The organism is Wolbachia endosymbiont of Anurida maritima (assembly GCF_042182995.1).
GTDB lineage: Bacteria > Pseudomonadota > Alphaproteobacteria > Rickettsiales > Anaplasmataceae > Wolbachia.
In genome coordinates this window covers 288,358-346,028 of record NZ_CP102058.1, presented here as the reverse complement: position 1 = coordinate 346,028, position 57,671 = coordinate 288,358, and the positions used below count along the sequence as shown (strand labels likewise).

Below are 57,671 nucleotides of genomic sequence, written 5' to 3'. Positions count from 1 at the left end.
TGAATGGATCAGGATTTTGGTCTTCTCTGCCGCTGTAAAAAGTATAATCTATTTCATCAAAGCTAAGTGATGTTGTATCTGCCCAGATTCTGTTTAATTTTTCTACTTTCCCCTTGCAGATCGCAATTGCAAGCGTTGCATAGTAATTATACTCAACATTCATACCTCTTCCAATTTTGCTTTTGGTGGTTATCGCCTCTTCTTTTATTGGCTGTGACCAAATAATGTTCCCTGCAACACGAGCAGTACCATAGATAATCGGAATTGTCCTGCCGTAGGTTGAGGTTTGAACTTGCAGATTTTTTAGCCTTGCTCCATGCGTTACTTTTTGCTCAGCATCAAGACCAAACATTGCGCTATCTAGCTGTGCACCAAGAAGAGCACCGAGTTCTGAGCCGATAATCCGGCCAATTGGCCCAAAAATGCTGCCTGCTTGACCAAAAATTGATGATAAAATTATTGTGGACATGATAATCCTCCTTTTTGATAGATTTTTTTGAAATTGTTGAGAAAAGATCCAAGTGTCACGCTACTTGGATGACACCTATAATCTTGTCATCCCAGTGCTTCCTCCTTTGTCATCCCAGTGCNNCTTGACTNNACTTGGATCCAGGAATTTTAATTGTAAGCAAGCACACTGAGTTGATAAGTATAAAAATGGCTGAAAAATAAACATTTTTGATGAGGTCACATAGAAAGCTGGATCCAAGTAGTCAAGGCACTGAGATGACAAGAAAGTGGTACTGGGATGACAGATATTATGATAAGAAATTCAATAACTTACAATTAATAATTGAAGTTTTTAATTAAGAAAAGCACATGGTGTAGCTATAGTCATTGTAAGCAACAATGAAAAAGTGCGGAAGTAAAAAATTTATGTTGACTTTACAATATCAATTCTTAGTATAATTTAGCATTATAAAAATGGTAATGAAAATGAAATTTGAAATGTCGGAAGAAAATAGTAAAAGAGTTTTGTCTGGTACAAAATGGATTACTAATGTTGGTCAAAACTATCTTGCATCAATGAATAATAGCACTAAACCAACTAGTTCTGGGAAAAAATTAATCAACGCTTTTTTACTTGTTCCAATCATCGTGCCTACTGCTATAACAGCATTATCTCTTAGCTTAACTATGCTTTTTTTGAATGCTGTTAGTGCTCAAAAAGATGATTCTAAATTATCTAAAGTAATAAAGTTTATAGTTAAAGCTCTAATCTGTATAGCTGCTGCTGTGATTTTAATTCCGTGCATTGTATTAAATCTAATAATTTCACTGATACCATTTCTTATTTTTCGAGCTATCAATAAAGATATGTTTAGTCAAAAAAACATAGAAAACGATGAAGGTCAAACAGTAAATAAAGTTGAGGTGGAAGAATATAATAAGCGTGTTGAAGAAGAAGCTAATAAGTTAGGGCAACAGAATGATGTAGAGCAGGATCAATTAAATACTGATTTACGTCAATCATTAACAAGAAGTGGTCTGTTGCATAACCAACCGACTATAGAAGTAACATCTCGAGTAGGAGTAGGAGAAGGTGTAGATGAGACTGTTATAGCAAAGGGTATAAATAATGATGGTATACGAGATGGTGAAATGTTGATGCGAACAGTTGGAAATGATCGTAACTTCACTGTTCGTGTTGTTGTTACCGGAAATGCTACTAATAAACAAGAAGGTTTCGCTACTGCTATGGGGTTTTTATGTAACATTGTTGAGAATGGAATAGATTTCCAACTTGGCTGCAGTATGCGCACTGGAACTGACAAAAACCAGGCAATTGAACATCTTAAGCAAAGTGAATCAGCGCGAACTTTGCTATCTGGTAATGATGGAATATTGTCTATAGAGCAACCTGGTGGCTCACAACAAAAGTAGTAATTATTTCACCAGCGGCAAAGTGATACCATGCTGATTCATATATTTTCCTTTCATATCATCATATGATTTCTCACACTCACTTTCGCCGCTTAAAAATACGAATTGGCATGCGCCTTCATTAGCGTAAATTTTCGCAGGAAGCGGAGTGGTGTTTGAGAATTCGAGTGTGACATGACCTTCCCATCCAGGTTCTAAGGGAGTAACGTTTACTATAATTCCACACCTTGCGTAAGTTGATTTACCAACACAAATGACCAGTACATTCCTTGGTATACGAAAATATTCCACTGTACTTGCAAGCACAAAGCTGTTTGGTGGAATTATACATACATCTGTTTCTTTATCTATAAAACTATTCTCAGAGAAATTTTTAGGGTCCACGATGGCTGAATTAACGTTAGTAAAAATCTTAAATTTATTATCCACTCTTGCGTCGTAACCATAAGATGATAGTCCGAAAGATATGACACCTTTGCTACTTTTGTGATTCACAAAAGGCTTTATCATTCCAAAGTTTTCAGCTTTTTCTCTTATCCATTTATCTGGCATAACTGCCATAATTGCCCCTTAAAGTTGTGTAATACTTACAATAATATAAAATAAAATTTAAATGTAAACTGTAGCTTTTGTAATGCAATTAAAGCTTTTCAGTTTGATTTTTTATTACAATAATTAGATTTATGTTCTTAACTAAAAATAATGCTTAAAAACCTTCTCCTGATTTTTGTATTCGTATTATTCACGCCGCTGTCAAATGCTGATGCCAGGAAATACATCAGAATTGTTGGATCTTCAACTGTTTTTCCTTTTATCTCGTTTATAGCTGAGGAGTTCAATCGTGTATTCCCTTTTAAGACTCCAGTTGTGGAATCAATAGGAAGTGGATCAGGGTTCAAAATGTTTTGCTCAGGAATAGGGGAAGACACGCCAGACATCACCACTTCATCTCGCCCTATGAAGGAAGTAGAAAGAGAACTATGTAAAAGAAATAAAATTAATGAAGTGATAGAGATCATCATTGGCTATGATGGGATTGTCATTGCAAATTCAAATCAAAGCCATAGATTTGATTTCACAAAGAAGGACTTATTTGAAACTTTATCTGCATATTCTCAAGAAAATGATAAATTAGTAAAAAATAATAAGAAGTTTTGGTCTGATGTAAATCAAGCCTTACCAAAAACAGAAATTGAAATTTATGGTCCACATCAAAATACAGGCACATACGAAACTTTGGTTAATTCTATTATGCTTGATCAATATTCATGCATGAACTCAAGAATTTTCAAAGAGAATTACAAAGATCAGGAAGAAAGAAAGAAAGCATGTGGTAATATAAGGGATGACGGAAGGTATATAGAAGTTGGAATTAATGAAAACATAATAATACAAAAATTGAAAAGTAACAAGAATGCCTTAGGGATATTTAGTTTTAGCTTTTTAATGAGGAATCAAGATAAAATACAAGGGAGCACAATTGCAGGAATTGAGCCAACTTACGAAAATATATCATCGGGAAAATATATATTAGCAAGACCTCTATACCTTTACATAAAGAGGGAACACTTGGATACTGTTGATGGATTCAGAGAATTCATTAAAGAAATTATAGATTCGATCGGCATTGAAGATGGGTACCTATCTAGGCTTGGTCTGATCCCACTTTCAAGTGAAGACATGAAAAAAGCTTCAGCAAAAGTTTATGATATAACGTGACGGCAACACTTTTTTTATATTCTTTGTTCTAGAGGTGCGCACAACTGTACGAACGTTATGATATAAAAGTAATTTTTACTAAGAGAGGTGTCATTCCAGTCTGGAATCCAGCCTTTTCATAATCATCAAAACGTTGTATTTTAACATAAAACGGCTACTTTTATGCTTACCAACTTAATAAAATTCCTGGATCCCAGACTGGGATGACACCCTCCTGTTAGCACAACGTTCGTACAGTTGTGTGTCAGCTACTCGGATGACAGGAGATAATGCAAAAAGTCTATTGATTAACACAATATGACTTGTTTTTGTCTGTAAATACCTTGTCTGCATTTGGATTTTCCAGTTTCTCACAAACCTTAGCAATACCAGCACCCATTAATATAACTGCTGCCAAAACTGTTAAAGCCAGTGCAACTGCAGGATACGCTAGCACATAGGCTGCAATAGCACCAGCTGCGCACAGTCCAACAACGCCTAGAGCAATCTTCCCTTTGTGTTCACTCCAGAAGGTTGTATCGTTCTTTGCTGGGGTTGTGTTGTCAGTAGTAGATTGAGTATTTGCGTTGCCACCATTTACTGGGGTTTGTCCGCCAGTAGACTTAGCACCTTTTTGTCCCTTTTCTTTTGAAGGAGCCTTTAGAGCATGTCTTCAAACTCAAGAATGAGCTAATTTGTGAAGCATAATAGTGATCATATTAAAAAAGATGTTATTTTTTGAAGTGAGAGGAGAATGCTCATAATCCTTACTCATACGTCTAAAATTGGAGAGCCAAGCAAAGGTTCTCTCAACAATCCAACGTTTAGGAATAACCTGAAATCCTGTATCAACTACTTTCTTGGTAATCGTCAACAAACATCCAGTTTCCAATAAACAGCGGTTTTGCAATTTACCTGTATATCCTTGATCAGCAAAAAACTTACGTAATGTTGGAGCTTTGCATTTGGCTTGAACAAAAAGATTTAGTGCACCATCACGATCTTGAATGCTTGCACTGTGTACTTCAGCAGCAATTACAAGACCTAGAGTATCTACAACGATGTGGCGTTTTCTACCCTTTACTTTCTTGCCAGCATCATATCCTCTNGGATCCCCTTTTTGAGTGGTTTTTACTGATTGACTGTCAATTATTCCTACTGATGGAGTTTCATTCTTACCAATTATCTTTCTTAGTTTTTTAACTAGAAAATCATGAATTTCTTGCCATATTCCACTTTTTTTTAAACGCGAATTACAACTATACACGGTTTTCCATGGTGGAAAATTCTTAGGTAGTTGTCTCCATTGACAGCCTGTTCTCATCACATACCTTATTGCATCGATAATCGTTCTGATACTGTGTTTTCTTGGTCTGCCGGTCTTTTTAGGTTCAAAATATTGCTCTATCATCTTCCATTCTTTGTCACTTATATCGCTTGGGTACATTTAAAATATATCTTATAACACACTTCTTAACTCCTTTCTACTTAGTTTGAAGACATGCTCTTAGAGTATTGATTATCTCTTCCATGTCTTCTTTCTTTATCCTTGGATCGGGTTGATGGAACTCAGCCCACTTTAATATAGGCATTTCATGTACCTGTATGTTAACATTAGCCCCTGCTTTTATTAGAGCATTGAATACCCTTAAATTGCCACGCTCAACAGCCTTAGCTATTGTATTATTTACATTTTCATCCGCTGCGCTAACATGAGCGTCTACTTTTTCTATTAGAAGATCTACTATAGCTTTTGCATCTTTCTTACTATCTACATATTCATTTTCAATAGCAGCAGTGAAAGGATTTTCATCTCCAGCCGCCACGTTAACATTAACCCCTGCTCTTAATAGAAAATCTACCACCTTTAAATCTGCCGATTTACAAGCACACGTTAATAATGTGTGTTTAGATTCTACTTTGTAATCATTAACAGTAGTAAACACATGATCTAAACTAAAATTCCCTTCTTCCCACTCTTTATATCCATCTGAATCTGGTGATAATTGACTTTTTATTGCTTCAATTACGTTATCTTGACTCAGACTGCTGTTAGCACTTGCGGAATGTAATGCTTTGTATATTGTTGAAAACTGTTCATACTCCATATTTTACCTCTATTTTTCATAACAAGTTTAATTATCACACATATTTACAAGTAAGTCAAATATATTGTTAATAAAGGCCAACAAAGTGCTTGACGTTAGAATAGCTTTTATGGTTTTGTATAGCTAGAAAGTAACTCTATGGAACGCTTACGCTCAATTGTATTTATTGTGGGAATATTCCTATTGCTGTTTAGCTTAGCAATGCTTATTCCTGCTGTTACCAATAAGTATCTCAGCTACGAATGGAAAAATTTTCTCGCTGGATTCATAATTACCTGCACATCTGGCGTAACTTTTATTTTACTCGGTAAATTGAGTAGATTGCATGGCATGCCAGCAATTTTTGCGATTACTAGTTGCACCTGGATTGCCTTGTCTCTGTTTGCAGCTATTCCTTTCTATTTTGATAATCTGAGCTATGTTGATGCATTATTCGAAACGATATCTGGCATCACAACCACAGGGGCAACTATATTTAATGATATTGAAAAGCAATCTCCGGGAATATTGCTGTGGAGAGCAATGCTACATGGCATAGGTGGTTTTGGTGTAATCACTTTAGGAATTGCAGTTTTTCCTATACTCAAGATTCTCAGCCTAAATAATTTACTTTATTCTGAATATTCAGATGCTACCAAAAGGAAGTTGCCGAACACACGAAGCGTAGTGATTCATGTTACGGCAATATATTATGGCTTAATTTTGTTATGCATATTTTCCTATTATCTAGCTGGTATGCCACTGTTTGATGCAATATGTCACGGAATGTCTGCTGTATCAACTGGTGGATTTGCTAACTATAATGATTCTATAGGGCACTATAATAACCCTATGTTAGAAGTCATAACGATCATTTTTATGATTTTGGGTTCTCTGCCTTTTCTTAGCTATTTAAAAATTATAAGACGATTAGACATTTGCTATGATGAGCAGGTCTCTTACTTTTTTAAGATAGCTATTGTTTCATCTTTATTTGCTTGTTTTTGGTTGTATAAAAATGTTGATTTAGGAGTGTCATTATCATTTAGATGCAGCACATTTACCATCGCTTCCTTGATTACGTCAACTGGTTATGCAATCTGTGATCATATAGATTGGAGCTTCATTTCAGTCTTAGCTTTTTTTCTAACCTTTGTTGGTGGATGTAGTGGTTCTTCAAGTGGTGGCATTAAAATCTTTCGTTTGATCATTTTTCTAAGGTCTATAGAAAATCACTTTCGCCTTTTATTAAACCCTAATGCAGACAATAGAGTAAAATTCAATGGAAAAACCCTGGAGAATGATGAAGTTCATTCTGTCTTTATATTTTTTGCAATTTTCATGTTAACGTTTACCATTTCATCAGTAGTGATGTCTTACTTAAGCAATGAGGACTTTATAACTAGCATCAGCTCAGTCTCTGCAACGCTTACAAACTCTGGTCCAGGGTTCAGCAACTTAATAGGTCCTTCGGGTAATTATTCCTCTTTCAGTAATGAAGTAAAATTATTTCTATCGTTTTTAATGCTGCTTGGCAGACTTGAAATATTGCCAATCTATTTTTGTATAGGCAATTTATTCTTATTTAATAGAAAGAAATAGTTGGTGAAATTTGATATTGTCAGCTGTTTAATAAAAAGATCGTAGCTAAACCAAGAAATATAAGAGCTGAGAGAATATCAGTTGTTGCCGATGTTAGGATTGAAGAAGAAACGGCAGGATCGGACTTTAAGCGATGAAGCATTATAGGAATGAAAGTTCCGATAAACGTTGCAATAATTGACATCATAATCATGGAGACTACAAAAATCATCTCCACTTTGAAACTGTGAAATCTAATTACTAATACTACGAGTGAAATGGTAGATAAAATTATCCCGTTTATAAGACCTATTAAAAATTCTTTCATCAGTACTCTTTTTGCATTTTGCTCAGTTAGATATTTTGTTGCGATTGCCCGGATGGTTAGCGTTACTGTTTGGGATCCTGCATTTCCACTCATTGATGCAATTATCGGCATGATTATTGGCAGTACTATAAAACTTTGTATTACGTTATCGAAAAAGCCAACTACTATAGAACACATTGTTGCAGCTAAGAGGTTAAACAATAACCAAGGTAGCCTTTTAATTATAGTTTTGTGTATAGGGGCATTTATATCGGCTTTAGAAGATACACCGCTTATTTTAAGTACATCCTCTTCTGTTTCTTGTTGAACAATTTTGATTACATCTTCAATTAAGATCACACCAATAATTTTACCATTCTTATTTACTACCGGAGCTGATAATAGAGAGTAATCTTTAAATATTCTTGCTACTTCCTCTTGGTCTACTCCAGTTTTAATGATTTTTATATCATGATCCATTATCTCTTTTATTATTGTGTCCCCTGAGTGAGATATTATCTTATTTAAATTAACACTGCCTATAGGCTCTAATTTTGAGTTGATAATGAATATCTGGTAAAATTTTTCTGGTATTTTTTTATAGTTGCACAAAAATTCTGTCAGTTGATTTATTGTCCAATAATATGGAGCTATAACCATATCTTTATGTATTAACCTTCCTGCACTTTCTTCTGGGTATGATAGCAACTCCTCTACCGATTTCTGAGTCTTGCTGGGCAGGTAGTAAAGTATGTTCTCTACAGACTTTCTATCTAAATCTTTCACTATGGTTACTATATCTTCTACATCAAGAAGCATTAGTAACTTTGCTGTATTTTCTATTCCCAATGTTTCTATGATCTCTATTTGTAAATCTGGCACTACATGCACTAGGGCATCACTTAACAAATGTTGATCGAGGATATTAACTAGTTTCTCCCTGTGATCACTGATTGAAGTAGATAAAAAATAAGCTAACTGAACGCTATCTATCGTTTTTACAATATTACGAACATTTTCTAATTCTTGATTATCGAGTGACTCTATTAAGTCATCAATAGCCTTTTTGTCTAAACCATAATGAGAACTTGTTTTAATATTCATTATTTTACCTTTAAATATACGTGCTTGATTCCGTTGAGCATTAAAGTATAATAAGATTATTTCAAATTAACTACTATATGGTTAAATTTCTATTTTGTTTGCTGTTATTGTTAGTAATAGTAAATATATTAAAATCTAAAGTATAATGAAAACTTATTCAGAAATTCTCGAACACTTTCAAGGCTTAAATAAAAGTATTTCTCTTATCAGGGGGTGTCTTTGACATAGAAAAATTAAAGTTGCGTCTTGAAGAGCTGGACTCCCAAGCGTCGAATGATGATCTGTGGCAAGATAACCAAAAAGCACAAGAAATTTTAAAAGAACGTTCTAAAATTAAGCATGATATAGAGTTATTTTCAAAGCTAGAAAGCGATTACAACGATGCCATTAGCTTAATGAAGTCTGCTATTGATGAGAATGATGAAGAATTTTTCTCTGAAGTTGAAAATGAACTGGTAAAGTTAGAAAAATTAATCAAGTGTAAAGAAACAGAATCCTTATTTACTGGCGAAGCAGATAATAATGACTGCTTTTTAGAAATCCACTCAGGAGCTGGTGGAACAGAGAGCAATGATTGGGCTGAAATGCTCATGCGCATGTATATAAGGTGGGCAGAAATTTATCACAACTTTAAAGTTGAAGTTGTAGAAAAACTAGATGGTGATGCGGTTGGTATAAAGTCTGCAATGATAAAAATCGTTGGAGAAAAAGCTTATGGGTGGGCAAAAAGTGAAAGTGGAATTCACAGGCTGGTTAGAATATCGCCGTTTGATGCAAATGGTAAACGTCATACCAGTTTTGCAAGTGTAGGAGTAACTCCAGTGATAGAGGATTCAATTGATATTGCTGTGGATGAAAAGGATCTAAAAATCGACACCTACCGTGCTTCCGGAGCTGGCGGTCAGCATGTGAACAAGACTGAAAGTGCAGTACGCATTACGCATATTCCAACTGGTGTTGTAGTTCAATGCCAAAATGGTCGTTCTCAACACAGAAATAAAGATGAGGCATTAAAATTACTTAAAGGACGTTTATACCAAATTGAACTGGAANAAAAAGAACAGAAAATGGCTGAAGAGTATGGTAAAAAATGTGATATAGGTTGGGGTAATCAGATCAGATCGTACGTTATGCATCCATATCAAATGGTGAAGGATCTAAGAACAGGACATGAAATGGGTAATATAAATTCTGTTTTTGATGGTAATATAGACTGTTTCATAGTTAGCGTACTTACTAAGCAAAATTAGACTTTTATAGCTAAAGTAATTTAGGTTTACTTATAATTTGATAAGCCGTCATTCCGCTACTAGTTAGCGCCGCGGCGGTATGACGTAGGGAAACCTTGCTTGGTCAGCTATAGTTCCTTTTTTAAGAAAGTTTTAAATTTCATACTTAGCAATAAGCAACTTTAGGTTTAAATTTATGAAATCAGTTGTTATATACATCAGCAAATACGAATTTAACTGGTGTTATGGACTTAAATAAATTTACCGAAAAAGCAAAAAGTCTAATTCAAAGTGCTCAGATGAAAGCGTTGGGAGCTGGGCATCAGATTTTTATGCCTGAGCATTTACTCAAAGTGATGCTTGAAGATGAATCAGGTTTCGTTCAGGATTTGATAAACGCTTGTGGTGGAAATATGCAAAGTATTTCTGATACTGTGGATAGCGCAATAAAAAAGTTGCCAGTAATTGAAGGTCCAGGAAGTGGTGGCCTTCAACTTTCAAGAGAAATAGCAAAAGTTTTTGAAGATTCAATTGGTATTGCTCGGAGGAATAAAGATTCGTTTGTTGCCGTTGAGCGTTTACTGCAGGGCCTCACTGCACAAAAAGATGATACTGTAGGCAAAATTCTGGCAGAAAGTGGTGTTACACCGCAAAAATTAAATTCAGTTATCGCAGAAATGAGGCAAGGTAGCAGTGCAGACTCGCCAAATAGTGAGGAAAAATTGAACGCTGCTAAGAGATATACAAAGGATATTACAGAGCTTGCTATGCGAGGAAAGCTTGATCCTGTAATTGGTCGTGATGAAGAGATCAGAAGAACTATGCAGGTATCACTGAGGCGGACAAAAAATAATCCAGTGCTGATCGGTGAACCTGGTGTTGGAAAAACTGCAATAGTTGAGGGGCTTGCAAATAGAATCGTTGCAAATGACGTGCCGCTTGGTTTGCGTGATGCAAAGGTTTTAGCTTTGGATCTTGGTGCATTAATTGCTGGAACGAAGTTTAGAGGAGAATTTGAAGAAAGGTTAAAAGCAGTTATTAATGAGCTTTCGAAAGCGGAGGGAAAAGTTATCTTGTTTATAGATGAGCTTCATACTTTAGTTGGAGCAGGAGCAACAAGTGGTGCAATGGATGCTTCAAATTTGCTAAAGCCTGCTCTTGCGCGTGGAGAAATTCGCTGTATAGGGGCCACAACTTTAGATGAATATCGTCAGCATATAGAAAAAGATCCTGCGCTTGCAAGGCGTTTCCAGCCCGTGTTTATTTCTCAACCAACTGAAACTGATACCATTTCAATACTGAGGGGTTTGAAGGAAAGATATGAGGTGCATCATGGTATAAGAATTACAGACGGTGCAATAATTGCTGCTGCAACGTTATCCAATAGATATATAACAGATAGGTTTTTACCTGATAAAGCAATTGATTTGATTGATGAAGCAGCAAGCAGGGTGAGAATTGAAATGGATAGCAAGCCTGAAGTTATTGATGAACTTGAGAGAAAGGTTATACAGCTAAAGATTGAAGCAGAAGCTCTAAAAAAAGAAAGTGATGAAAATTCTAAACAGCGTTTAAAAAAGATAAATGAAGAGATCGAAAATCTAAACAGTAAATTTGCTGACTTGAACAGCAAATGGCAGATGGAAAAGAATAAAATAGCTAGAATACAAGAAACAGTTGAAAAATTAGATAACGCTAGAAAAGAGTTGGAATTAGTTCAGCGTAGTGGGAATTTGGGAAGGGCAGGAGAGCTGATGTATGGTGTGATTCCTCAGCTTGAGAATGAATTAAAAAATCAGGAAAAGGTTACTGATAGTTTCTTAAAGAAAGAAGTGACTGGAGATGACATTGCAAACATTGTTTCAAAGTGGACGGGAATTCCAGTTGATAACATGATGCACAGCGAAAAGGAAAAACTTCTTAACATGGAGAATGAAATAGAAAGAAGAGTAATAGGGCAGAAAGATGCAATAGAAGCGATAAGTAATGCAGTTAGGCGCTCTCGCTCTGGGGTGCAAGATACTAATCGACCTTTCGGTTCATTTTTATTCTTAGGCCCAACTGGGGTTGGTAAAACCGAACTTGCGAAAGCCCTTGCTGAATTTTTGTTTGACGATCAATCAGCGCTTTTGCGTTTTGATATGTCAGAATATATGGAAAAACATTCTGTTTCAAAGCTAATTGGCGCGCCTCCAGGGTATGTTGGCTATGAGCAAGGTGGCAGATTAACCGAAGCAGTAAGAAGAAGGCCGTATCAGGTTATTCTGTTTGATGAAATAGAGAAAGCAAATCCAGATATATTTAATATATTGCTGCAAATCTTGGATGAGGGTAGACTCACTGATAGTCATGGCAAATTAATTGATTTTCGCAACACCATACTGATTTTAACTTCTAACCTTGGCGCTGAGATAATGCTTAAAGGAGCAAAAGAAAATAGCTCTCTTGAAAAGCCCTCTGTCATGCAAGTAGCTGACACTGGGATCCAGGAAAAAAAGTGGATTTCAGCGTCACGCACTGGAATGACACCAAAGAGATTAAATGAGGTGATGCAAATAGTTAAATCAGCATTTCGTCCAGAATTCTTAAACAGGCTGGATGAAATTATTATATTCCACAGTTTAACCAGAGGTGACATCTATAAAATTATAGATGTTCAATTTTCTTATTTACAAAAAACACTTGCTAAGCGTAAACTGAGTATAAGTTTGTCGCAGGAAGCTAAAGAACTAATAGCACAAACTGGCTATGACCCTGAATATGGAGCAAGGCCCCTAAAAAGGGTTATACAAGAGTGTATTCAAAATAATTTAGCTAAATTAGTTTTATCAGGGGAAGTAGTAGAAAATGATGAACTAATAGTGTACGCTCTTGATAATGAAATCTTAGTTAAAAAGGTTTAAGTTCACTGTGTATTTTTGTTAAAAAGAATGTGTATAGATCATAATGTTGACACTGAGTCTTTATTTAAGTTAGCTGATCAAGAAAATCAGCAAGATAAAGAAAAAATTAAAAAATTTATTAAGTATTTTTATAATTTTGTTTATAAAAGTGACCTAAAAGCCAATGATAAGTTTTTGCTGTATATTGTAACCGATGCTTACAATTTCGTTTCTCAAAAAGAGAAAGATGAAAGTAAGTTAGTAGCAAGCAATATGGATGATATACCAGGAATAGAAGGCGATTTTACCACGATTAAGATAACAAACGATGACATGCCATTTTTAGTTGACTCCGTTATTGCAACTATTAAGTCGCACAATTTAACCATATGCTATTACAGTAATAGCATAATTAATATCCAAAGAAAAGAGGGCCTAATAAACGAGATTTACCCTTTGGAAGAAAGCAATGGAATCAAAGAGTCAGTTATATATGTAATTATCAAAGGTATAAGTGACAGTTTTGTTGATACATTAAAAGAATCTCTACAAAAAACGCTGAAAGCAGTTAATTGCGTTGTGAAAGATTGGCACTTAATGCTCAAGAAACTTGATGAAGCAAAAAGTCTTCTTTCTGTCATCAAGCAGCCAGCGCCTGATGCTGGAGTGACACCAGGAAAGGATTTCTTAGATTGGCTAAAAAACAATAATTTTGTATTTCTAGGTTATCAAGAATATATTGCTGGTAAAAATGAAAAACTCGTCTGTGATGGCAAAAAGGACCTTGGCCTGATGAGAGTAGGTCAAAGTACGTTGATTCCTTCTGCAAACCTTGATTATCTATACATATTGAGATCAGATCTAATCTCAATAGTTCATCGGCGTACATACATGAATTGTATAGGAGTAAAAGAATTTGATGGCCAGGGTAATGTGATAAAGGAACGGCGTTTTTTCGGGCTATTTACTTCTGTAGCGGAGGTCCAAGATATTAGAACTATTCCAATAATAAGAGAGAAAGTTAGAATTATAGAANAAAATGCAGGGTTTGTAACCGGGGGCCACAATAACAAGGCTTTAATTTCTATTTTACAAACATTCTCTTGTGATGAATTATTCCAATCAAATGAAGACGAATTATTTAAAATTTGCATTTCGATCATGTCTCTTGCGATTAGGCCAAGGGTCAGATTATTTTTAAGAAGAGTAGGGGATTTCATTAGTTGCATAGTGCTGATACCAATGCGTTATGCTAGCGCTAGGCTAATGTTCAAGATACGTGACATATTGAAGGATGAGACAAGTGCAGGAAGTTCAGATATTTATAACAATCACATTATCAATGAATATGATTTGATGAAATTGCATGTAGTGCTAAAGACCAAAAATGCTAGCGTTCTTGATGATGAAGTTTTGCGTATCGAAAACAAATTAAGAAACATTACGGAAAAGTGGGAAGATCGTTTTATAGACAATTTATATAATACTTTTAGCACTGTTGAGGATATATTCACCCGTTATTGCAAGGCATTTCCAATAAGCTATCAAGAGAGTTTCGAACCTCATGATGCATATTACGATATGAAAAAATTGGAGATAGTGAGGAAGAAAGGAGTTAGCGAGGTCGATTTAAGACTTACTCGTGATAATCTTAATTATCAATTAAAGGTTTATACTCCAAGCAATGGAGGCCTTGAATTATCGAAGATATTAAGGATCACTAAGAATTTGGGAGCTAAGATTCTATCTCATAATGGCTATTATATAGAAATTAACGGTGGAATATGGATACATCATTTTGTGTTGTCAAGAGTTGATGAATTAATAGACAACATTACTCTAAAAGAGCAATTTGAAATAACACTTGCGAAAGTGTTTAGAAAGGAAATTAAAAATGATTATTTCAATAGCTTGATTATTATTGCTGGGCTGAAGTGGAAAGAAATGCTTCTGATTAGAGCGCTCAGTGCTTACCTAAAGCAGACGTCATTTAATTATAACCCAGAATATATCCAAAAAGTAGTCTCAGAGCATCCAAAAGTAGTAAAGTATTTGATACAACTATTTCATGCAAGATTTGATCCTAACATAGACATTGATAGAGCAGAAACCACGGACATTTTCAGAGAAAAAATTGAGGAACTTCTAAAAGAGATCAGCAATGTTTCACATGATTACGTTTTACGCTCGATATTTAACTTGATAATGGCTATTTTAAGGACCAGTTATTATCAAGATAATAAACCCTACTTATCTATAAAATTTGACTCAAGTAAAGTGAATGATTTGCCTGATCCTCGCCCATATTGTGAATTGTATGTTTATTCAAACCTTTTTGAAGGAATACATCTAAGAGGAGGGAAATTAGCCCGTGGTGGCTTAAGATGGTCGGATAGGACGGAAGATTTTCGCACTGAAGTTTTGGGGCTCATGAAAGCTCAGATGACAAAAAATGCGGTTATTGTACCTGTTGGCGCAAAGGGTGGGTTTGTAATAAAGCAAGCTTATAAAGATAAGAATATTTTAAGAGAGAAAAGTGTTGAGTACTATAAGGGTTTTATCAGAGGAATGCTTGATATTACTGATAATGTAGTTGATGGTAAAATAATTCCACCAAAGGATGTGATTAGGTATGATGAAGACGATCCATACTTGGTGGTTGCGGCAGATAAAGGCACTGCTTCATTTTCTGATTATGCCAACCAAATAGCCTCTGAGTATAATTTTTGGCTTGATGATGCATTTGCATCTGGTGGATCAGCAGGTTATGACCACAAAAAGATGGGTATCACAGCAAGAGGTGCATGGATTGCAGCACAGAGGCATTTTTGGAAAATGAATAAGGATATTTACCAAGATGTAACTGTAATTGGGATTGGAGATATGGCTGGCGATCTATTTGGAAACGGTATGCTGCTTTCAAAAAATATACATTTAATCGGCGCATTTAACCATATGCATATTTTTATTGATCCAAATCCTGATGCAGGAAAGAGTTTCACAGAGCGTAAGCGTCTTTTTGAATTACCATTTTCAACTTGGATGGATTATAACAAAGATTTGATTTCTCAGGGTGGCGGGGTATTTGAGCGTAGCAGCAAGCAAGTAAACATTTCTCAAGAAATGAAAAAATGCTTTGGTATAACAGAAGATACGTTATCTCCAAGCAACTTAATTAGATATCTGTTGAAAGCAAAAGTGGATTTTATATGGAACGGAGGAATTGGCACGTTTGTTAAGGCAAAGAGTGAAAATCATAGCATGGTCGGTGACAAAGCAAACGATGAGCTGAGAGTAAATGGTAAGGATATTAGAGCTTCCATGTTTATAGAGGGTGGGAACCTTGGTTGTACACAGCTTGGGAGAATAGAATATGCTGAAAGAGGTGGACATATCAATGCAGATTTTGTTGATAATTCAGCCGGAGTGATATGTTCGGACCTTGAGGTTAACATCAAAATTGCATTTGTTTCGGCTATGAAAGCAGGAGGTGTTTCTTTAGAAAAAAGGAATGAAATACTAGCCAGCATGGTGGATGAAGTTGCATCTAAGGTGCTTGAGGACCACAACAGAATTGAAACAAAAGCATTACTCCTTGAATGTTTGCAAGCTAAAGAGAGATTGGAGCAGGATCATAGGTTAATGCTCAGTTTAGAAAAATCTGGGCTGTTAAACCGAAGCGTAGAATTTCTTCCAGCTGACGAAGAGGTAGCAAGGATGTTAACTGGTGCAGAAGGTTTCAGTTCTCCTCAGCTCTCTGTTCTAATGTCTTATGCTAGAACGGCGATAAAAAATGAAATTATACATTCTGATCTGCCTGAAAAAGATCTTATATCTAATGACTATTTGCTGGGTTATTTTCCTAAAAAGATGGTAATAGAGTTTAAGGATTTCATATTAAAACACCAACTTCGTAGAGAAATTATCTCCACTTGTATTACAAATGATGTAGTAAATAGGATGGGCTGTATATTTATTAATAATTTAGTTGAGAATACTGGAATTAAGGTACACGAAGCAGTTAACATATATATCGTTGTTAACCACCTATATGATTTAAATAACCTGTGGCAGAAAATTGATGAATTGGATGGAAAAATTGATATTAACTCATACTTGCAAATAGTGAGAAATGTGCAGAAATTTATTGGCAGAGTATCGTTTTGGTTAGTAAAAAATCTTAGCTTTGTAGAATTGGATGATGTTACAAAATTTAAAGATGCAATTAAAACTTTAGGCCATGATGTTTTAGATGAACACCTGTTAAAGGTCTATAATCATGGATACACTTCTTTAGTGGAACTTGATATAGATAAAGATCTAGCAAAAAAAATTGCTGACCTGTGCGTTCTTACTTATGCACTGGATATTATATCTGTTGCTGAACAGACGTCTTTGCCCATTCTTGATGCTGGTAAAATATACTTTGAGTTAAAGTCGCTGTTAAGATTCGATCTTATTAGAACAATTGCCATCAAGATGAAAAGCCGCTCTTCTTATTGGGATCGCAGCTTAGTTAATGATTTATTGGACGATTTAAGCAATTACCATCACAAGCTAGCTGTTAAAGTCATAAAAGCTACTGATAACCCCGAAGATAAGGTTCAAACCTGGGTTTGTAATGATAAAGACTACATAGAACGTTATAATAGTTTTTTAGATGAGATGGTTGCTTCTAAACTTGATTTAAGCAAATTAATATTTATAATCAGAAGAATTAAAGTACTTGCTTCATAGGAAAATGTTCAATATAGGTCTTTCAGAAATTTTGGTCGTTGCTTTAGTGAGCATAATTGTTCTTGATAGAAATAAGGTGCCTGTATTTATTGATCTTATTAGGAATACATATAGGTATCTTGTGATTATAAAATCAAAAGCTAGGAGGTTATTGAAAGACGCAGGAATTGAAGACTTATATAAAGAGTGTAATACTGAGAAAGTAAATTACATAGTTGGTAAAAATGGTAAGCTTTATCCTACTTACGATATAGATAATACATCTAAAGATAATGACAGCGAAGATTTTGGTAGTAGATGATGTACTATCTAATGTCAAGCTTTTAGAAGCTCGACTAAAAGCAGAGTACTATACGGTTATCGTAGCTCATGATGGTGAAGAAGCTATAGATTTAGTAGCAAAGCAGCAGCCTGATATTATATTACTTGATATCATGATGCCAAAGATGAATGGCTTTGAAGTTTGTAAGGAGCTAAAAAATGATCCCTTAACGACCCATATTCCAATAATTATGGTAACTGCACTGCATGACACTCACAATAGAGTGCAAGGCATTAATGCTGGTGCAGATGACTTTCTGACTAAACCAATAGATGAAACTGCTTTATCTGCGAGAATTAAGTCTCTCACACGCTTAAAGATGATTATCGATGAATTGCGTTTGAGAGGAGAAACTAATGCTGAGATTGGTGGAGTAGCAGGAAGTAGTATTATGGATTATTCCAATCAGATCTTTGATGCTAACATACTTGTTGTAGATGAAGATGTCTTTCAAGCAGAGCAGATATATAATGTACTAAAGCAACGCTTTAGGTCAATTAAAATACTGAGTGATCCAATAGAGGCATTAAAGGTTGGTATTAAGGATAATTACGACTTGATCATTTCTGATATGCAGTTTTCAAAAACTGACGGCTTGCGTTTGTGTTCTGGGTTTCGTAGTAAGGTGGAAACACGTTATACACCAATTCTAATTCTTTCTGAGGATTATGATAAAAACAATTTAGTAAAAGCACTTGATGTAGGTGCTAATGATTATTTAACAGTACCTTTGGATGAGGGTGAGTTAATAGCAAGGGTTAATTCGCAAGTAAAACGCAAAAGATATCAAGATGCCTTGAGAATGAATTTATTTAATAATGCGGAAATGTCTATAAAAGACCCATTAACTAACTGTTATAATAGAAGATATTTTGATGCACACTTAAGAAACATTGTTAAGGACTCTGTGGAAAAGGATAGAAGGTTGTCTCTTATGATACTTGATATAGACTATTTTAAGATGGTGAATGACAGTTTTGGGCATAGTGTTGGAGATGAACTTTTAAAGCAAATACAGAAAAGAATTTCTGAAAATATCAGAGTGACAGATTTACTAGCTAGATTTGGTGGTGAGGAATTTGTTGTTGTAATGCCAGATACCGATACATCAGATGCGTATACTATTGCGGAGAGAATACGAAAAATTATTGCTAAAAAACCTTTTATACCTGTGGATAAAAATACAACCCACGATGTAACTGTGAGCATTGGAATTGCAGAAATGCAAGAATCTGACCTTGACAATATTAAAGAATTTATAGTACGTGCCGACAAATATTTATATAAAGCAAAAAACAGTGGTAGAAATAGAGTGATTGCTAGCTAAATCTCTGAGAGCATGTCTTCAAACTCAAGAATGAGCTAATTTGTGAAGCATAATAGTGATCATATTAAGAGCATGTCTTCAAACTCAAGAATGAGCTAATTTGTGAAGCATAATAGTGATCATATTAAAAAAGATGTTATTTTTTGAAGTGAGAGGAGAATGCTCATAATCCTTACTCATACGTCTAAAATTGGAGAGCCAAGCAAAGGTTCTCTCAACAATCCAACGTTTAGGAATAACCTGAAATCCTGTATCAACTACTTTCTTGGTAATCGTCAACAAACATCCAGTTTCCAATAAACAGCGGTTTTGCAATTTACCTGTATATCCTTGATCAGCAAAAAACTTACGTAATGTTGGAGCTTTGCATTTGGCTTGAACAAAAAGATTTAGTGCACCATCACGATCTTGAATGCTTGCACTGTGTACTTCAGCAGCAATTACAAGACCTAGAGTATCTACAACGATGTGGCGTTTTCTACCCTTTACTTTCTTGCCAGCATCATATCCTCTGGATCCCCTTTTTGAGTGGTTTTTACTGATTGACTGTCAATTATTCCTACTGATGGAGTTTCATTCTTACCAATTATCTTTCTTAGTTTTTTAACTAGAAAATCATGAATTTCTTGCCATATTCCACTTTTTTTTAAACGCGAATTACAACTATACACGGTTTTCCATGGTGGAAAATTCTTAGGTAGTTGTCTCCATTGACAGCCTGTTCTCATCACATACCTTATTGCATCGATAATCGTTCTGATACTGTGTTTTCTTGGTCTGCCGGTCTTTTTAGGTTCAAAATATTGCTCTATCATCTTCCATTCTTTGTCACTTATATCGCTTGGGTACATTTAAAATATATCTTATAACACACTTCTTAACTCCTTTCTACTTAGTTTGAAGACATGCTCTTAAGCAGGATTTTTGGTCAACTATCTTTATTAGCAACTTAGAAAGTATTATGACAGAAGATATAGAAGAGACATTGAACGCAGGCCTAGCCAATTGCAAGTCTGAGAAAAGCATCAATAAATCTGTCTCATTTAATGCAATAAAAAACTTGGCTTTCGATATTTTTTCTACAGAGTCAGACACAGACTGCATCATGGATCGATTATCAAAGTTATTTTTGATGAACACTCTAGTGGTGAGAAAAGGAAGAAAAGTTGACCGTAATAAAGTAACTGATACTCGTTCACTGAACTACCAAAAAAGAGCTAGGAAGGATGTGTTTTGACCAACTCATATCTTCTGATAATAACTGGATAGCTTATTGCCATAGCTCCTGTAAAATGACTCCTAAATCAACTATTTCTTAAGTGATTTACACTTCAGAGTTTATCTGCTTTAAAGTCTACTCTATTTTGTTTTAGTATTTGCCATAAATCCTTAGTTATTTCTAACTTTTTAGTTCAGTTTTTGACCATTCCTTCCTTAACTTAATGGCAGTGAAGCTTGGCTTACCCCTTTTATTCTTATTCTTTTCCTTACTTATATGCTTACTTTCGCCAGATTTTGTTTCAAACATTTTGTAATAGGCCTCAATATTTTTGTCACACTCTACTATTTTTTCTTGATAAATGTTGTATAGTTCAAATTCTTGCTTTAATGCAAATAAATGTTCTTCTCTATAGTCACCTTTTAATGCTTTTGCTATAGTAGACTGGTCATTTTTTATTCGTCCATCCCTGAGTTCAGCCAATTTCTCAGGATCTCTTTCGCCTTCAATTATAGTCTTGATAATTCTCATACCAGTTGTTCCAGTAATGTTTCCTATAACTTTATGTAGTTGAATATTCATTTGAATTAATGCCTTTTGCATACGCAGAATATGCGTTGATCCACTTTCAGTAAGATTTTTACGTTGCCGCACGTAACTACGCAATACACACATCTGATCTNNAAATGATCCATGAAGCAATCCATAGCTGTGCAATTGTTGGAGCCATTGGCAATCTTGAACGTCAGACTTTCTACCAGGTACATTCTTTACATGCCGTGCATTTACCAGCTTTATCTCAAGTTCATATGACTCAAGTATTTGAAATAAAGCAATCCACTGTTGATTCCATAGCTACAGTTGTAACTTTACACTTTTTCAACCATCGTGCTAAATTATGAAGATCTGTAGTAAAGCAGCCAAATTTCTGAACACGTTGCTCATCTCTTCCCTCAGGTACACACACATAGTGTACAGCTGAACCAATCTGCTTCATCAGATTTCTAATTTACTTTTTGTTTTTGCCATCTCAAGTTCCTCCTTATATAATTTCTAATGTAGAAGTACTTTAGCTTGGAACGGTTAGATTATACAATCTTCTACGCGGGGTAGTCATAATTAGACTCCACCAATGATTTGACCGTTCCACCCAAAACCATGCTTTTACACGGGCACTTAAGGCACCATTGGGCTTATCGGTTATAACTGCAAAAGTACTCCCACAAAATTATACTTACAGACTGCTAAAAACAAAAGTGGCGTTTCTTTCCGGTTTAACAGACTTTGTCTGTTCGTTGCTTATATCAGAAAAAGCACACTAACCTAGTAGAAGTAAAAACTACGCTCCACGCAAGAACAGAGTGATTTAATTTTTCTTCGTTTTTGTGATTTCAATATTTCAAGAAAAATCGTGTAAAGCATAAGTTCATGCTTTACACGATATGAATTTCTTAATAGACTCTAAGCGCAACTATAAAAAGAAAATCTTTTCCAATTCAGCACAAAAAGAGGCAGAAAAATACTTTGTAGAGATAGTAACTGATAAGTTTTACAGTCTAAAAACTTCGCAAGCTCCGGACGTACTATCCACTAGGAGGGTGTCATTCCAGTGCTTGACACATAACTGTACGAACATTTGTTTGCAAAGGCAGTATGTTAAGTGTTATGGCCGGTTTTGCCTCAAACACAAAGGTGTCATCCAAGTAGCTGACACTGGAATTGATTGTGCACTATACAACATAAAAGCTGGATTCCAGAATGAAATCTGCCACGCAAATTGCCTGCAAATTGCAATATTCGTACAGATGTGTGTTTGGGCACTGGGATGACAGGAAGAGGCTACTTGGATATTCTTTCAAAAAAATGATAACTAAGATTAAAGCGACAACATGAGGCTTCTCAGCTCTGGAAATTTCATGTCTAGCTGCAAAAATAGATACTTATTTAAAAAATATCCTGTAACTTTCAGTCCTAACTGAAATTCTTGGAATGAGTAGCTGTTTTGTAGGTTATTATTGTATACATCATGTAACATTTGTGGAAAAGGTAGGAGTTTATCTGCATAATAATCTCCTACTTTTTTTGACACCGCTCTACCAGTTTTTGGAGAAATAAATTGTAAATTTTCCTTAACACCTGTTACAGCGCATTTGGATAAGTCTAACTTAAACCCCAATTGCGTAAGAAGCAGAAGCTCTAAGTTGAGGTAATGGCCTTGCCAAAGTTCATTATTGTGCTTAATTATATCGATGAAATATCGAAAGTTATCATACAGTACAACACAAGGTTCACTCTCTGGAAGCACTTTTTCTAAAATAGAGGAGAAAGAAACAATAGTAATGCTTTTTAACCTATCTTGAAAGAAATGATGGAATGGAGACTCAATTAATTCGCACTTAAAAAAACCTAGATTTTCAGGTAACTTAGCACTCCATTCTGCATGTAATAGATTACTTATCTGAAACTTATAATTGCTATTGTTTGTTAGCTTAGTTAATCCCCTACGCTTTCCATGATTTTTTGTAAATAGAGAAAGAATTAAGTTTTTATCGCCGTATTTTTTAGCAGCTATAATGATGCCTTCATCTTTCCATCTCATTTAGAGTGTATTGACCGTATGATATTATAGGATAGTGCACCATAAGTGTTGAAAGTAACAATAACGAGTATAATCAATTTTTAGAAAAAAGAGGAAATGTCTTTCATTTCATTGATGAAGCTATAGAAAACTGGTATGAAATTTCAGAAAAGGTTGCAGGTGGAAATAACATTTACAGCGATAAAGTTGTCATTGCAATACATATAATTGTTAATCTATTTAGAATAGGTTTAAGGCAAGCAGTTGGATTCATAAAAGGATATTTAGAAGGTATAGGGAAGAATCTGCAAGTGATGAGCTATTCACAGGCTTGTCGCCGACTAAACAAACTTAATTTGAAACTGTGTGATCACAGAACAGATAAAAATGATATGGAGAATATTGAAATTGCTATAGATAGTACAGTAATCCATATTTATAGCAACAGCACTCAACATAACAAAGATAATGCCAAGATAAGGAAATATAATGGTAGAAATCAAGCAAGAAAGCTACATGTTGCTTTAGATATAAACAGTAAAAAGGCAATAACAACTCGATATACTAATTTCCTTTCACATGATAGCGTATCAGCATCGGAAATACTAAAAGAAATAGGTGATATCTATAAGATTAAGTCTCTTCGTGCAGATGGAGCTTATGATACAGCAAATTTATATAAGTTATGCAATAAGTATAATTTAAAACCCATAATAAAGCCGAGAAAAAATGCAAAAATCTACAATGATATAGATCATTTATCGGAACGAAATAAGAACATCAATATAAGAAAAGCATACAATTTAAGTCAGTGGAAAAAGAAGACAAGGTATGGAACACGATCACGTATTGAGAGTTTTTTCTTTAGGGTTAAAAAAACATTTGGATTTAGTTTTAAGAATAAATCCAAAATAAATCGTTCTCAAGAGATGATCTTAAAATGCTACTTGATTAACAAATTTACTGATATCGGTATGCCTATTTTCGAATTTGCCTCGTAAATCCCTTACATCACACCTTCTCATTGGTAGCCATGCAACAAAGCCCAGATGGGATATAGAAGTGTTCTTTAAATTTATAAAGCAAAATCTTGGATATAAGCACTTTTTAAGCCATACTATGAATGGCATGAAGGTGTATATTTACATGATTATTATTACGGCTTTGTTATTTCTTGTTTATAAAATCAAAAATAATCTACATGGGTTCAAAATAGCATTACTGCAATTCACATTGGATCTAAATGACTCTTTTATACGTTCGATTGTTTTACTGTCGGGAGGTAATTTACATGCCGTTGATCATCTCATATCACGTTATTTTTGATACTTTCAACACTTATGGACCATACATCTAAGACAACCAGCCTTCCTCAAGCTAAAATTGAACAACTTCAGGAAGAAATTGCCTAAAAGGCTTGTTGGTTTTTGAATTTATTTCGTGTAACATTGTCGCAATGATACTCTTCCTGGCGCATCAAACAACAGAGGCCTAATGATCAACGAAGAAATTGTAAGAGAGAGCTTAAAAAAAGTCATAGAGCAAAAAAGCAGTAAAGATGTGATCGATCTTGGCATAATATCCTCAATCATTATTAAAGGCGGGGACGTTGGTTTTGCGCTTGAAGTTGCCGGTAACACGCAAGTAAACGAAGAATTAAGAAGAAATTGTGAGCAAACTGTTAAGGCTATACCAGGGGTGGAGAAGGTAACCGTGGTTGCTACTGGTCAAAAACAAACTGGGCAACAAAAAGCTAAATTACATATCGAAGGAGTGAAAAATATAATCGTTGTGGCCTCTGGTAAAGGAGGCGTAGGTAAATCCACAGTTGCGCTAAATCTTGCTCTCTCATTAGCAAAGTTAAAACACAAAGTTGCGCTAGTTGATGCAGATATATATGGTCCTTCAATTCCTAAAATGCTTGGCGCTGAAAAATTAAAGCCAAAAATACAGGATAGTAAAGCAATGCCTATAGAAAAGTATGGACTGCATACTATTTCAATTGGCTATTTTATCGATAAAGATCGTGCAGCAATATGGCGCGGACCTATGATTACAAAAGCACTTTATAATCTGCTAATAGGAACAAAATGGTCCGATATAGAGTATTTGATAGTTGATACACCACCTGGAACTGGCGATGTGCATTTAAGTCTTATGGAAAATTTTAGCTTAACCGGGGCAATAATAGTTTCAACTCCACAGGAGCTCTCTTTAATCGATGCTCGCAAAATTTATGATATGTTTACAAAGCTCAGTATACCGATTATTGGCATTGTGGAAAACATGAGCTATTTTACTCAAAGCGGCTCAGAAATATACATATTTGGAAAAGACGGCGCAAAAAGAATGTCTGAGGAGCTGGGCATCAAACTATTAGGCAGGATTCCTCTGGATCCACAAATATGTCATGCTTCTGATTGTGGAAATCCTTTAATGCTAAGTGAAGATTTAGCAGAGATTTATGAAGACATTGCTAAAGATGTTATAGCTAAAGTGGCTTAGGTTTACCTACAATTTGAAAAACCGTCATTCCGCTACTCGTTAGCGGAATTTATACCGCGCACAACTGTACGAACATTGTCTACCAGAAGGGTGTCATCCTTTTTTCTGAATTCCAGTGTCAGCTACTTCCATGATATCGTTTACTATGTGCCACATTGCAATGTTCGTACAGCTATGGAATGAATCGTGGTATGACGTAGGGAAACCTTTCTTGGGTTAGCTATAGGTCTTTGTCTATAAAGTTTGTTTAAACTATTTTCAAAACAGATAAAATATAATTTTACAATTAGCGTAAATAAAATGAATTATGATGTAATCATTTCAGGTGGTGGGTTACTTGGTCTTATTACTGCCATTGGCCTCAGTTGTGACTCTGTGTCTGTAGCTGTGATTGAAAAAAATAGTCTACCACGTGTAGTAGATGACAACCGAGCATTTGCTATTTCTCAAGGCTCGAAAAAAATATTGGAAAAATTAGGGATTTGGCAGTTTATAGAAAGCGAAGCTGAGCCAATACTTGATATATGCATATTAGATGCGGTTACTGTGCATTACAATCATAAAATGGTTGGTGAAGAACCAATGGGTTATGTTATTAACAATGCTACTATATGGAATGCAATCAACAATAATTTTCTGAATAAACTAAATATATACTCTCCACATTCCTATAAAACAATTGCTTGTGATTCAGGATATGTGGAAGTTATTCTTGATAATAACCAGGAATTAATATCATCGCTACTTATCTGTGCTGAAGGCAAAAACTCTAAACTACCAGAGTTATTTTCTATACCGACAGTGAAATTTGATTATAAACAAAGTAGCATAGTATTTTATGTAAAGCATGAACTGCATCACCAAAGCTTAGCTGTAGAGCGTTTTTTTCCTGGCGGTCCATTTGCAATTCTACCGATGAAGGGTGGCTATACTTCTTCGATAGTTTGGACAGAAAAATCTGAAATTTCAAAAATGCTAATGGATCTGTCTGAAAAAGAATTTATTATAGAGCTCAAAAAAAGATTTGGTTCTTATTTAGGAGAGATAAAATTAGAGGGTGAAAGAAAACTTTATCCTTTAAGTTTTGTTTTCGCAAAAAAGTTATATAAGGGTAGAGTTTTGCTTATCGGCGATGCAGCACATTCAATTCATCCAGTTGCAGGTCAAGGGCTTAATCTTGGAATTAGAGATGTAGAAAGTGTTATAAAGCACATAGTTGCTGCAAAAGCATCTGGTATTGATGTTGGCAGTAGTTATTTATTAAAGAAAATTTCACGTAACAGATACTTTGATAATTTTACAATGGCGCTTGCAACTGATGGATTAAATAGGATGTTCTCCAACAGAATATTCTGCGCTAAAGCACTAAGAAATCTTGGCTTGATTGCAGTTGAAAATTCAAATTTTCTCAAAAAAAGCTTCATTCGACATGCTATGGGGTTTATATAAACCACTTTTATAGCTAATATACCGCCGCGGTATCTCTAGATCCCGCTAACAAGCAGCGGGATGACGGTTGTCGGTAAGCCTCAAGCTATAGCCATCAAGCACGATAAAGAAAATCATTTATAATCGCTATAGCAACTAGTGTAGACACTTGACGTTCCTTGTGATTTGATAAATAGAGGTTTTTATCTGACTTCACAACAAGGGCTTCTGGATGACTTTGAAAGTGAACATTACCATGCTTATCTTCAATAGCCTCTATTACCCCATCACTCGAAAATGCTGCAACTTTATATCCAAGTAACTCCAATTTTCTTCTATTTTCTGGCGTATTACTCACTGCTCCCGAGTGAGCATCTGGAAAACATGTTGAAAACCAACCATTTTCGTCAGGTGATAAAAATCTAGCAACCACTTCGGCTAAACGACTGTTGGGAACGATCTTTATCTGCTGGAGAGGTACATCCTCTTTCTGTGGATTAGGTGCTGATTTTAAATGAGATCTTTGCTTCTCTTCATCACTCACAACACTCACTACTTCAATTCCCTTTGCATTCATTATGCCTTCACATATACCAAGCAAATGAATTGCAGGGTTATCATCCACTATTTTTACAATTGCTTCAGTAACAAGCTGGCGACAAGGAGTAGGAGGAAAAGGTTCGGAGTGTAAATTGTAGTAATTTCCTGGAATGAATATTCTATTTATTTTGTGTTCTTTTATAAACTTTGCAACTTCAACTTTTATTCGGTCTAATATTAACTTCTTTGCCAATGTTTCATCTTGTTTTGCGAGATTAAGTGACTCTGTCTGAATTTTTTTAAGGCTAATTATTTTATTGTAATCAATTAGTACAATTTTAACTCTAAAATTATTAAACATCTCGTAGACATTTTGAGATAGCCCAAGCTCATGCGGGTATGTCTCTTCTTCCTTTTTTAACAAACCAACAACTATGTCATTATTTACTGTATTTTCTGCCGTCAAGGCAGTTGATGCTGGTTCTTCTTTTCTGGTTACATGTTGAGATGTCGGTTTTTCACTAACGCCAGCATAAGTAATATTACTTAATAATAGAACTATAATTAATAAGATGTTAAATACTTTATTGTAATATTTATACACCATAACTTGCCTCTCTAATATTTATATTACGATATAGAGTATTTTATAACAAAAAGGCAAGTTTGCCAAGAAAGAGAANGTGGCCTGAGCAGGAATCGAACCAGCGACACAAGGATTTTCAGTCCTTTGCTCTACCAACTGAGCTATCAGGCCAACTGTATACTTTCATTTTTAGATAAAAAATGTTATCATGTCTATCAAAAGTTTTTAAAGTAGTTTATAAAAATAAAGGATGAACATTAATAACAGAACAGGAATCTACCCTGGCACATTTGACCCTATAACTTTTGGGCATATTGACATAATCAAAAGAGCGTGTAAACTAGTCGATAAATTAATAATAGGGGTTGCAGAAAACGTTAATAAGCATACTGCCTTTGACACAAAGCTACGCACAAGCATGGCTGAAAATGAAATTAAAGGACTAGGAATTGATGCAGATGTTATATCTTTTAATGGGTTGCTAGTGAAGTTTGCCAAAGAGCAGAATGCTTCTGTTATTATTAGGGGATTAAGAGCAGTGTCGGATTTTGATTACGAGTTTCAAATGAGTTGGGTAAATTATAAACTTCTTCCTGAAATCGAAACCATATTTCTTCCCGCTTCTGAAGATACTCAATTTATCTCATCAAGTTTTGTAAAGGAAATAGCAAGATTAGGAGAAGATGTTAGCAAATTTGTATCACAAGGCGTTCAAAACGAATTGATTGATCTAAATAGGATAAAAAATGGAGAATAGCGTGTGTTGTTTTTTATTTCTGGATAGGTATATTTAATATATAAAATGTTATAAGCTAAAGGAGTAGCATGTCAAAAGTGAGGGTTAGTAAAAGAAAAGTTTGTTGTCATGGTGATGAGAATGATGAGGGTTCCGGCCATCCATTAATATATTTAGATATGGGAGAAGAAGAGGAAATAGCCTGCCCTTATTGTGAAAAGACGTTTGTCCATGACTGTACTGTAGAAGCGGTTGGGGAGCTGACTAGGGATGAACTCTAATGGCACTTTATTTCTTCTGCAGACCTAGCTTATGTAAATAGCAAGAAGAGGGGCAGTAAAAATGAAACTATCCATACGATCGAGCACTCCTCCATGGCCAGGTATCATATTTCCACTATCTTTAACACCGTAAGCTCTTTTAACAAGCGACTCAGTGAAATCGCCAAGTTGCGCTAGAATAGCAATTGCAAGGCCAATGATTGGAGAATAAAAAATTGAAAATAGACCAAAAAATATTGATCCAAAAATTGTGCACACTACTCCAGCTAAAATCGCACCAAGAAGTCCTGTCCAAGTTTTTCCAGGGCTAAGAATTGGGCAAAATTTAGCTCCACCAAAATTCTTACCAAATAGGTAGGCAGTAACGTCAATTCCCCAAATGGTTAAGACGAACCATACTAATGCGTATTTTCCCTGTGGTAGATTATATAAATATATTAATGAGGCGCTTGGTAGTGCAATCAATAATAATGCAAAAACGTATAAAATTTTGTTTCCCTGGGTTAGATTATACCATTCAAAAGAAGATAAAACTGCTATTGAAAAAATCAATAGGTAAAACGATAAATCACTGAAATATGTAGCAAAAGAAAATATGAATAATATTACTATTGAGGACAACATTCTAATTATAAAATTATTATCTACCATATTTTTTCTCTCTTTTTGTATAATCTTCTAATGCTTTACTCAAATCTTGACAAGAAAAATCAGGCCATAAAGTATCACAAAAATACAATTCAGCATAAGCTGCTTGCCATAATAAAAAGTTGCTTAACCTTTTTTCGCCGCCAGTGCGAATTAATAAATCCAATTTTGGCAGATCTTTAGTATACAGAAATTTTTCAAATTCCTCTTCTGATACATAAGCAATATTTTCTTTTATAATATTGCTTATAGCTTGTGTAATTTCTTGCTTTGCTCCGTAACTAACTGCAATAGTGAGTAATAAACCATCGTTCTTACATGTCACTTCTTCTGCTTTTTTAATTTGATCCAATATTTTACTGGATAACAGACTTAAATTGCCAATAAAATTCAACTTAATGTTACAGTTGCAAATGAAATTGACTTTATCTTCATTAGTTAAGACAGAGTAAAATAAATCAAATAGACAGTCAGTTTCGTTTTTGGGTCTAAGCCAATTCTCCATAGAGAATGCATACAAAGTTAAGTAGGGTATGGTTAGGTCTGTACAATACTTGGCAATATCGTATGCAACTTCACTGCCCTTTTTATAACCATCAATTTTTACCCTTCCTTGATTGTTCGCCCATCTACCATTACCATCCATAATAATTGCTAAATGTTTCGGTAAAGATTCTTGATTCAACATTTAAAGTTCACCTAAACCATCCACCAGCACTCTTCTGTAATCCAAGTAGCTGACACTGGGATCTAAGTATAAAAATATTTGCAAATTATGCAATGAACAACAGATTCTTAGAGCATATAATGTCCATGATGAAAATAAGATGGATCCCAGTGTCACGCACTGGGATGACAGAGAAAAAAGGCACTTGGATGACATGAAAGAGAGCACAGGAATGACATCATTTACTGTATAATATTGTGCAATATTGCAACGTTTGTACGGTTGTGTGCCTGCTACCTCCATGGCACCCTTGCATGTAATTTTTTCTTTTTCACTACTGAAGGTTTTTTTCATATTACCTTAGTGATGCAATATATCCTTTTCTTTGATGGACAATTCACCATCAATCTTTTTTATATTATCATCAGTAATATTTTGTATTTCCTTTTTAGTGCCATGAAAATCATCTTCTGAGATTTCTTTATTTTCCTTCATTTTTTCTATTTCTTCTATAATATCTCTACGTATATTTCTGATGGCAATCCGCGCATTTTCAGCAAACTGATGCAATAATTTCACTAATTTTTCACGGGTTTCTTGTGTTAAGTCCGGAAGAGCTATACGTATGGTATTGCCCTCAACAACAGGATTTAAATTCAAGTTGGCATTTAATATAGCATTTTTCACTTCACCGACAACATTAATATCCCAAACTTTAATTGATAGGGTTTTGTTATCTATAACCGAAACACCTGCAACCTGATTTAACTTTTGATGTCCACCATAGATATTTACAACTATACCATCAAGCAACGATGCGCTAGCTCTACCAGTGCGTACGCCTTTAATATCATCATGAAAGGACTGAATAGTTTTTAGCATTCTTTCTTTTGTTTTAGCTTTTATTTCATTTAACATAAATTACCTACTGTTTACAATCTGAAACTATAGTATAAGTACCTTGACCCTTAATAATATTGACTATTTTTTCTCCCTTCAAAGAAAAAACTATAATTGGAATAGAATTCTCACGAGCAAGTGAAATTGCTGATGCATCCATAACTTTTAAATCACGAGTCAATAAATCCGTGTAAGAAAGCCTATCATACATTACAGCATCCTCATTTTTNTTCGGATCAGCGGAGTATACACCATTTACTTGTGTACCCTTTAGAATAACATCACAATTCATTTCAACAGCACGTAAGGCTGCAGCTGTATCTGTAGTAAAAAATGGGTTGCCTGTGCCTGCTGCAAAAATTACCACTCTACCTTTTTCTAAATGACGAATAGCTTTCCTTCTTATGTAAGGTTCACATACAGTGGCCATGGGTATTGCAGATAATACCCTAGAAGCTACTAAATTTTTTTCTAAAAAGTTTTGTAAAATTAAAGCATTGATTATAGTTGCAAGCATTCCAATACAATCACTGCTTGCTCTTTCACAGCCACTTAAAGACGCAGATGCGCCACGAAAGATATTACCACCACCAACAACAATACATACCTGAACTCCAAGATTACAAACTTCAACTATGCCTTTAGATAACTCACCTATAGTCTCCATATCGTGACCAAATTGCTTTGATCCCATCAAAGCCTCACCAGAGATTTTAAATAACACCCTGGAATATTTTATTTCGCTTTTTTCATTTGTTGAAATAAACATTTCTTGCCATTTAGTTTGCACTGCCCAAAACAAGTAACTTGTAATCAGATAATTTAATAGCACTCACCTCGCTTGATTTTATAAAATCAGAAACCTTCATCTTATCATCCTTTATAAATTTTTGCTCCAGTAAGACAACTTCTTCATAGTACTTAGCCATTCGCCCATCTACTATTTTTTTTGCTACTTCTTCAGGTTTATTTAAGCTCCTCACTTGCTCTTCAATTATAGAACGTTCGTTGTTCAACTTCATTTGATCTAAATCATCTATAGACAAAGCTTCAGGCTTCATAGCAACTACATGCATAGCTATTTGTTTTCCAATCTCTTGTAGCTTCGCCTTATCACCAGATGATTGCAATGCAATTAAAGCACCAATCTTACCTAAGCCATGCGCATCACCATGTACGTAGCCAGCAATAACTCCATCCTTAGCTTCTAAGTAACAAAGCTTGCTTAACTCTAACTTTTCACCAAGAACTGACGTACCATTCATAATAGCTTCCTGCACTGTGCCAATGCTTTCATACTTGGCATTTTTTAACTCATCAACGCTGATACAGCGTTCTTGATGAGCAATTGATGCTAAATTTGAAACTAACTCTATAAATTTCTCATTCCTTGCAACAAAATCGGTTTCGCAATTGAGTTCAACCAATGCACCATGATTTTCAGTCAAACACATAGCAACGAGCCCATCTGAAGCTACTCTATCAGATTTTTTGTCAGCTTTAGCAAGACCTATTGTACGCAACTTATCAACGGCTTTCTTGATGTCACCATCACATTCTTCTAATGCTTTTTTACAGTCACTTAAGCCAAGCCCTGTCCTATCACGTAATTCCCTTATATTATCTGGATTCATCTTCATTTGTTACTACCTCCCTTTCTTCTTCTTTATAAACTTTACTACGTCTTCTTTTAGTTTGCACAATACCATCTTCTTTTTCTTGAATAAACTCATCACCCCTTATATCATCAATCTTAACTCCAGATCTTGCTAGACTAGACTCTATTCCAGCTAATATAGAGTCGGTAGCTAATTTACAATAGAGCTCTATTGATTTTCTTGAGTCATCATTTCCAGGTATTGGATAAGTAATATCATCTGGATCAGAATTAGTATCAAGTATTGCAACTATTGGAATTCCTAACTTCTTAGCTTCCTTAACCGCTATATGCTCTTTATTAGTATCAATGATGAATAAGATATCAGGAATTGCTCCCATTTCTCTAATACCACCAAGCGCCTTATCAAGCTTTTGCTTTTTCTTTTCAATGTTCCCCAATTCTTTCTTTGTTAAAATGCTATCCTCGTCATTTAATATTTTCTCATATTGCATCAAGGTTTTTATCGAAGAAGAAACAGTGTCCCAATTAGTAAGCATACCGCCAAGCCATCGATGATTCACATAATATTGACCACAACGAATCGCTTCACTTGCAATAATATCAAAAGCTTGAAATTTTGTACCAACAAATAGAATGCGCCCACCTTGAGATGCAACGTCATATAAAGCCTTCATGGCCATCTGCAGCAACGGTAGTGTTTTTCGCAAATCAATTATATGTATACGATTTTCTTGATGCACTCCATATATGTATGGAGCCATTTTTGCGTTCCAGCGACTAATTTTGTGACCAAAATGTACACCAGACCCGGCTAAATCACGCACAGTGACTTCAGGCAAACTTGCCATATTTCATTCCTCCAAATAGTTTATCTTCCATGGCATTGCCCTAAAGGGACTACTTGTACAAGCCATGTGTGAAATTAAATTATTTGTATAGTAATAGAAAAGACAGCAAAGCGCAAACAAAAAATATTGACAAAGGGCAACATGTTTATTAGCTTTAAAGTCGAAGCCCGAAAACGCTAAAAAGAAATTAGGGGGGTGTAGCTCAGTTGGTTAGAGCGCATGCCTGTCACGCATGAGGTCGTGAGTTCAAGTCTCATCACTCCCGCCATACTGGTTTTGGCATAATCTAAAATCCGCAACCGGTATTTAGAAACGTTTTCACCAGACTTGACATGGCATGGTATTGTAATTAATACTTAAATAGGTTTGTTTTTATCATTAACAATTAGGATTAAATATGCTCATTTCTGAAGTTTTTGCAGCAGATGCAACTAGCAATGCATCAAGTATCGGCGCATCTTTTTTTATTCCATCGATTTTAATATCTGTAGTATTTTATTTTCTCATTATTCGCCCACAACAAAAAAAACTAAAAGAACATAGAAAGATGATAGATCAAATAAAGCGTGGTGATACAGTCATTACTTCTGGTGGTATAATAGGTGAAGTTAACAAGGTTGATGGAGCAAATGCACAATTTATAATAGAAATAGCACCAAAAGTTGAGATAAAAGTCCTAAAGTCCGCTATATCTGAAGTTTTAAACAAAGAATCTCAGAAAGTAGCAGCTAAACCAATTGAAAAAGGCAAAATCGAAAAGAATGATAGAAAAAATAAAAATCAACCAGAGGAAAGTATAAAGGGAAAAGACGATAAAGGGAAAAATGCCTCATAACTCTAAAAAAAGGTTCACTTGGTTGTGTGTGGAATATTTGGTGTAGTAAGTAGCGGTTATTCAGTAATACCGACTTTACTAACTGCGTTGCAAAAATTGGAATATAGGGGATATGACTCTTCGGGTATAGCAATCATAAATAATGAAGGTAAGATAGAAATCAAAAAATCAGAAGGCAAGGTTGAAAGGTTATGTGAAGTTGTTGATGAAAGCAAGATGTCTAGCAGTACAATTGGCATAGCACATACTCGCTGGGCTACACATGGAGTTCCAGGCCTTAAAAATGCTCACCCCATTCGTACAAATAACGTTGTTGTTGCTCATAACGGCATAATTGAGAATTACAATCTGCTAAAAAAGGGTCTAGAAGAAAGGGGAATGTTATTTCATACTGACACTGACACAGAGATCATACCAAACATGTTAACCTTATATCTTGATGAAGGATTGTCGCCAGTTGATTCTCTATTTAAGTGTTTAAACAACTTACATGGCTCATTTGCCTTGGTCTTATTATTTGCAGAATATCCAGATGCTTTATTTGTTGCAAAAAGAAATTTGCCTTTAGCAATAGGCTATAACTATAACACAGTGTTTGCTGCATCTGATTCTAATGCTTTAAGTGCATTTGTGGAAAAAATATCGCATTTGGAAGATGATGACATTGCAGTAATAAAATCTAGTGGAGTTAGTATATACAACAATGGTACACAAGTTAAACGTAGTATAGAAAATAGTAGCCTGAGCAATTTTCTAATTAGCAAAAATGGTTACTCTAGCTTCATGCTAAAAGAGATTTTTGAGCAACCGCGTGCATTAAACAAAACAATAAATCAATTTTACAAGCAATATAAAGAGGTCAACAAAAAATTATTCTCTGAACTGAATCACATTACTATAGTTGGATGTGGATCATCTTATTTTGCTGGGCTAATAGCGAAGTATTGGCTGGAAAGTATTGCTCAAGTTCGAGTATATCTAGAAATCTCATCAGAATTTAGGTATAGCAACGTCAAGCTGGAAGAAGGCAGCATTGGGTTATTCATCTCTCAATCTGGCGAAACTGCAGATACCATAGAAGCGCTGCGTTATGCGAAATTGCAGAAACAAACGATCATTAGCATAACTAACACATTTAACAGCAGTATTGAAAAGATCTCAGATATTGTGTTACATACTCTTGCTGGGCCAGAAATTGGTGTTGCTTCAACAAAAACCTTCTCTGCACAACTTGCAACTTTAGCATGCTTTGTCGTGGAGCTTGGAAAAATAAAAGGTGTACTGGATGGAGAGAGAATAAAACAGCTAAGCAACGCTATCAACTCTATTCCCAAGTATGTTGAGCATGTTTTAAATGTGATGAAAATACAACATATATCAGGCAGTATATTAGAACACAATAACGTTATTTTAATTGGCAGAGGAAGCTCATACGGAGTTGCAATGGAAGGCGCATTGAAGATAAAAGAGCTTTCATACATTAATACCATTGGTATTGCAGCGGGAGAAATGAAGCATGGTTCTATTGCTTTAATAGACTCCACTGTGCTTGTTATAGCAATTATCCCTTATGATAGTTTATTCTTTAAAACGCTATCTAATATACAAGAGATTATTGCAAGAAAAGGCAAAGTAATTGCCTTTAGTGATAAGCAAGGAGCGCCATTCCTAAGGGAAGTTTGCGCAGATGTGGTGCAACTTCCAGACGCTGATAATTTTATCTCTCCAATCATCTACAGTGTTGCTATGCAATTCCTTGCTTACTTTACTGCAACAAAAAAAGGGTTAGACGTGGATTGTCCGAGAAATTTAGCTAAGTCTGTTACGGTCGAGTAGCCTATTTAAAGTTAAAGCTAAACTTCTGTATCTGTTTAGGATAACGGCAAGACCATAGAGTAAAAGTGAGTTTACAACAAATGGTGTCATCCGAGTAGCCGACACTGTGGTCCAGCCTTCCTGCAATCTCATCAAGAACGCTGTGTTTTAACATAAGATCAGCCACTTTTATACTCACCAACTCAGTTCCTGGATCCCAGTGTCAGCTACTCGGATGACAAGAAGAGGGCGCTGGAGTGACATAAAGAGGCGCTAGAGTGACACGAAAGGGATACTGGAATGACAGGAAAGGGGCTACTTGATTTACTATGTAACATTTATTACTTTTACAGGTACAATTTAGATGCTATAATTATAATTGGTAAGTTAGAATGCAAAAAAGTAAAATTAAAGTAGAAATAAAAAGATTATCACACGGAGAAGACTTGTCTCTTCCATGTTATGCAACTACGCAGAGTGCTGGTATGGATCTTTATGCTGCATTGAATGACTTTGCTGTTTTAAATCCACTTGAGAGATTACTTGTTCCAACTGGAATTGTGATTGCAATACCAAACGGTTTTGAGGGGCAAGTACGCCCACGTTCTGGTCTTGCTGCAAAACATGGAATCACTGTCTTAAACTCTCCGGGCACTATAGACTCTGATTATCGAGGTGAGGTTAAAATTTGCCTAATTAATCTAAGTAATCAACCATACGAAATAAAAAGGGGAGATAGAATCGCACAAATCCTTATTTCTCCTGTATCTCAGGTAATTTGGGATGACAGAGAAGAGTTCTGCACAGAAGAAACCGGTCGCAATGCAGGGGGTTTTGGCTCAAGTGGCAAGTAATTTGCGAAAAAGCTTGACTATGACAGTTTTTTTATACACAATTTAAGCATATTAATATTTTATTAAACGAGGTCGTTTATGCTAACTTTCAAAAATCATTGTGGTCAATTCCACAAAACAAATACTGCACTTGTTGCACTTACTTCTTTGTATGTCATAGGCGCAGCAGTAGCACTTTCATCACCATATTGGTTGTCTTCAACTTCCATGCTAGCAGCTTTTGCAGCTACACCACTTGGAATCGGTGTATTAGCATTTGTTGCTGTTACACTAACTAGTCTAGCAATATACGCTATCAGCAAAAATAACAAAATATCTGAGTTGAAAGCTCCGAGAATTGTTAATGATGGTAACATAACGTTACAAGTAACAAAAGAGGTGCATGAGGAAATAAAAAAGAATAACCAAAATAAGGACAAAGACGGTAAGGTTGTGGAAGGTGAGTATCGTATAAACTTCAGCTTAGAAGGCAAAAATTTCTATGTTACTGGTAACATTGGTAATGGTGAAGCGTTGTATGGTGATACTGTGTTCTTAGATATAAATTCACTAGCAATGAAAAACGATAAAGGTGAATATGTTACAATAAGTGATAACAAAAAGCAATTGGAAGAATTAGGTTTAAACAAAAATGAGAATAAAGGGGTTAACACTTATTTAGGCTCACTTATTGTTGAACAAGTTGCTAAAGGAAACGAAAAAGGAAACGGAAAAAGCTAGACAGCTAAGTATAAAAGAGGCAGATTAAGTCTGCCTCTTTTATACTTAGTGTCAGTTACTTAAATTCATTATGGGAATTACCTTAACTTTTATATAGTTGTGAGAAGCTGCTAAGGATTTTTATTTAATTTAACTGCATCTTTTGCCTTATCCAATAACCCATTAATAAAACCAATTTCGCTTGATTTATCAAGTAAATCAGATGCAATGTTAGTATACTCATTAATGACAACTGGAACTGGTGTATCGCAATTAATCAACTCACATATTGCAACGCGCAAGATAGATAAGCTTATAAGATTTAACCGTGAGAGGGACCAGCTTGGGTGTAAGTAAGACTCTATTATTTTATCATATTCTTCACTGCTTTTTATAACCTTATATAACAAGTTTTCTAAGAACTGATGTTCAAATTCTTCACATTCAAATATATCTTTCAACTTACTTATGTAGTCCTTAAGCTCACAATTTTCCAGTTTAAAAGTGCTTTTGTTGTAACCTACGAAAATATTTGAATAAGCAATTTGTACAGCAAGAAATCTTGCCGTGCTTCTTTTGATGCGCCACTTTTTATCTACTGGTTTTTCCTCCATTACTTTAACTTATTGTGTAAATCTATCATACGCAAAACAATTGAGGCTGCATGGCCACCAACGTTCTTTTTGTTTTTGTCAGCTCTAACTAGTGCTTTATCTTTGCTGTCAGCGGTAATTACGCCCATACCAAGGGGCATTGCATAATGCATAACAACTGCATTTAAGCCTTCAATTACTCCTTTACAAACATATTGATAATGATCGGTTTCACCGCGAATTACGCACCCAAGAGCTAAATAACCGTCGTAATTAGCATTCTTACTTTTGACCGCAAAAAGAATTGTAGCTGGTATCTCGAATGCACCAGGAACTTCAATTATCTCATAATCAACATTATTTCCTTTGAATTTATCAATTGCACCTTCAAGCAAAAGGTTTNNGCTATTTCAGCATAATAAACCGAATTAACTATTAGTATTTTTGACATTTACTACCACTTTTTTTGTTAAAAACAACTTTATTAATGATTGTTGAATTAAAGTTATAATATTACTAAATATCCAATATATTACCAGGCCGGCAGGAAAAGAAGAAAAAATAAAGACAGAAATGTAAGGTAAAAACTTCATAACATTTACTTGAATATCATCTTTATTGGTTTGATCTTTCTCACTTAGCTTCTGCTGAATTATCATGGTGGCACCGAAAATTATAGGTAAAATGCCTATAGAAATAGGAAAGTTATAATTAAACAACCCAAATAATGTAAAGATGTTCGTTGGGTCAGGAGCTGAAAGATCCTTAATCCATAAAAANAANGGAGCATGCCTCATCTCTATAGTAACAAATAATACTTTATATAGAGCAAAAAATACCGGTATTTGTATTAGCATGGGAAAAATGCTCGACATTGGGCTTACGTTGTTTCTCTTAAACAATGCAATTGTCTCTTTATTCTGCTTTAAGCTGTCATTTTTATATAACTCTTTTACATGAGTTAGCTCAGGCTGCAAGCTTTTCACCTTGAACATTGAAACATATGATCTATTAGATAAGGGAAGCATCAAAAGTTTGATTACTAAAGTCAGCAATAATATTGCTAAGCCAAAATTTTTTAAAACGAAGTTAAAATATTCAAGCAGTAAAAACACTGGCTTGGTTATAAAATAAAGAACACCAAAATCTACAGCTTTATCAAACAAAGGTATATTGAGAGTATCCTTATAAGAATCCAGTAAATTCAACTTTTTTGCTCCAGCAAAAAAATAATTCACATTAGAAACACTTGCGCCAGGAAGTATGCTCTTGTAAGGTTTGACAAAATCTACTTGGAATTTATCAGTATTATTAACGTTCGTGTGTTTAATGCTTACATTTATTTTATCGGATTTCTCAGGTATGATGGCTGTAAGCCAGTATTTATCAGCAAAACCAAACCAATTTTTNTTACTTGAGCTTGCTTTTATTAAATGTTTCTTAGAGATATCCTTATATGTCCACTCCTCCAGTTTATTATCAAATGCACCCAGTACTCCCTCATGTGATATCCAATAAGATTCATTAATATTATCACGTTTACGGTTAATTTTACCATAAGGAACCAAAACTACATTATCTTTTGTATTGTTTTCAATAATTTGCTCAACCTTAAACATGTAGTTATCGTCGAGGCTAATTTTCATTTTAAACACAATGCCATTTTCATTATCCCAAAATAAACTGACCTCTTTTTGATTAAGTTTATCTGCTTGCCAGACTGTCTTCGAATCTGGAACTTTAATTTTGTTACTCGGATCGAGCCACCCAAATTCAGCGAAATATACATCTTTTGATTCTGCAGGTGAAAGTAACACCACTTGTGGAGAAGAAGAACTCGGTTCTAAGTGGTAATTAGTTAAAATTAAGTCATCAAACCTTGCACCTTTCAGAGAAATTGATCCTTTAATCATGTTATTGGTTAAACTAACCCTCTGTTCTCGAGTAGAATTAATAATTTCAGAACGATTTTGGTATATTATAGGAGCAAGGTCGTTAAAAGATTCGATATGTTCAATATTTTCAATCGATAGCTGGTTTTTATTTGTACTAAAAAAATTATCATAAATAACACGCCAAGACACCATGATTAACATGGAAAGGATAGCTGCTAAAATTAACCTTTTTGCTTCTGACATGAAATTAAATCAAACATATCTTCTTAAAGTGTATACTAAATATTGTACTAAAACAATGAAATTTACTTATTTTTAATAATAACTTTTAACGCTGATCTTTAAAATTTATTTTAATAGCTTCAAATTTTAACAATATGAACGCGGTGAAAAATCTAGTTATTTGGTTGCTAATAATAGCCACTACTGCAATGCTTATTGATTCACAAAGGGACAAACTAAGCGACAGATTTCTCAGTACTTTTTTACCATATAAAGGAAGAATTCAAAATAGTGGAAGTATCGAATTTACGAAATCATACGATGGACACTTTTATATTCAGGCTCAAGTCAATGATCGCAATATAACGTTTTTGCTTGATACCGGGGCAACCGATATTGCTCTATCACAAAAAGACGCATTATATGCTGGTATTAACTTACAAAACGTTCAGGATTTTAAAATATATGAAACTGCGAAAGGTCAAATAAAAGCCGGCGTTGTTCAAATATCTCAAGTTAAAATAGGAAATTTTTTGATTAATGATGTACAGGCAAGCGTTAACACTCATTCTATGTCTCATTCACTACTTGGAATGAGCTTTTTAAGGTATTTTCATTTCACTATAAGAGATAATAAGTTGACATTATACCGCGACTAAATACTCCTACAATCTACAAGCTCTGTAGGTCAATATAGGGGCAGAAATAAATATTGCAGAACAAGTGCCAATTAAAATACCAAAAAAAATGATCAAACTGAAGTCTCTAACTGCATCTGTGCAGATTAATACCAAAGGAAGAGCAGCAAGAAGGGTTGTACCCGAGGTTAATATAGTGCGAAACAATGTAGCGTTGATACTTGCATCTACTATCTCACTCATCCGCCCACTTTTACCACTCTTGCAATACTCTCGAATCCGATCGTATATAATTACTGAGTTATTGATTGAATAACCAATGACAGTAAGGAGAGCTGCAACTGATGAAATATTAAACTCAATGCCAGTTAGGCTAATAAAACCAACAGTTAAAATCACGTCATGAATCAGTGCTGTTATTCCACTGAATCCACATTGCCAATTAAATCTAAACCAAACGTAAAAAAATATTCCAAAAATTGCGATCAACATGGATAACATTCCTTCAAATATTTGTGTTGAGCTTATTTGTGGGCCAACATAGTCTATTTTACGATAGCTTATTGAGCTCCCCAGCTTTTCTTCTAGTATGCTTTTTATCTTTTTGATTTTATTTTCGTCTCCCTCATCTTTAAAACGCATATCACCCGCTTTTGAACTCTGCACTGTAAAACCATTTTCTTTTAATGCATCGAGAATAGAGTGATTCTCATCTGAAGATTTTATCTCTATCAAAATTCCGCCTGCAAAGTCTATGCCTAAGTTCACTCCACGCAGCATAACAGTGAACATTGAAAAGATGATAAGAATAATGCTAATTAATGCAGTCAAATCCCTATATTTACTAAACTTGATATCAAGGTTATCTGGAATGAGTCTAAGTGCCATGCTATTTACTTAAACTTGAATTTTATATACTTTTCAAAAAATTTACTAGTTTATTTTGTGATTAGTCTCGTTCGTCCACTAAAAGAAAAAGCAGCAAGGAGCGAACCAAAAGCGATAAGAAAGGATCCAAACCAGATTATAGACATTCCAGGTTTATAGTGCACTTTGGCTGCGATTTTGCTTTTACTCTTATCAATCTCTCCAATTACAACATAAATATCAGAAAATAAATTGTGGTAGATACTGCTTTCAACATTTTTCTGACCTTCCGCAAGGTAAAATCTATATTCAGGAGTTACTTCACCTAATATCTTATTATTCAGCAAATTCCTGATATCCATTGTACCCCTCACTGCATGGAAATTTTTTTCTTTTATTAGCTCAATATTTCGTAAAGTAACTTTAAATTTATTGACTGTTATGCTATCCCCTATTTTTAAGTAATTTTCTTTTTTCTCCTGCCAACCAACTGAATAAGCTATACCAAGCACTAGAATTGCCACTCCAGCATGAGCAAGCATCATTGCATAGTAGGACTTAGAAACTCTTCTTGCTAATAAAATTGATTCACCAAATGCTACCTTAAATAAACGAATTCTTTTACTGTATGCTTCTAAAACAAAGATTAATAATGCTATGGAGATAGTAATTGATAGCACAATCATTAGCTCCATGTGAAAGATAAACGGCAAAATAGCTGCAGCACTACAGAATGAGAATCTGTATTCACGGAATATTGGCAATAGACTATTTCCCTGCCAACTGCAGTATTGCCCTATCATGGTGAGCACTAGAATAGCTAGTGCAATAGAGTTAAATAAAGAATTGTAATATGGTGCTCCAACTGAAATTAATTCACCGGTTAAATACTCAAGCACTGTAGGGTATAAAGTGCCAACGAACACGATGAAAAAGGCAGTAATAAATAATAAATTGTTCATCAGCATCATCGTAAGGCGTGAAAAGAATCTTCTACCCTCTGTCACTTGAGTAGCAAGTTTCTTTCTGGATTCCAGTGTCAAGCATTGGAATGACATCGCAGACGTGTGATTTTTTCTCGTAAATACTACAAATATTACTAAGCTACTGACTGTAATTACACCAAGTAGAGCTAATATATACAGTCCATACCTTGGGTCATCTGCAAACGTGTGCACTGAGGTGAGTATTCCTGAGCGGACTAGAAATGTTCCAGTCACACTCAATATAAAAGTTGTAAGCGTAAGTAAAATAGCGAAATTCCTTAAAGTATTGAAATTTCGTACAACGAGCAACAAATGTGTCAGCGCTACTGCAATTAGCCACGGCATCAAAGAAACGTTTTCCACTGGATCCCAAAACCAAAATCCACCCCACCCAAGTTCGCGATATGCCCACCAGCTACCCAAGCTGATGCCCAAAGTGAGCAGCGACCAAGAAATAAGTACCCAAGGCCTGACAATTTTAGCCCAAACATTTCCTTCAGTATTTAAAATTAATCCAGCTATAGAGAGCGAAAAAGGAACGCTAAATCCAAGGTACCCCAAATATAATATCGGTGGATGAATAGCAAGGCCTATATCTTGCAATATCGGATTAAAACCCAATCCATCTGTTTCAATGCCTGGCATTTTAGTGAAGGGGCTGGATTCAATTAAAGTGAACAGTAAAAAACAAAAGCAAATCAGCCCATGAGTGATAAGAGATATTTTTTTTAATTTACTACCATTAGTTCGTTCTGGTGTCATTCCAGTGCTTGACACTGGAATCCAGTTTTTATTACACTGCCATTTGATGTACTCATTTGCAATTAAATTGTCTGGATCCCAGTGTCTGGGCACTGGGATGACAGAAGAAGAGGCTGGGATGACAGAAGGTATATAAATATCCATTAGTAATAAATACACGGCAAGCACTAAAACCCAAAGCAACATGGACCCTTCTTTATTTCCCCAAACACCACAAATCTTATAGATCAAAGGTTTTGTTGTGTGTGAGTGGTAGTATACGTTTTCGAGTGAGAAATTATTTGTAATGTGGCAGTAGATCAAAATAGCCATTGACGCTGATACACAAAAAAATATGGCAGTGGTAATAAACCGACAAGAACTAAGCGGTAAAAACAAATATGTCAAAGACAATAAGCAGGCTACCAATAGCAATATATTCCCAAATTCAGGCATAAAAAATTATAGTTTTTATATAAACAATATTACTGATGACAAGTTAGAAGTTAAAGTGTTAATTGATGCTAGCATAATGCCCCCGTAGATAGCTGTGCTAGTATTAATTAAAAATTAAATATTAAATCTTTATACTTTTATAGATAGCGTTAATATTGAGGTAACATTGTGGGTACAACTAAGATTAGTAAATTTCCATTTAATATAAAAGGTAAAGTGGCAAAACAACATGCCGAACCAATAGTCGAAAAAAATCTCTATACTATTTTAGGATTCAAAGATATAGAAGATTTTGAAAATAAGACAAGTAAGTTTGTTAACAAAGAAATTTGGCAATTATTTGTTGACTGCTTTGCAAAAGAAATAGATTATGCAGCAACCGAAAAAGTTGTAAAAAACATCGTTTGTAACATTGCAAAGATTGATCAAGGTAATGCTTTTACCAAAACTAAACATCTGATATTAAATGAAAAGCAAGATAATAAAAAGAGAGAAAAAGCGATTAGAGAAGCTATTAGTATTTTGAGGAAAATCAATCCAGAAAAAGCCTTTAATGAACTTTTAGTGGTGAAAAAGCAAGCCGAAAGTTTTTTAAAAAATGTAAAAGAAACCCAAGAGGAAGATCAAAAGAAAAGAGCAGAACTAAAGAAAAAATTCGATAATACACAATCAACAATAGAAACAATTGAAAATTTTCGTAGGAGTCAAGAAGAGCTTCTTCGTCCGTTTGGATCAGTTGGTCCTCGACTTTTTGTAGAAACTCTGAAATATATAGAAACACTAGAAAAATTAGCTGAAGTTAAAAAGGAAGAGCTAGTTAAAGGTTTCTTGTTAAATCATGTTAGTTCATTGAATAAAAAGCATCCTAAATCACGAGGCAAAAGGGAAGATGCTATAACAATACTATCAAGTGATGAGTTGAAGAATTTTTACAATAAAGGTGTAAAAGAAGGAATATTACAACCAATGGTATCTTATAAAGAATGCAGAAACCTGTATGACAAAATGAACCAGATGAAAAATGAGTCCAAAAGTATAATTAAAAGAGAAGAACGGGAAGAAAATTCGAAGAAAATAGATAAGTCGATAGTCAGCGCGATTAATGACATAAAAAAACATAAAGAAGCAATCCTTAACTGTAAAGACTTTCAAAGTTCTTACATAAAAGAGAAAAAAGAACATCCATTTAGAGGCAATGCATGTCAAAAAATGATTGATATATATCAAGAGAGAATTGTTGGATATCAGGAGAAAATTCGTCAAAACTTAAACCAAATAAAAGCGATATTAAAAAGTGCGCCGCAAGAAATGGATGATGGAAGAATTAGAGGAAATAATCGATGGTATGCATGAAGCAAAACAGTTCGATGAAGATTTTGATTCAGCTTTAATTTGTTTATCGAACATGCAGAATGAGCTAGATATTCAACTGGAAAATCCTTCAACAGAGCTAAGAGCTTCACATATTAACGTTAAAACTGAAGTAACTCAGTTATAAGAGCCAAATTTTTGTTAACTCAAGACAGCTCTCGCAACTTTAGTCTGTGTTTTAATTTGGTTGTGTTTTATTAAAAAAACTTTAGATTTATTTTATAATCGATACTCAGATATGATGACTCAAACTTGGGATTTGTTGCAAACAGGGCAAAAGGAAGGCTATAAAATCGCGTATATCAATGCTCGTATTATCGACCCGGAAACTAAGCTTGATATAAAAGGTTCATTATTGACTGAAGGGGATAAAATTATTGACTTTGGTGAATCATTATTTTCAACAAGTGGGGTCGATGAAACAATAGACTGTAAAGGGCTTGTTCTAATGCCAGGCCTTATTGACATTCACGTACATTTTCGTGAACCAGGTCAGGAACATAAAGAAACTATATATACAGGTAGCAAATCTGCAGCTGCGGGAGGCGTTACAACTGTAGTTTGTCAACCGAACACTTCCCCAGCAATTGATAGCGTTGTTTTGGCTAAATATTTGAAATATAGAGCACTTGAAACTTCACATGTAAATGTTGAATTTTACGCTAAAATCACCACTTCGGAAGAAAAGTTGACTGAGATGGCACTTTTAAAGGAAGCAGGTGCGGTTGGGTTCACCGATGATGGTATGCCAGTTATGAACCCCATGATTATGAGACAGGCGCTGCTTTATTCAAGTATGCTGGGTGTCCCTATTGCTCAACATGCAGAAGATTTAAATTTGTCAGCAGGTGGTGCAATCAACGAAGGTAAAATTTCTGAAGAATTGGGAGTAAAGGGAATCTTGAGTGCGTCAGAATCGATTATGGTAAATCGCGATATACTGCTCATGAAAGATATGGAAAATGTGCACTACCATATTCTACATGTCTCTTCAAAAGATTCACTTGATGCTATTAAACGTGCAAAAGACTTGGGATTAAATGTTACGTGCGAAGTAACCCCTCATCACTTCACTTTGACTGAAGATATAGTAAAGCAACATGGAGCAATTGCAAAAATGAACCCGCCACTTCGCACTGAAGAAGATCGTTTAGCTATGGTTGAAGGTTTAAAGACAGGTGTGATTGATTGCATTGCAACCGATCACGCTCCGCATGATCGTAGTTCTAAAGATCTGCCACTTGAAAATGCTGCATTTGGTATTGTTGGTCTTGAAACAATGCTGCCCCTTTCACTTGAACTCTATCACAGTGGGCAAATGGGTCTACTTGATGTGCTCGCAAAATTGACATATAAGCCTGCAGATATAATACACATACCACGTGGTCGTATACAAAAAAACCTTGCTGCAGACTTAATTTTAGTTGACCTCAATCATGAATGGGAAATTAAAACTGACAACTTTGCTAGTAAATCAAAAAATTCCCCTTTCGATGGGCGCAAAGTAAAAGGACACGTAGTACGTACTGTTGTGTCCGGCAAAACTGTATACTCACAGAAGCCCCCTCTCATCATTCCAGTACCCCCTATCCAAGTAGCGTGACACTGGTTCCTTTATGACGGTATCATCAAAGTAGCCTCCTTTACTTGTCATCCAAGTAGCCTGACTACTTGGATCCAGGAAAAAGAATGGTGTCATGAAAGTAGCCTCCTTCTCCTGTCATCCAAGCAGCCGACACTGTGATCCAGAAGACTTAATTTTAACCAAGTGGCTGGAATGACACCTTCCGTATAAATATTAAAAAATTTACCAAACGAAAAAAAAGGCAAAAGAAGCCCTAGGGTAGCTAATTATTCACTATCCATTTTTTAAGTTGGCGTTTTTTGATGTTTTAAATAGCGTATTTCAGCTCATATTAGGTAAAAACCTAGAAATTTGATAAAGACACAGAGTGCACATAGTGCAAAAAATTAAACATGAGACACCAGATACGTTGNNAGTTTTTTTGTCATTTAATCTGTACAGAGAAGATAAATAAATAGCTTCAGTACTATGATAAGGAGGCTGGCAAGGTTTGTAAAGCAATTTTTTCGTTTCTACTGAATGACGGCTACGCGCTGCCAAAACTGGCTTGTTATGCAAGAAGTCCACTCTAAGACCTTAGCACCGTTATGAAAAAGCCTATTTACTCTAATCTACCTTTCTATAAAAGACCTATCGACTGTTGCAATTATAGGCGTAAATAAGAATGATAAAAGAGTACGGGATTGAGTAACTATGTACACTTCTGCTGGCATACCAGGGTATAGGTATACGTTTTTAAACTGAGCAAGCTCTGACTTTGGTATCACTACGCGCACTGAATAATAACGCCCTAGTCTTGGATCATCAAGAGCATCAGGAGAAATATGGCTTACTATACCACTAATTAAACTTAAACGGCGTGCACTGTAAGCACTTAACCGAACTTTAACCTTTAGCCCTTCTAATCCGTCAATAGAGACTATGTTGCTATCTTTCTTTTGCGCTGACAGTATCTCTTCTATGTTTCTGGTTTGAATTTTAGCATCTATTATTAGGTCATCATCCGATGGCACTACGCTCATGATCGGAACTCCAGATTGTATAACACCACCTTCAGTGTGGTATCTTATATCTGTGACTATCCCATCTTGAGGCGATTTAATTATTGTACGTGCCAGTGAATCTTCAGCAACCATCAGCCTCTCTTTCAAGTCTGCAATAGACGTACTAACTTCCTTAAGTTCAGCGTTTGCTCTTTCTTGAGAATCATTTTTTACGTTTATAATTTCTAATTCGTTCTCTCCAATTTTTTGTTGCACTTGAGATATTGCAGAACGGTAATGTCCAACTCTGCCTTCAATTTCAGCAAACTGTTTTTCTAAAGCTAAAATGTGTGGTTTGCTTATATGGCCACTATCAAGTAATTGTCTTTTTGTTTCCAACTCTTCAGTTATCAAGTCATATTGCTTATGAGCTGCATTTAGTTGAAAATTTAGCCCCGCTAATTCATCATTTAACTGCTTTATACGTTGTTGCAGTATATCTGTTTTTCCCAATATGCTCTTTCTCTGAGAGTTGAACAACTTTACTTGATTCTTTATCGCTTTATTTACAAGTTCATCGTTAGATAATTTTTTAACCTCATCAGGAAACTCGAGCGTGTCTAAATCTCCTCTGATTGCAAGAAGCCTTGCTTCTGTTGCTAAAAATGATAAGAGCTTCTCTTTGATAATACTTAAATTCGCCTTCTCGTTAACATCACTCAACAAAACTAGAGGCTCATCTTTTTTAACTGCTTGGCTCTCTTTTACTAAAATTTTGCTTATTATTCCTCCGCCCAAGTGTTGAACTATTTTCCTATTTGAAGATACAATAACTTCTCCACTTGCATGCACCGCACCGTCAATTGGAGCTATAGCCGACCAAATACCGCCTATCCCAAAAAAGATGAGTATCACTATCAGACCAAAAGATAGTGGCCCCCATGTTACTTTCAGGACTTCATTTACGTTATTACTTTCACGTTTTAAAATAAAATTTATCACTGCATCAATCAATGCAAACGTCTTATCCAAAAATTTTGGGTACTTCTTCTTTTTATTTTTTGCTCCTTGCATATTTATATTATCACTATGGCCAATCAAGCCTGTCAAAGAAAATCCAGCGCTAAGCTTTTTTAACTTACTTATCATAATACTACTGTGAATTTGTGTTAACTCAAGATAACACACAAAAACAAAGAATCTATAATTTAAGCATTCCATTTAGACTGTAGAGCACCAGAATAAACTATTTAGTAACAATTCCTGCATCAACTATGTTTTTAAAATTTTTTGACGTTTAACTTTATTATAACTTTTTCTTTATTTTGTGAATATCTGAGTTACTTATATTATGTAAGAAATCTATTGCCAACCAGTCAATATTCTGTTAGGAATTAAGATAATATAAAGTTATTATGTTTGGATTGGAAAGCAGAAAGTTCCTAATCACTGGCGCATCAGGCGGAATAGGGCAAGCAATTGTAAAAATTATGCACGAAGCCGGAGCAACTTTATGTATTTCTGGCACAAAAAAAGAAGTGCTCGAAGGAGTTGCTAAACAATATGAAAAAAACATGCATGTACTCCCTTGCGATTTATCAAATGCTGAGGAAGTAAATCAACTAATAAATAGAGCAAGTGAGTTGATGGAAGGCTTTGACGGGCTTGTATGCAACGCGGGCATTACGCAAGACAGTTTATTATTGAGAATGACAGATGAAGCATGGCAAAAAGTAATTGATATTAACTTGAGTTCTACATTTAAGCTGAGTAGAGAAGCATGCAGGAAACTAATTAAGAATAATTGGGGAAGAATTATAAATATTTCCTCAATAATAGGGCTAACAGGAAACGCCGGGCAAGCAAATTATGCAGCGTCTAAAGCTGGAATAATAGCTATGAGCAAATCTATAGCAAAAGAAGTTGCAAGTCGTAATATAACAGTAAATTGTATTGCTCCTGGGTTTATAGATACTAAAATGACTGAAGTTTTAAATGAAGTACAAAAGGGAAAAATATTAGATAATATTCCAATGAAAAGAATGGGAACAGGGGAAGAAATAGCAGCAGGGGTCTTATTTTTAGCAAGTGATGAAGCAAAATATATAACAGGGCATGTGCTTAACATTAATGGTGGGTTATTTATGTAGCAACACTTATGTATGGACAAATTATAATTTTTACTTTAAAATAAAAATATGTGTAGGTTTAGGTTTGCGTTAATTTATTATCTAGAGGCAAAAAAATGAGCTCTATAATAGGATTTTTTAGTGTTTTTTGTGTAGTATTGCTTTTCTCTTTCTCAGGTTATGCAGCTGACCCTGATATGGATGACACAACTAAAGTAATATGCAATATTATTGGTTATGTTTGGGGAATAGGTGGTCCACTTATGACAATAGTAATAATTGGTGCATCCTTGCTTGCAATATTTGGCAGGATGCCGTGGCCAGCCCTCTTTGCTCTTGGCATGTTCTGTGGTGTATTTTTTGGCGCTAAAACTATTATAACGAAAATTATGCCCAATGTAAGCGATGAAGCAAAAGCTATGTTGGAAAAGTGTGGACAAAAATAACCCATAAAAGTGCAGAAGTGCTTTTTTGTTATCCATTAAATCGTTTCATATCTTCAACTTGCAACAAATAAGGGCTATCTTTTGGTAAAGTTTTAACAGCTAGCTCAGCATATTTTGTAAATTGCTTTAAATCACCTTCAATACAAGCCTTTTTTGTTAAAGCAAAATAATGCATTGCCGTATCAGCTTCACATTTATATGCAATGCTTAAATACTTCCAGACAAAAGCGTTATTTGGTTCTACATTCAAAATCTGCTCCAAGTAAAAAATCGCCTTTTTTGCATCACCGTGTAATAATAAAGTATGAGATAATGCAAGTTTCACTAAATAACTGTTTTTCTCAGATAAATACCTAAGCGATTCTTCATACATTTTTATTGCTTCACTTAAATTTCCAGCCTTGTATAGCATTTCTGCTTTTAATTCATATAGGTATGGATCACTGTGTGACTCTTGAATCAATGAGTTAACTTTAGCAATAGCCTCTTCTATCTTTCCTTGCCTATAGCAAACTATAGCATTTACATACTCAGAATTATCTTCATATTTATTAGATAACACATGAATAGGAGCAAAGAAAGAGTCTAGCTTTGCAACCACACGCTCAAACTTTAGTAACTTATCCGCAAAAATTGGTTTCACGTTGTTTTTGACCTTATAATTTTGTACAGCAAATATGCGTTTCTCACTAAGTGGGTGAGTGCGGAAATATTCCTCGGTGTTCTCATGCTCAATACTTTTAAAATAATCAAAAATCTCTTTCATACCTGAATTATCATAGCTAGATTCATCAAGGTACCTTAAAGCATAGCTATCTGCTACACTTTCTTGCTCTTGAGAATAGTTAAAAAATAGCCTTGAACTGAACGCTACACCACTAAGCAAAATTGCACCAGCAACCTGAGGGTTAATGATAATACTAGAAACTAATCCTACCATATAACTAATCATTGCTATCGATTGAAAATAACCCATAGCACTACTCATTTGCAATATATGACCAGCAGATATGTGAGCAATCTCATGTGCTAATATACCAAGCAGGACATAAGGTTTAGCCGAATATCGTAAAAGCCCTAAATGAATGAAGATACTGTTATTGTTAATTACAAAAGCATTAATCGAATTGTCATTAATTATAAAAACTTTTATTTGCTCATGATCAACATCCGCAGCAGAAAATAAAGGTTGCGCTAGCTCTTTCACTATCGCTTCCACTTCACTATCTCTAATAATATTAATAGAGTAAGCATTATTATAATATGCAAGAAAGAACAATAAGGTCAAAAACTTAGCAATTCTAAACATGAAAATTCTGTGCTTGTATAAATTACAGTATTTTAACACTTAAATTATACAAATTTATAAACGCTAGTTTAATTTTTTAACGTAACTAATAAGTTTATCAATGGTAGTTAACTTAATTTTATATTGTTCAGCAAATTTAAGTAACTGAGGTAAGCGCATCATAGAGCCATCATCATTCACCAATTCACACCCTACAGCTGCATGACTAAAGCCAACTAACTTTGCTATTTCAACACTTGCTTCAGTATGACCATTACGTGCTAAAACTCCACCATCATTTGCAATAATAGGAAAAACATGCCCAGGAGTAATAATATCATCTTTAGTACTCTTTTCATCAATGGCGGTAAGTATCGTATGTGTTCTATCATGAGCAGAAACACCTGTTGTAATGCCATAACGCGCATCAATTGATGTAGTAAATGCAGTATGAGGAGTAAGCTTTTCATCCACATTACTTCTCTTCATAAACTCAAGATTTAGTTTATTCATATGAAGCTTTGTCATAGCTAAAAATACAATGCCAGTACCATACCTAACCATAAAAGCCATATGTTCTGATTTTACTTTTTCAGCTAAGACAACCAAATCACCTTCATTCTCTCTATTTTCATCATCAACTAAAATGAATAATTTACCGGAACGAGCATCCTCTAATACATCTTCCACAGAAGAAATGCCGGGTAGACTCATTGAAGCATAAGTGGCCTGTACCATAATAATTTACTTAAATTCAATCTTAACTATTTTATACAATTTCTCTCCATTTGGCACTGTCACTTCCACATACTCGCCGACTTTTTTGCCGATTAAGGCACTCCCGAGTGGTGAACTAGTAGATATTAACTGCTTTGAAACATCAGCTTCATATTCGCCTACAACCTTATAAACATATTCCACTTCACCGTTATTATCACTTAACATGCTTAATGTCACAGTTGCACCAAACATTACTGAATCACCAGACAAATTTTTTACTTCTATTACTTCCGCATGTGAGAGCTTACTTTCTATCTCCATTATACGGCCTTCAATAAAACCTAACCTTTCCCGTGCTGCATGATACTCTGCGTTTTCAGACAAATCACCTTGATCACGAGCATCAGAAATAGCCTGTATCACAGAAGGTTTTTCTTCCTTTAATTTTTCAAGTTCGGCTTGCATATTCTCAAAACCTTCACTCGTTATAGGAAATTTATTAATAATGGATGAAGCCATAATCACCACCTAAACGCAATTAAATTGAGTAACGAAATTACTCACAATGTTAAAAATATCACCTTTTATATCATCACTCATGTCATTTGACAACTTTTTTAAAACCCCAGGATGCACAGTATGAAAATAATTAATAAGATCATGTTCAAATTTATTAATGTAACTTATTTGTATTTTACTTAACTGATTATACAGGTTAGAAAAAATATACATCAGCACTACTTGCTCTTCTATTGACATAGGTAAATGTTGTTTTTGCTTTAATAACTCGACAAGATATTTACCCTTATTCAAGGATAATTGAACACTAGCATCAAGATCAGAACCAAATTTTGCGAAATCTTCTAATTCTCTATACTGAGCTAAGCTTAGCTTTATAGAACCAGCAACTTTCTTCACAGACTTTAGTTGTGCAGCAGAACCAACCCGTGAAACTGACAAACCTATATTTACTGCAGGTCGAAATCCTTTATAAAATAATTCAGACTCAAGAAAGATCTGCCCATCGGTAATTGAAATAACATTTGTTGGCACATATGCAGATACATCACCAGCTTGAGTTTCGACAATTGGCAAAGCAGTTAAAGACCCCTGCCCTTTTTTATCAGACATTTTAGCAGCTCTTTCAAGCAAGCGAGAATGTACATAGAATATATCTCCAGGGTAAGCTTCACGACCAGGAGGACGTCTGAGCAATAAAGACATCTGCCTATATGCCACAGCATGCTTAGATAAATCATCATATACAATCAAACAATGCATTCCATTGTCACGAAAAAATTCCCCAATAGTGCAACCAGCATAGGGTGCTAAAAATTGCATAGGCGCGCAGTCAGATGCACTAGCCACAACTACAGTTGTATACTCTAATGCTCCACTTTCTTTTAGCTTATTTACCACTTTTGCTACCGTTGAAATTTTTTGTCCAATAGCAACATAAACACAGTAAACTTTTTGATTTTCGTCTACTTCATCATTAATCTTCTTCTGATTTATAATAGTATCAAGCGCAATAGTAGTTTTACCAATTTGTCTATCGCCAATAATTAATTCACGCTGCCCTCTACCTATTGGAATTAGCAAATCTATAATTTTAATTCCTGTTTGCAGTGGCTCATGCACAGATTTACGATCAATAATGCCTGGCGCTTTGGATTCTATATCCATCCTATTTTTAGTTCTAATTTCTCCGCAACCATCTATAGGCTGACCTAATGCATTTACAACTCTTCCTAATAATTCATGCCCTACAGGTACCTGCACAACATTACCACTACATTTTACAATATCCCCTTCTTTTACATCACGGTCATTACCAAGCACAACTATTCCAGCCGTATCATGATCTAAATCAAGAACTATTCCTTCTATACCGCTTGCAAAAAATACCTTTTCACCAAATTTTGCTTTTTCCAGCCCATAAACCAATGCGATACCATCTGTTACTGCAATCACTTCACCTATATTTTCCCGCTTTATAGGATTATCAAATGTCTCAACTTTTTCCCTTATTACACTTGCTATCTCAGAAACATTCATACTGTTCTTCATACAAAATTCCTTACTTTTAATATTTCCATTTTACTTAAGTCAACCAATCTATCTAAGTAACTTTTTAGCGAAGCATCGATCAAATTAAAACCATACCTAACTACGAAGCCACCTAGTATAGAAGAGTCAACCACATTGCTTACTTTTATTATTTTACCAAGAAAGCTCAAAGATTCAGTAATTATTTTTACATCAGATTCCTTTAAAGTTTCTGCTGACTTTATAGTAATCTCGAATTCATTTTCATTTTCTCTTGCAAGACTTAAGAATTTTTCTAATATAAGGATCAATAAACTAGAGCGTTTATTTGCAAATATAACCATAATAAATTTTACTAAATTCTCACTCAAGTGCTCATTTATAGAAAGTATCACTTCTTTTTTGTGTGCAAAAGAAATCATAGGATGAGATAGGTACACAAAAACATCACGTTGATCCTTAAAAAAAGCCAATAAAAATTCTACTTCTTTCCTTATAATGCCTAACCTGCTTCCTGAGACATGAAACAGCACTCTAGCGTAAGATGAAACTAAATTATTGTATTGGGTCTTTTTCATATTAAATCCAGTAAATCTAAATTAATTCAGCTACAAATCTTTCATTCTTCAATCCAAGCATTTTTTATATAAACAGGTCTTCTCTTTAAGGAAAGAAAATATAAATCATATCTGACTGAATAATCTAAAAAACTAAGGTTTTTACTTAAGAAATACTTAGAAGAATTTATAATAGACTGACATTGAAGATGAGATATCGGTATTTCTTTTCCAAGCAAACTTGTTTTAACTTCTATAAAAATCAGCTCCTTTTTTTTAGATACAATTAAGTCAATTTCACCGAATTTACAACGGTAACGGCGTTTTATAACATTATACCATTTCAGCTTTAAATATGCCAAAACTAACAATTCGCCAAAGTAACCTACAAAGTAGCGCAACCTACTTACCATAAGAAGAACAATTATGATAACAATTAACTTTGTGTAACTACTTTGCCTCCTTCTCTATTTTTACTATAAACCTTACCTCTTGCTGCAACATCCCTATCAACCAATTCTACCACTGCCATTGAAGCACAATCACCCTTTCGAGTGCTAAATTTTATTATTCTAGAATACCCACCTTTACGATCTTGATAACGGCTGGCTAAGACGTTTAATAACTTATCAACTGCTAACTTATTATTATGAAGGCGTGAAAGCAAAAGTCTTCTACCATGTAAAGTATTCTTATTCTTAGCAATTGTAATAAACTTTTCGACATATGGACGAAGTTCCTTAGCTTTTGGTAAAGTAGTCACAATCTGCTCATGGTTAATTAATGAGATAGATAGATTCTTTAACATCGATAATCTATGTTCAGTACAAAGAGATAGTTTACGTTTTTTTATTCCATGTTTCATATATCACCTAATCTTCATCAGTATGTTGTTTAGCCAACTCATCTATATCTTTAGGCGGCCAGTTTAGCACATTCATACCTAAAGACAAGCCAAAATTAACCAAAACTGCCTTAATCTCATTCAAAGACTTTCTGCCAAAATTAGCAGTTCTTAACATTTCACCTTCTGTCTTCTGCACAAGATCACCTATATAAGTGATGTTTTCGTTTTTCAGACAGTTATGAGACCTGACAGATAATTCCATTTCATCTACCTTACGCAATAAGACAGGGTCATAACCCAAGTCTTTAGCACCACTAGACGAAGAAGCTTGCGATTTTTTATAACTCACATCAGAACTAATAAAGGGCTGAAGTTGCTCCTGTAATATTCTTGCAGCAAAGTCAACAGCTTGACTCGGAGAGATTGTACCATCAGTTTCAATTGACAATATCAGCTTATCCTTATCAGTAACTTGGCCAACACGACTGTTCTCTACCTTGTACGAAACCCTGTTGACAGGGCTATACAAAGCATTAACTGGAATAAAACCTATTAAATCCTGTTCGCTCATAAGCTTCACAAGTTCATTTTCTTTATATTTAGTTACAGGAAGATAACCTTTTCCGCTAGCCACATATATGGTCATGTTAAGCTCTATATTTTGCCCCAGCGTACATATTAACAAATCTTTATTAACAATAGAGCATTGATCATCTGTTTCTATCATCCCAGCTAATACCTGGCAAGGCCCTTTAGCGTTTAAATTTAAGCATTTATTAGAAGCACCATTTAATTTACATCTCAACATGCCCATATTTAATACTATATCAGTTACGTCTTCTCTCACCCCTTGAATTGAAGTAAACTCATGAGTTACACCTTCAATTTTTATTCCATAAACAGCACTACCTTTAAGAGAAGATAACATTACACGTCTTAATGCATTACCTAATGTTAAAGCAAAACCACTTTCCAACGGTTCTAGCACTACATCACTTTTTTCACTGGAATCATCTGATATTACCTTAACTGAACTAGGTTTAAGCAATTTATCTAAATTGCTACAGAGAGAAACATCATTATTATAATACATAAAACAACCTTTTTAAATATCCTATACTCTTCTTTTTTTTCTTAACCTGCACCCATTATGAGGAATTGCGGTTTTATCTGCAATTGAAGTCACAGTCAACCCACAGTTCTGAAGTGCTTTAACCGCAGCTTCGGTACCAAAGCCAGGACCACGAATTATTACAGAGACAACCTTCATACCAAATCTCTCCATTGCATTCTTCGCAGCAGCCTCTGCAGCCTTACCTGCAGCATAAGGTGTGGATTTTCTCGAACCTGAAAAACCACATGCACCCACAGAAGTTTGAC

The 57,671-nt window shown here is 34.9% G+C and carries 56 protein-coding genes, 2 tRNA genes and 3 pseudogenes (2 of these 61 only partly in view); 28 read left to right on the top strand and 33 right to left on the bottom strand.

All coding sequences use genetic code 11. The annotated features are described in order from the left end of the window. A protein-coding gene (locus NOX90_RS02015) for a glycoside hydrolase TIM-barrel-like domain-containing protein (protein ID WP_375604344.1) crosses the window boundary here: on the bottom strand, positions 1-469 show its start. 2,747 nt of this gene lie to the left of the window's left edge; only the first 469 of its 3,216 coding nucleotides appear in the window; the start codon lies at positions 467-469; the stop codon falls past the left edge of the window. Between the two features lie 455 nt (positions 470-924). On the opposite strand from NOX90_RS02015, the gene NOX90_RS02010 reads away from it, so the two are divergent. Continuing rightward, positions 925-1,884 carry a hypothetical protein gene (locus NOX90_RS02010; RefSeq protein ID WP_375604343.1) on the top strand — a complete coding sequence of 320 codons (960 nt, stop codon included), beginning with the start codon at positions 925-927 and terminating at the stop codon, positions 1,882-1,884. Positions 1,885-1,887: 3 nt separating this feature from the next. Here the strand turns inward: NOX90_RS02010 and dcd are convergent, their stop codons facing one another. After that, positions 1,888-2,445 carry a dCTP deaminase gene (gene dcd / locus NOX90_RS02005; RefSeq protein WP_264338453.1) on the bottom strand — a complete coding sequence of 186 codons (558 nt, stop codon included), beginning with the start codon at positions 2,443-2,445 and terminating at the stop codon, positions 1,888-1,890. 141 nt (positions 2,446-2,586) lie between these two features. On the opposite strand from dcd, the gene NOX90_RS02000 reads away from it, so the two are divergent. Next, complete coding sequence (locus NOX90_RS02000) at positions 2,587-3,603, top strand: substrate-binding domain-containing protein (protein ID WP_375604342.1); 1,017 nt, start codon at positions 2,587-2,589, stop codon at positions 3,601-3,603. Positions 3,604-4,261: 658 nt separating this feature from the next. Here NOX90_RS02000 and NOX90_RS01995 read toward each other — a convergent pair. Both NOX90_RS01995 and NOX90_RS01990 read right to left on the bottom strand, forming a co-directional pair. Continuing rightward, complete coding sequence (locus NOX90_RS01995; protein WP_375604248.1) at positions 4,262-5,029, bottom strand: IS5 family transposase; 768 nt, start codon at positions 5,027-5,029, stop codon at positions 4,262-4,264. Positions 5,030-5,066: 37 nt separating this feature from the next. Continuing rightward, on the bottom strand, positions 5,067-5,690 hold the full coding sequence (locus NOX90_RS01990; protein ID WP_375604341.1) for an ankyrin repeat domain-containing protein: 624 nt from the start codon (positions 5,688-5,690) through the stop codon (positions 5,067-5,069). Between the two features lie 138 nt (positions 5,691-5,828). Between NOX90_RS01990 and NOX90_RS01985 the strand changes: the two genes are divergently transcribed. Then, entirely contained in the window at positions 5,829-7,271 is a 1,443-nt protein-coding gene (locus tag NOX90_RS01985) for a TrkH family potassium uptake protein (protein ID WP_375604340.1), read from the top strand. Positions 7,272-7,290: 19 nt separating this feature from the next. Here NOX90_RS01985 and mgtE read toward each other — a convergent pair whose 3' ends face one another. After that, positions 7,291-8,661 carry a magnesium transporter gene (gene mgtE, locus NOX90_RS01980; RefSeq protein WP_375604339.1) on the bottom strand — a complete coding sequence of 457 codons (1,371 nt, stop codon included), beginning with the start codon at positions 8,659-8,661 and terminating at the stop codon, positions 7,291-7,293. A gap of 145 nt (positions 8,662-8,806) precedes the next feature. Between mgtE and prfB the strand changes: the two genes are divergently transcribed. The 5 genes from prfB (at position 8,807) to NOX90_RS01955 (ending at position 19,158) form a co-directional block, all read left to right on the top strand. Continuing rightward, positions 8,807-9,911 (top strand): peptide chain release factor 2 gene (gene prfB / locus NOX90_RS01975; protein WP_375604338.1). Its coding sequence is split into 2 segments (ribosomal slippage): positions 8,807-8,881 and positions 8,883-9,911, totalling 1,104 coding nucleotides; the frame shifts between segments, so codons are not numbered across the junction. Between the two features lie 224 nt (positions 9,912-10,135). Next, complete coding sequence (locus NOX90_RS01970; RefSeq protein WP_375604337.1) at positions 10,136-12,793, top strand: ATP-dependent Clp protease ATP-binding subunit; 2,658 nt, start codon at positions 10,136-10,138, stop codon at positions 12,791-12,793. A gap of 27 nt (positions 12,794-12,820) precedes the next feature. After that, a complete protein-coding gene (locus NOX90_RS01965; protein WP_375604336.1) occupies positions 12,821-17,509 on the top strand; it encodes an NAD-glutamate dehydrogenase in 4,689 nt (1,562 codons plus the stop codon). Positions 17,510-17,513: 4 nt separating this feature from the next. Then, positions 17,514-17,810, top strand: coding sequence for a hypothetical protein (locus NOX90_RS01960; RefSeq protein ID WP_375604335.1), 297 nt, complete (start codon positions 17,514-17,516; stop codon positions 17,808-17,810). Beyond that, positions 17,782-19,158, top strand: a complete 1,377-nt coding sequence (locus tag NOX90_RS01955; RefSeq protein WP_375604334.1) for a PleD family two-component system response regulator — start codon at positions 17,782-17,784, stop codon at positions 19,156-19,158. The genes NOX90_RS01960 and NOX90_RS01955 overlap by 29 nt, the downstream gene beginning before the upstream one ends. An 84-nt stretch (positions 19,159-19,242) precedes the next feature. On the opposite strand, the gene NOX90_RS01950 is transcribed toward NOX90_RS01955, so the two are convergent. Both NOX90_RS01950 and NOX90_RS01945 read right to left on the bottom strand, forming a co-directional pair. Further along, positions 19,243-19,626 (bottom strand): transposase, encoded by a 384-nt coding sequence (locus tag NOX90_RS01950; protein WP_375604573.1) that lies wholly within the window; start codon positions 19,624-19,626, stop codon positions 19,243-19,245. 17 nt (positions 19,627-19,643) lie between these two features. Beyond that, the gene (locus NOX90_RS01945; protein ID WP_375603639.1) at positions 19,644-20,009 is read right to left on the bottom strand and encodes a transposase; all 366 of its coding nucleotides are present in this window, start codon (positions 20,007-20,009) and stop codon (positions 19,644-19,646) included. A 59-nt stretch (positions 20,010-20,068) separates the two neighbouring features. Between NOX90_RS01945 and NOX90_RS01940 the strand changes: the two are divergent. Further along, positions 20,069-20,395 (top strand): annotated as a pseudogene (locus NOX90_RS01940) (IS4 family transposase); the annotation flags it as partial. A 210-nt stretch (positions 20,396-20,605) separates the two neighbouring features. Here the strand turns inward: NOX90_RS01940 and NOX90_RS01935 are convergent. Continuing rightward, positions 20,606-21,374 (bottom strand): annotated as a pseudogene (locus tag NOX90_RS01935) (IS110 family transposase); the annotation flags it as partial. A gap of 643 nt (positions 21,375-22,017) precedes the next feature. Between NOX90_RS01935 and NOX90_RS01930 the strand changes: the two are divergent. Further along, the gene (locus NOX90_RS01930) at positions 22,018-22,206 is read left to right on the top strand and encodes a hypothetical protein (RefSeq protein ID WP_375604333.1); all 189 of its coding nucleotides are present in this window, start codon (positions 22,018-22,020) and stop codon (positions 22,204-22,206) included. Positions 22,207-22,253: 47 nt separating this feature from the next. On the opposite strand, the gene recO is transcribed toward NOX90_RS01930, so the two are convergent. Continuing rightward, positions 22,254-22,976: a DNA repair protein RecO gene (recO, locus tag NOX90_RS01925; protein ID WP_375604332.1), complete on the bottom strand. Its 723-nt coding sequence runs from the start codon at positions 22,974-22,976 to the stop codon at positions 22,254-22,256. Between the two features lie 41 nt (positions 22,977-23,017). Here recO and NOX90_RS01920 point away from each other — a divergent pair, with 41 nt between their 5' ends. From NOX90_RS01920 to ubiH, 4 genes are all read left to right on the top strand, one after another. Then, the gene (locus NOX90_RS01920; protein ID WP_375604582.1) at positions 23,018-23,956 is read left to right on the top strand and encodes an IS5 family transposase; all 939 of its coding nucleotides are present in this window, start codon (positions 23,018-23,020) and stop codon (positions 23,954-23,956) included. After that, positions 23,946-24,281: a transposase gene (locus NOX90_RS01915; protein WP_375604331.1), complete on the top strand. Its 336-nt coding sequence runs from the start codon at positions 23,946-23,948 to the stop codon at positions 24,279-24,281. The genes NOX90_RS01920 and NOX90_RS01915 overlap by 11 nt, the downstream gene beginning before the upstream one ends. A 168-nt stretch (positions 24,282-24,449) precedes the next feature. Then, positions 24,450-25,460 (top strand): P-loop NTPase, encoded by a 1,011-nt coding sequence (locus tag NOX90_RS01910; RefSeq protein WP_375604330.1) that lies wholly within the window; start codon positions 24,450-24,452, stop codon positions 25,458-25,460. 300 nt (positions 25,461-25,760) lie between these two features. Further along, the gene (gene ubiH, locus NOX90_RS01905; RefSeq protein ID WP_375604329.1) at positions 25,761-26,909 is read left to right on the top strand and encodes a 2-octaprenyl-6-methoxyphenyl hydroxylase; all 1,149 of its coding nucleotides are present in this window, start codon (positions 25,761-25,763) and stop codon (positions 26,907-26,909) included. A 94-nt stretch (positions 26,910-27,003) separates the two neighbouring features. Here ubiH and NOX90_RS01900 read toward each other — a convergent pair whose 3' ends face one another. Both NOX90_RS01900 and NOX90_RS01895 read right to left on the bottom strand, forming a co-directional pair. Continuing rightward, positions 27,004-28,032 (bottom strand): gamma-glutamyl-gamma-aminobutyrate hydrolase family protein, encoded by a 1,029-nt coding sequence (locus NOX90_RS01900; protein WP_375604581.1) that lies wholly within the window; start codon positions 28,030-28,032, stop codon positions 27,004-27,006. Positions 28,033-28,112: 80 nt separating this feature from the next. Beyond that, positions 28,113-28,185, bottom strand: a tRNA-Phe gene (locus NOX90_RS01895). Positions 28,186-28,264: 79 nt separating this feature from the next. On the opposite strand from NOX90_RS01895, the gene coaD reads away from it, so the two are divergent. Together coaD and NOX90_RS01885 are read left to right on the top strand one after the other, a co-directional pair. Further along, positions 28,265-28,771, top strand: a complete 507-nt coding sequence (coaD, locus tag NOX90_RS01890; protein ID WP_375604328.1) for a pantetheine-phosphate adenylyltransferase — start codon at positions 28,265-28,267, stop codon at positions 28,769-28,771. Positions 28,772-28,839: 68 nt separating this feature from the next. After that, positions 28,840-29,031, top strand: coding sequence for a zinc-finger domain-containing protein (locus tag NOX90_RS01885; RefSeq protein WP_375604327.1), 192 nt, complete (start codon positions 28,840-28,842; stop codon positions 29,029-29,031). 24 nt (positions 29,032-29,055) lie between these two features. Here NOX90_RS01885 and NOX90_RS01880 read toward each other — a convergent pair whose 3' ends face one another. From NOX90_RS01880 to rpsB, 7 genes are all read right to left on the bottom strand, one after another. Then, positions 29,056-29,682, bottom strand: coding sequence for a phosphatidate cytidylyltransferase (locus NOX90_RS01880; RefSeq protein ID WP_375604326.1), 627 nt, complete (start codon positions 29,680-29,682; stop codon positions 29,056-29,058). After that, positions 29,672-30,367 carry a polyprenyl diphosphate synthase gene (gene uppS, locus NOX90_RS01875; RefSeq protein WP_375604325.1) on the bottom strand — a complete coding sequence of 232 codons (696 nt, stop codon included), beginning with the start codon at positions 30,365-30,367 and terminating at the stop codon, positions 29,672-29,674. Before uppS ends, NOX90_RS01880 begins: the two co-directional genes overlap by 11 nt. Beyond that, positions 30,368-30,700 (bottom strand): hypothetical protein, encoded by a 333-nt coding sequence (locus tag NOX90_RS01870; RefSeq protein ID WP_375604324.1) that lies wholly within the window; start codon positions 30,698-30,700, stop codon positions 30,368-30,370. A 6-nt stretch (positions 30,701-30,706) separates the two neighbouring features. Next, complete coding sequence (frr, locus tag NOX90_RS01865) at positions 30,707-31,264, bottom strand: ribosome recycling factor (RefSeq protein ID WP_375604323.1); 558 nt, start codon at positions 31,262-31,264, stop codon at positions 30,707-30,709. A 7-nt stretch (positions 31,265-31,271) separates the two neighbouring features. Continuing rightward, positions 31,272-32,009 carry a UMP kinase gene (pyrH, locus tag NOX90_RS01860; protein ID WP_375604580.1) on the bottom strand — a complete coding sequence of 246 codons (738 nt, stop codon included), beginning with the start codon at positions 32,007-32,009 and terminating at the stop codon, positions 31,272-31,274. A gap of 16 nt (positions 32,010-32,025) precedes the next feature. Then, positions 32,026-32,886: a translation elongation factor Ts gene (tsf, locus tag NOX90_RS01855; RefSeq protein WP_375604322.1), complete on the bottom strand. Its 861-nt coding sequence runs from the start codon at positions 32,884-32,886 to the stop codon at positions 32,026-32,028. Further along, entirely contained in the window at positions 32,867-33,715 is an 849-nt protein-coding gene (gene rpsB, locus NOX90_RS01850) for a 30S ribosomal protein S2 (protein ID WP_375604321.1), read from the bottom strand. Before rpsB ends, tsf begins: the two co-directional genes overlap by 20 nt. Positions 33,716-33,906: 191 nt before the next feature. On the opposite strand from rpsB, the gene NOX90_RS01845 reads away from it, so the two are divergent. From NOX90_RS01845 to NOX90_RS01825, 5 genes are all read left to right on the top strand, one after another. Continuing rightward, positions 33,907-33,983, top strand: a tRNA-Asp gene (locus NOX90_RS01845). Between the two features lie 129 nt (positions 33,984-34,112). Continuing rightward, positions 34,113-34,550 (top strand): preprotein translocase subunit YajC, encoded by a 438-nt coding sequence (gene yajC / locus NOX90_RS01840; protein ID WP_375604320.1) that lies wholly within the window; start codon positions 34,113-34,115, stop codon positions 34,548-34,550. Positions 34,551-34,574: 24 nt separating this feature from the next. Further along, a complete protein-coding gene (gene glmS / locus NOX90_RS01835; RefSeq protein WP_375604319.1) occupies positions 34,575-36,386 on the top strand; it encodes a glutamine--fructose-6-phosphate transaminase (isomerizing) in 1,812 nt (603 codons plus the stop codon). A gap of 371 nt (positions 36,387-36,757) precedes the next feature. After that, entirely contained in the window at positions 36,758-37,219 is a 462-nt protein-coding gene (gene dut / locus NOX90_RS01830; protein WP_375604318.1) for a dUTP diphosphatase, read from the top strand. 78 nt (positions 37,220-37,297) lie between these two features. Continuing rightward, positions 37,298-37,939, top strand: a complete 642-nt coding sequence (locus NOX90_RS01825) for a hypothetical protein (protein ID WP_375604317.1) — start codon at positions 37,298-37,300, stop codon at positions 37,937-37,939. Positions 37,940-38,049: 110 nt separating this feature from the next. On the opposite strand, the gene nusB is transcribed toward NOX90_RS01825, so the two are convergent. From nusB to yidC, 3 genes and pseudogenes are all read right to left on the bottom strand, one after another. Next, entirely contained in the window at positions 38,050-38,532 is a 483-nt protein-coding gene (nusB, locus tag NOX90_RS01820) for a transcription antitermination factor NusB (RefSeq protein ID WP_375604316.1), read from the bottom strand. Beyond that, positions 38,532-38,962, bottom strand: a pseudogene (locus NOX90_RS01815) (6,7-dimethyl-8-ribityllumazine synthase). Before NOX90_RS01815 ends, nusB begins: the two are co-directional and overlap by 1 nt. Continuing rightward, positions 38,940-40,649: a membrane protein insertase YidC gene (gene yidC, locus NOX90_RS01810; RefSeq protein ID WP_375604315.1), complete on the bottom strand. Its 1,710-nt coding sequence runs from the start codon at positions 40,647-40,649 to the stop codon at positions 38,940-38,942. The pseudogene NOX90_RS01815 and the gene yidC overlap by 23 nt, the downstream one beginning before the upstream one ends. Positions 40,650-40,783: 134 nt before the next feature. On the opposite strand from yidC, the gene NOX90_RS01805 reads away from it, so the two are divergent. Further along, complete coding sequence (locus NOX90_RS01805) at positions 40,784-41,287, top strand: TIGR02281 family clan AA aspartic protease (protein WP_375604314.1); 504 nt, start codon at positions 40,784-40,786, stop codon at positions 41,285-41,287. A 6-nt stretch (positions 41,288-41,293) separates the two neighbouring features. On the opposite strand, the gene secF is transcribed toward NOX90_RS01805, so the two are convergent. After that, positions 41,294-42,154 carry a protein translocase subunit SecF gene (gene secF / locus NOX90_RS01800; RefSeq protein ID WP_375604313.1) on the bottom strand — a complete coding sequence of 287 codons (861 nt, stop codon included), beginning with the start codon at positions 42,152-42,154 and terminating at the stop codon, positions 41,294-41,296. Between the two features lie 50 nt (positions 42,155-42,204). Next, positions 42,205-44,193 (bottom strand): cytochrome c-type biogenesis CcmF C-terminal domain-containing protein, encoded by a 1,989-nt coding sequence (locus tag NOX90_RS01795; RefSeq protein ID WP_375604312.1) that lies wholly within the window; start codon positions 44,191-44,193, stop codon positions 42,205-42,207. A 22-nt stretch (positions 44,194-44,215) separates the two neighbouring features. Between NOX90_RS01795 and NOX90_RS01790 the strand changes: the two genes are divergently transcribed. The 4 genes from NOX90_RS01790 to NOX90_RS01775 all read left to right on the top strand — a co-directional run bounded on the left by NOX90_RS01790 (position 44,216) and on the right by NOX90_RS01775 (position 47,290). Beyond that, positions 44,216-44,404 carry a hypothetical protein gene (locus tag NOX90_RS01790; protein ID WP_375604311.1) on the top strand — a complete coding sequence of 63 codons (189 nt, stop codon included), beginning with the start codon at positions 44,216-44,218 and terminating at the stop codon, positions 44,402-44,404. Positions 44,405-44,484: 80 nt separating this feature from the next. Next, the gene (locus NOX90_RS01785) at positions 44,485-45,669 is read left to right on the top strand and encodes a hypothetical protein (protein WP_375604310.1); all 1,185 of its coding nucleotides are present in this window, start codon (positions 44,485-44,487) and stop codon (positions 45,667-45,669) included. After that, on the top strand, positions 45,662-45,814 hold the full coding sequence (locus tag NOX90_RS01780; protein ID WP_375604309.1) for a hypothetical protein: 153 nt from the start codon (positions 45,662-45,664) through the stop codon (positions 45,812-45,814). Before NOX90_RS01785 ends, NOX90_RS01780 begins: the two co-directional genes overlap by 8 nt. 114 nt (positions 45,815-45,928) lie before the next feature. Next, positions 45,929-47,290: a dihydroorotase gene (locus NOX90_RS01775; protein ID WP_375604308.1), complete on the top strand. Its 1,362-nt coding sequence runs from the start codon at positions 45,929-45,931 to the stop codon at positions 47,288-47,290. A gap of 593 nt (positions 47,291-47,883) precedes the next feature. Here the strand turns inward: NOX90_RS01775 and NOX90_RS01770 are convergent. Further along, positions 47,884-49,404, bottom strand: coding sequence for an HlyD family type I secretion periplasmic adaptor subunit (locus tag NOX90_RS01770; protein ID WP_375604307.1), 1,521 nt, complete (start codon positions 49,402-49,404; stop codon positions 47,884-47,886). A gap of 266 nt (positions 49,405-49,670) precedes the next feature. Here NOX90_RS01770 and fabG point away from each other — a divergent pair, with 266 nt between their 5' ends. Together fabG and NOX90_RS01760 are read left to right on the top strand one after the other, a co-directional pair. Further along, entirely contained in the window at positions 49,671-50,405 is a 735-nt protein-coding gene (fabG, locus tag NOX90_RS01765; RefSeq protein ID WP_264707017.1) for a 3-oxoacyl-[acyl-carrier-protein] reductase, read from the top strand. Positions 50,406-50,500: 95 nt separating this feature from the next. After that, entirely contained in the window at positions 50,501-50,830 is a 330-nt protein-coding gene (locus tag NOX90_RS01760; RefSeq protein ID WP_375604306.1) for a TrbC/VirB2 family protein, read from the top strand. Positions 50,831-50,858: 28 nt separating this feature from the next. On the opposite strand, the gene NOX90_RS01755 is transcribed toward NOX90_RS01760, so the two are convergent. The 9 genes from NOX90_RS01755 to rpsK all read right to left on the bottom strand — a co-directional run. After that, the gene (locus tag NOX90_RS01755) at positions 50,859-52,139 is read right to left on the bottom strand and encodes a M48 family metalloprotease (RefSeq protein WP_375604305.1); all 1,281 of its coding nucleotides are present in this window, start codon (positions 52,137-52,139) and stop codon (positions 50,859-50,861) included. Between the two features lie 63 nt (positions 52,140-52,202). Next, the gene (gene ribB / locus NOX90_RS01750; protein ID WP_375604304.1) at positions 52,203-52,856 is read right to left on the bottom strand and encodes a 3,4-dihydroxy-2-butanone-4-phosphate synthase; all 654 of its coding nucleotides are present in this window, start codon (positions 52,854-52,856) and stop codon (positions 52,203-52,205) included. Positions 52,857-52,862: 6 nt separating this feature from the next. Further along, entirely contained in the window at positions 52,863-53,357 is a 495-nt protein-coding gene (greA, locus tag NOX90_RS01745; protein ID WP_077190318.1) for a transcription elongation factor GreA, read from the bottom strand. 9 nt (positions 53,358-53,366) lie between these two features. Continuing rightward, the gene (gene atpA, locus NOX90_RS01740) at positions 53,367-54,908 is read right to left on the bottom strand and encodes a F0F1 ATP synthase subunit alpha (RefSeq protein WP_375604303.1); all 1,542 of its coding nucleotides are present in this window, start codon (positions 54,906-54,908) and stop codon (positions 53,367-53,369) included. Beyond that, a complete protein-coding gene (gene atpH / locus NOX90_RS01735; RefSeq protein WP_250296635.1) occupies positions 54,905-55,465 on the bottom strand; it encodes an ATP synthase F1 subunit delta in 561 nt (186 codons plus the stop codon). The genes atpA and atpH overlap by 4 nt, the downstream gene beginning before the upstream one ends. A gap of 41 nt (positions 55,466-55,506) precedes the next feature. Further along, positions 55,507-55,857 (bottom strand): YraN family protein, encoded by a 351-nt coding sequence (locus tag NOX90_RS01730; protein WP_250296634.1) that lies wholly within the window; start codon positions 55,855-55,857, stop codon positions 55,507-55,509. A 23-nt stretch (positions 55,858-55,880) separates the two neighbouring features. Continuing rightward, on the bottom strand, positions 55,881-56,309 hold the full coding sequence (rplQ, locus tag NOX90_RS01725) for a 50S ribosomal protein L17 (RefSeq protein WP_375604302.1): 429 nt from the start codon (positions 56,307-56,309) through the stop codon (positions 55,881-55,883). 7 nt (positions 56,310-56,316) lie between these two features. Continuing rightward, positions 56,317-57,384: a DNA-directed RNA polymerase subunit alpha gene (locus NOX90_RS01720; protein WP_375604301.1), complete on the bottom strand. Its 1,068-nt coding sequence runs from the start codon at positions 57,382-57,384 to the stop codon at positions 56,317-56,319. Between the two features lie 21 nt (positions 57,385-57,405). Beyond that, positions 57,406-57,671, bottom strand: the 3' portion of a protein-coding gene (rpsK, locus tag NOX90_RS01715) for a 30S ribosomal protein S11 (protein WP_250296631.1). Its footprint extends 121 nt past the window's final position; 266 of the gene's 387 nt are visible here — the last part of the coding sequence; its start codon lies beyond the right edge, outside the window; the stop codon is at positions 57,406-57,408.

Bases quoted from the DNA above. Each gene is read 5' to 3' on its own strand.
- NOX90_RS02010 (WP_375604343.1), top strand. From the start codon at position 925: ATGGTAATGAAAATGAAATTTGAAATGTCGGAAGAAAATAGTAAAAGA.
- dcd (WP_264338453.1), bottom strand. From the start codon at position 2,445: ATGGCAGTTATGCCAGATAAATGGATAAGAGAAAAAGCTGAAAACTTT.
- NOX90_RS02000 (WP_375604342.1), top strand. From the start codon at position 2,587: ATGCTTAAAAACCTTCTCCTGATTTTTGTATTCGTATTATTCACGCCG.
- NOX90_RS01990 (WP_375604341.1), bottom strand. From the start codon at position 5,690: ATGGAGTATGAACAGTTTTCAACAATATACAAAGCATTACATTCCGCA.
- NOX90_RS01985 (WP_375604340.1), top strand. From the start codon at position 5,829: ATGGAACGCTTACGCTCAATTGTATTTATTGTGGGAATATTCCTATTG.
- mgtE (WP_375604339.1), bottom strand. From the start codon at position 8,661: ATGAATATTAAAACAAGTTCTCATTATGGTTTAGACAAAAAGGCTATT.
- NOX90_RS01970 (WP_375604337.1), top strand. From the start codon at position 10,136: ATGGACTTAAATAAATTTACCGAAAAAGCAAAAAGTCTAATTCAAAGT.
- NOX90_RS01960 (WP_375604335.1), top strand. From the start codon at position 17,514: ATGTTCAATATAGGTCTTTCAGAAATTTTGGTCGTTGCTTTAGTGAGC.
- NOX90_RS01955 (WP_375604334.1), top strand. From the start codon at position 17,782: ATGACAGCGAAGATTTTGGTAGTAGATGATGTACTATCTAATGTCAAG.
- NOX90_RS01945 (WP_375603639.1), bottom strand. From the start codon at position 20,009: ATGTACCCAAGCGATATAAGTGACAAAGAATGGAAGATGATAGAGCAA.
- recO (WP_375604332.1), bottom strand. From the start codon at position 22,976: ATGAGATGGAAAGATGAAGGCATCATTATAGCTGCTAAAAAATACGGC.
- NOX90_RS01910 (WP_375604330.1), top strand. From the start codon at position 24,450: ATGATCAACGAAGAAATTGTAAGAGAGAGCTTAAAAAAAGTCATAGAG.
- ubiH (WP_375604329.1), top strand. From the start codon at position 25,761: ATGAATTATGATGTAATCATTTCAGGTGGTGGGTTACTTGGTCTTATT.
- coaD (WP_375604328.1), top strand. From the start codon at position 28,265: ATGAACATTAATAACAGAACAGGAATCTACCCTGGCACATTTGACCCT.
- NOX90_RS01885 (WP_375604327.1), top strand. From the start codon at position 28,840: ATGTCAAAAGTGAGGGTTAGTAAAAGAAAAGTTTGTTGTCATGGTGAT.
- NOX90_RS01880 (WP_375604326.1), bottom strand. From the start codon at position 29,682: ATGGTAGATAATAATTTTATAATTAGAATGTTGTCCTCAATAGTAATA.
- uppS (WP_375604325.1), bottom strand. From the start codon at position 30,367: ATGTTGAATCAAGAATCTTTACCGAAACATTTAGCAATTATTATGGAT.
- NOX90_RS01870 (WP_375604324.1), bottom strand. From the start codon at position 30,700: ATGAAAAAAACCTTCAGTAGTGAAAAAGAAAAAATTACATGCAAGGGT.
- frr (WP_375604323.1), bottom strand. From the start codon at position 31,264: ATGTTAAATGAAATAAAAGCTAAAACAAAAGAAAGAATGCTAAAAACT.
- tsf (WP_375604322.1), bottom strand. From the start codon at position 32,886: ATGAAGATGAATCCAGATAATATAAGGGAATTACGTGATAGGACAGGG.
- rpsB (WP_375604321.1), bottom strand. From the start codon at position 33,715: ATGGCAAGTTTGCCTGAAGTCACTGTGCGTGATTTAGCCGGGTCTGGT.
- yajC (WP_375604320.1), top strand. From the start codon at position 34,113: ATGCTCATTTCTGAAGTTTTTGCAGCAGATGCAACTAGCAATGCATCA.
- dut (WP_375604318.1), top strand. From the start codon at position 36,758: ATGCAAAAAAGTAAAATTAAAGTAGAAATAAAAAGATTATCACACGGA.
- NOX90_RS01825 (WP_375604317.1), top strand. From the start codon at position 37,298: ATGCTAACTTTCAAAAATCATTGTGGTCAATTCCACAAAACAAATACT.
- nusB (WP_375604316.1), bottom strand. From the start codon at position 38,532: ATGGAGGAAAAACCAGTAGATAAAAAGTGGCGCATCAAAAGAAGCACG.
- NOX90_RS01805 (WP_375604314.1), top strand. From the start codon at position 40,784: ATGAACGCGGTGAAAAATCTAGTTATTTGGTTGCTAATAATAGCCACT.
- secF (WP_375604313.1), bottom strand. From the start codon at position 42,154: ATGGCACTTAGACTCATTCCAGATAACCTTGATATCAAGTTTAGTAAA.
- NOX90_RS01795 (WP_375604312.1), bottom strand. From the start codon at position 44,193: ATGGCTATTTTGATCTACTGCCACATTACAAATAATTTCTCACTCGAA.
- NOX90_RS01790 (WP_375604311.1), top strand. From the start codon at position 44,216: ATGGCAGTGGTAATAAACCGACAAGAACTAAGCGGTAAAAACAAATAT.
- NOX90_RS01780 (WP_375604309.1), top strand. From the start codon at position 45,662: ATGCATGAAGCAAAACAGTTCGATGAAGATTTTGATTCAGCTTTAATT.
- NOX90_RS01775 (WP_375604308.1), top strand. From the start codon at position 45,929: ATGACTCAAACTTGGGATTTGTTGCAAACAGGGCAAAAGGAAGGCTAT.
- NOX90_RS01770 (WP_375604307.1), bottom strand. From the start codon at position 49,404: ATGATAAGTAAGTTAAAAAAGCTTAGCGCTGGATTTTCTTTGACAGGC.
- fabG (WP_264707017.1), top strand. From the start codon at position 49,671: ATGTTTGGATTGGAAAGCAGAAAGTTCCTAATCACTGGCGCATCAGGC.
- NOX90_RS01760 (WP_375604306.1), top strand. From the start codon at position 50,501: ATGAGCTCTATAATAGGATTTTTTAGTGTTTTTTGTGTAGTATTGCTT.
- NOX90_RS01755 (WP_375604305.1), bottom strand. From the start codon at position 52,139: ATGTTTAGAATTGCTAAGTTTTTGACCTTATTGTTCTTTCTTGCATAT.
- ribB (WP_375604304.1), bottom strand. From the start codon at position 52,856: ATGGTACAGGCCACTTATGCTTCAATGAGTCTACCCGGCATTTCTTCT.
- greA (WP_077190318.1), bottom strand. From the start codon at position 53,357: ATGGCTTCATCCATTATTAATAAATTTCCTATAACGAGTGAAGGTTTT.
- atpA (WP_375604303.1), bottom strand. From the start codon at position 54,908: ATGAAGAACAGTATGAATGTTTCTGAGATAGCAAGTGTAATAAGGGAA.
- atpH (WP_250296635.1), bottom strand. From the start codon at position 55,465: ATGAAAAAGACCCAATACAATAATTTAGTTTCATCTTACGCTAGAGTG.
- NOX90_RS01730 (WP_250296634.1), bottom strand. From the start codon at position 55,857: ATGGTAAGTAGGTTGCGCTACTTTGTAGGTTACTTTGGCGAATTGTTA.
- rplQ (WP_375604302.1), bottom strand. From the start codon at position 56,309: ATGAAACATGGAATAAAAAAACGTAAACTATCTCTTTGTACTGAACAT.
- NOX90_RS01720 (WP_375604301.1), bottom strand. From the start codon at position 57,384: ATGTATTATAATAATGATGTTTCTCTCTGTAGCAATTTAGATAAATTG.